42 protein-coding genes and 3 pseudogenes (1 of these 45 only partly in view) are annotated in these 57,671 nt (G+C 38.7%); 10 read left to right on the top strand and 35 right to left on the bottom strand.

From position 1 onward, the window contains the following. From CCE82_RS06760 to CCE82_RS06675, 17 genes and pseudogenes are all read right to left on the bottom strand, one after another. A protein-coding gene (locus tag CCE82_RS06760) for a TetR/AcrR family transcriptional regulator (protein WP_086428650.1) crosses the window boundary here: on the bottom strand, positions 1-579 show its 5' portion. The gene continues 69 nt to the left of window position 1, outside the view; 579 of the gene's 648 nt are visible here — the first part of the coding sequence; its start codon is at positions 577-579; the stop codon falls past the left edge of the window. Between the two features lie 9 nt (positions 580-588). After that, positions 589-1,746 (bottom strand): ABC transporter permease, encoded by a 1,158-nt coding sequence (locus CCE82_RS06755; RefSeq protein WP_086428649.1) that lies wholly within the window; start codon positions 1,744-1,746, stop codon positions 589-591. After that, positions 1,743-2,456 (bottom strand): ABC transporter ATP-binding protein, encoded by a 714-nt coding sequence (locus CCE82_RS06750; protein ID WP_086428648.1) that lies wholly within the window; start codon positions 2,454-2,456, stop codon positions 1,743-1,745. The genes CCE82_RS06755 and CCE82_RS06750 overlap by 4 nt, the downstream gene beginning before the upstream one ends. 200 nt (positions 2,457-2,656) lie before the next feature. Continuing rightward, positions 2,657-3,139 (bottom strand): annotated as a pseudogene (tnpA, locus tag CCE82_RS06745) (IS200/IS605 family transposase). Between the two features lie 216 nt (positions 3,140-3,355). Next, positions 3,356-3,685: a hypothetical protein gene (locus CCE82_RS06740; protein WP_086428647.1), complete on the bottom strand. Its 330-nt coding sequence runs from the start codon at positions 3,683-3,685 to the stop codon at positions 3,356-3,358. Positions 3,686-3,700: 15 nt separating this feature from the next. After that, positions 3,701-4,225, bottom strand: a complete 525-nt coding sequence (locus CCE82_RS13160; RefSeq protein ID WP_206184380.1) for a hypothetical protein — start codon at positions 4,223-4,225, stop codon at positions 3,701-3,703. 176 nt (positions 4,226-4,401) lie between these two features. Continuing rightward, positions 4,402-4,675: pseudogene (locus CCE82_RS06725) on the bottom strand (protein rep); the annotation flags it as partial. A 215-nt stretch (positions 4,676-4,890) separates the two neighbouring features. Continuing rightward, positions 4,891-6,048: an N-acetylglucosamine-6-phosphate deacetylase gene (nagA, locus tag CCE82_RS06720; RefSeq protein WP_086428646.1), complete on the bottom strand. Its 1,158-nt coding sequence runs from the start codon at positions 6,046-6,048 to the stop codon at positions 4,891-4,893. Between the two features lie 31 nt (positions 6,049-6,079). Further along, positions 6,080-6,481, bottom strand: coding sequence for a PTS sugar transporter subunit IIA (locus tag CCE82_RS06715; protein WP_086428645.1), 402 nt, complete (start codon positions 6,479-6,481; stop codon positions 6,080-6,082). Between the two features lie 21 nt (positions 6,482-6,502). Further along, positions 6,503-7,387: a PTS system mannose/fructose/sorbose family transporter subunit IID gene (locus CCE82_RS06710; protein ID WP_086428644.1), complete on the bottom strand. Its 885-nt coding sequence runs from the start codon at positions 7,385-7,387 to the stop codon at positions 6,503-6,505. Further along, the gene (locus tag CCE82_RS06705; RefSeq protein ID WP_086428643.1) at positions 7,374-8,273 is read right to left on the bottom strand and encodes a PTS mannose/fructose/sorbose/N-acetylgalactosamine transporter subunit IIC; all 900 of its coding nucleotides are present in this window, start codon (positions 8,271-8,273) and stop codon (positions 7,374-7,376) included. Before CCE82_RS06705 ends, CCE82_RS06710 begins: the two co-directional genes overlap by 14 nt. Positions 8,274-8,292: 19 nt before the next feature. After that, positions 8,293-8,772, bottom strand: coding sequence for a PTS sugar transporter subunit IIB (locus tag CCE82_RS06700; protein ID WP_086428642.1), 480 nt, complete (start codon positions 8,770-8,772; stop codon positions 8,293-8,295). A 14-nt stretch (positions 8,773-8,786) separates the two neighbouring features. Continuing rightward, complete coding sequence (locus tag CCE82_RS06695) at positions 8,787-10,559, bottom strand: glycoside hydrolase family 35 protein (RefSeq protein WP_086428641.1); 1,773 nt, start codon at positions 10,557-10,559, stop codon at positions 8,787-8,789. Between the two features lie 12 nt (positions 10,560-10,571). Then, a complete protein-coding gene (locus CCE82_RS06690) occupies positions 10,572-11,513 on the bottom strand; it encodes a tagatose 1,6-diphosphate aldolase (RefSeq protein ID WP_086428640.1) in 942 nt (313 codons plus the stop codon). After that, positions 11,507-12,445 (bottom strand): 1-phosphofructokinase family hexose kinase, encoded by a 939-nt coding sequence (locus CCE82_RS06685; RefSeq protein ID WP_086428639.1) that lies wholly within the window; start codon positions 12,443-12,445, stop codon positions 11,507-11,509. The genes CCE82_RS06690 and CCE82_RS06685 overlap by 7 nt, the downstream gene beginning before the upstream one ends. 6 nt (positions 12,446-12,451) lie before the next feature. Continuing rightward, entirely contained in the window at positions 12,452-13,567 is a 1,116-nt protein-coding gene (locus CCE82_RS06680; protein ID WP_086428638.1) for an SIS domain-containing protein, read from the bottom strand. Between the two features lie 28 nt (positions 13,568-13,595). Beyond that, positions 13,596-14,306 (bottom strand): GntR family transcriptional regulator, encoded by a 711-nt coding sequence (locus CCE82_RS06675; protein ID WP_086428637.1) that lies wholly within the window; start codon positions 14,304-14,306, stop codon positions 13,596-13,598. A 435-nt stretch (positions 14,307-14,741) separates the two neighbouring features. On the opposite strand from CCE82_RS06675, the gene CCE82_RS06670 reads away from it, so the two are divergent. Next, positions 14,742-19,652 (top strand): endo-alpha-N-acetylgalactosaminidase family protein, encoded by a 4,911-nt coding sequence (locus tag CCE82_RS06670; RefSeq protein WP_086428636.1) that lies wholly within the window; start codon positions 14,742-14,744, stop codon positions 19,650-19,652. An 847-nt stretch (positions 19,653-20,499) separates the two neighbouring features. Here the strand turns inward: CCE82_RS06670 and CCE82_RS06660 are convergent. The 3 genes from CCE82_RS06660 to CCE82_RS06650 form a co-directional block, all read right to left on the bottom strand. After that, positions 20,500-21,690: an MFS transporter gene (locus CCE82_RS06660; protein WP_086428634.1), complete on the bottom strand. Its 1,191-nt coding sequence runs from the start codon at positions 21,688-21,690 to the stop codon at positions 20,500-20,502. A gap of 227 nt (positions 21,691-21,917) precedes the next feature. Continuing rightward, on the bottom strand, positions 21,918-22,808 hold the full coding sequence (locus CCE82_RS06655) for a VOC family protein (protein ID WP_086428633.1): 891 nt from the start codon (positions 22,806-22,808) through the stop codon (positions 21,918-21,920). 15 nt (positions 22,809-22,823) lie between these two features. Continuing rightward, positions 22,824-23,267 carry a (4Fe-4S)-binding protein gene (locus CCE82_RS06650; protein ID WP_086428632.1) on the bottom strand — a complete coding sequence of 148 codons (444 nt, stop codon included), beginning with the start codon at positions 23,265-23,267 and terminating at the stop codon, positions 22,824-22,826. A gap of 149 nt (positions 23,268-23,416) precedes the next feature. On the opposite strand from CCE82_RS06650, the gene CCE82_RS06645 reads away from it, so the two are divergent. The 6 genes from CCE82_RS06645 (at position 23,417) to CCE82_RS06620 (ending at position 29,974) form a co-directional block, all read left to right on the top strand. Then, entirely contained in the window at positions 23,417-23,902 is a 486-nt protein-coding gene (locus tag CCE82_RS06645) for a cation:proton antiporter regulatory subunit (RefSeq protein ID WP_086428631.1), read from the top strand. A 5-nt stretch (positions 23,903-23,907) separates the two neighbouring features. Continuing rightward, entirely contained in the window at positions 23,908-25,080 is a 1,173-nt protein-coding gene (locus CCE82_RS06640; protein WP_086428630.1) for a cation:proton antiporter, read from the top strand. A 400-nt stretch (positions 25,081-25,480) separates the two neighbouring features. Further along, a complete protein-coding gene (locus CCE82_RS06635; protein WP_086428629.1) occupies positions 25,481-26,578 on the top strand; it encodes an ABC transporter ATP-binding protein in 1,098 nt (365 codons plus the stop codon). Between the two features lie 12 nt (positions 26,579-26,590). Further along, positions 26,591-27,850 (top strand): extracellular solute-binding protein, encoded by a 1,260-nt coding sequence (locus CCE82_RS06630; RefSeq protein WP_086428628.1) that lies wholly within the window; start codon positions 26,591-26,593, stop codon positions 27,848-27,850. A gap of 14 nt (positions 27,851-27,864) precedes the next feature. Next, positions 27,865-29,133 (top strand): sugar ABC transporter permease, encoded by a 1,269-nt coding sequence (locus tag CCE82_RS06625; RefSeq protein ID WP_086428627.1) that lies wholly within the window; start codon positions 27,865-27,867, stop codon positions 29,131-29,133. A gap of 1 nt (position 29,134) precedes the next feature. Continuing rightward, positions 29,135-29,974, top strand: a complete 840-nt coding sequence (locus tag CCE82_RS06620; protein WP_086428626.1) for a sugar ABC transporter permease — start codon at positions 29,135-29,137, stop codon at positions 29,972-29,974. Positions 29,975-30,370: 396 nt separating this feature from the next. Here CCE82_RS06620 and CCE82_RS06615 read toward each other — a convergent pair whose 3' ends face one another. The 6 genes from CCE82_RS06615 to CCE82_RS06590 form a co-directional block, all read right to left on the bottom strand. Beyond that, positions 30,371-30,742 carry a hypothetical protein gene (locus CCE82_RS06615; RefSeq protein WP_086428625.1) on the bottom strand — a complete coding sequence of 124 codons (372 nt, stop codon included), beginning with the start codon at positions 30,740-30,742 and terminating at the stop codon, positions 30,371-30,373. Between the two features lie 652 nt (positions 30,743-31,394). Next, positions 31,395-33,053 carry a glycoside hydrolase family 13 protein gene (locus CCE82_RS06610; RefSeq protein WP_086428624.1) on the bottom strand — a complete coding sequence of 553 codons (1,659 nt, stop codon included), beginning with the start codon at positions 33,051-33,053 and terminating at the stop codon, positions 31,395-31,397. A gap of 34 nt (positions 33,054-33,087) precedes the next feature. Then, positions 33,088-34,056, bottom strand: coding sequence for a sugar phosphate isomerase/epimerase family protein (locus CCE82_RS06605; RefSeq protein ID WP_086428623.1), 969 nt, complete (start codon positions 34,054-34,056; stop codon positions 33,088-33,090). A gap of 15 nt (positions 34,057-34,071) precedes the next feature. Continuing rightward, positions 34,072-35,112: a Gfo/Idh/MocA family protein gene (locus CCE82_RS06600; RefSeq protein WP_086428622.1), complete on the bottom strand. Its 1,041-nt coding sequence runs from the start codon at positions 35,110-35,112 to the stop codon at positions 34,072-34,074. 21 nt (positions 35,113-35,133) lie between these two features. Then, complete coding sequence (locus CCE82_RS06595) at positions 35,134-36,210, bottom strand: Gfo/Idh/MocA family protein (RefSeq protein WP_086428621.1); 1,077 nt, start codon at positions 36,208-36,210, stop codon at positions 35,134-35,136. A gap of 171 nt (positions 36,211-36,381) precedes the next feature. Next, entirely contained in the window at positions 36,382-37,362 is a 981-nt protein-coding gene (locus tag CCE82_RS06590) for a LacI family DNA-binding transcriptional regulator (protein ID WP_086428620.1), read from the bottom strand. Between the two features lie 302 nt (positions 37,363-37,664). Here CCE82_RS06590 and CCE82_RS06585 point away from each other — a divergent pair, with 302 nt between their 5' ends. After that, positions 37,665-38,906 carry an aminoacyltransferase gene (locus tag CCE82_RS06585; RefSeq protein WP_086428619.1) on the top strand — a complete coding sequence of 414 codons (1,242 nt, stop codon included), beginning with the start codon at positions 37,665-37,667 and terminating at the stop codon, positions 38,904-38,906. Positions 38,907-39,059: 153 nt separating this feature from the next. Here CCE82_RS06585 and CCE82_RS06580 read toward each other — a convergent pair whose 3' ends face one another. Continuing rightward, positions 39,060-39,359: a DUF2316 family protein gene (locus tag CCE82_RS06580; RefSeq protein WP_086428618.1), complete on the bottom strand. Its 300-nt coding sequence runs from the start codon at positions 39,357-39,359 to the stop codon at positions 39,060-39,062. 110 nt (positions 39,360-39,469) lie between these two features. Here CCE82_RS06580 and CCE82_RS06575 point away from each other — a divergent pair, with 110 nt between their 5' ends. Both CCE82_RS06575 and CCE82_RS06570 read left to right on the top strand, forming a co-directional pair. After that, the gene (locus CCE82_RS06575; RefSeq protein ID WP_086428617.1) at positions 39,470-40,012 is read left to right on the top strand and encodes a TetR/AcrR family transcriptional regulator; all 543 of its coding nucleotides are present in this window, start codon (positions 39,470-39,472) and stop codon (positions 40,010-40,012) included. Between the two features lie 35 nt (positions 40,013-40,047). Beyond that, a complete protein-coding gene (locus CCE82_RS06570; RefSeq protein WP_086428616.1) occupies positions 40,048-40,881 on the top strand; it encodes an alpha/beta hydrolase in 834 nt (277 codons plus the stop codon). Between the two features lie 60 nt (positions 40,882-40,941). On the opposite strand, the pseudogene CCE82_RS13260 reads toward CCE82_RS06570, so the two are convergent. From CCE82_RS13260 to CCE82_RS13320, 8 genes and pseudogenes are all read right to left on the bottom strand, one after another. Beyond that, positions 40,942-41,076, bottom strand: a pseudogene (locus CCE82_RS13260) (hypothetical protein); the annotation flags it as partial. 34 nt (positions 41,077-41,110) lie between these two features. Next, positions 41,111-42,061, bottom strand: coding sequence for an alpha/beta hydrolase (locus CCE82_RS06565; RefSeq protein ID WP_086428615.1), 951 nt, complete (start codon positions 42,059-42,061; stop codon positions 41,111-41,113). A gap of 21 nt (positions 42,062-42,082) precedes the next feature. Continuing rightward, on the bottom strand, positions 42,083-42,886 hold the full coding sequence (locus CCE82_RS06560) for an arylamine N-acetyltransferase family protein (RefSeq protein WP_086428614.1): 804 nt from the start codon (positions 42,884-42,886) through the stop codon (positions 42,083-42,085). A 333-nt stretch (positions 42,887-43,219) separates the two neighbouring features. After that, positions 43,220-44,263, bottom strand: a complete 1,044-nt coding sequence (locus CCE82_RS06555; RefSeq protein ID WP_086428613.1) for a DUF418 domain-containing protein — start codon at positions 44,261-44,263, stop codon at positions 43,220-43,222. A gap of 206 nt (positions 44,264-44,469) precedes the next feature. Next, positions 44,470-45,201 carry a methyltransferase domain-containing protein gene (locus CCE82_RS06550; RefSeq protein WP_086428612.1) on the bottom strand — a complete coding sequence of 244 codons (732 nt, stop codon included), beginning with the start codon at positions 45,199-45,201 and terminating at the stop codon, positions 44,470-44,472. Positions 45,202-45,303: 102 nt separating this feature from the next. Continuing rightward, complete coding sequence (locus CCE82_RS06545; protein WP_086428611.1) at positions 45,304-48,435, bottom strand: DEAD/DEAH box helicase; 3,132 nt, start codon at positions 48,433-48,435, stop codon at positions 45,304-45,306. A 250-nt stretch (positions 48,436-48,685) separates the two neighbouring features. Continuing rightward, positions 48,686-48,967 carry a hypothetical protein gene (locus CCE82_RS06540; RefSeq protein ID WP_086428610.1) on the bottom strand — a complete coding sequence of 94 codons (282 nt, stop codon included), beginning with the start codon at positions 48,965-48,967 and terminating at the stop codon, positions 48,686-48,688. 229 nt (positions 48,968-49,196) lie between these two features. After that, positions 49,197-56,672 (bottom strand): Rib/alpha-like domain-containing protein, encoded by a 7,476-nt coding sequence (locus CCE82_RS13320; protein WP_086428609.1) that lies wholly within the window; start codon positions 56,670-56,672, stop codon positions 49,197-49,199. Positions 56,673-57,671 lie beyond the last annotated feature (999 nt).

Below are 57,671 nucleotides of genomic sequence, written 5' to 3'. Positions count from 1 at the left end.
ATCGACGGACTGACCTAAAATGTAACCCATATTCAAACTGAACACTTGTGTCATTACTATTTGAATAAAGTGCGGTGTAGGGATGGGTTGCATTTCTCCAGTTTGTTGAAAATGCGCAAGTAATGGGTCGAATTGTTCACAAACTTCTTTGTATAATACCCCTTTAATCGTCTCTTGTAATATCTCGCTCGTTGCCACTTCATTCGCCATAATTTTAAGCATATTTCTGTTTTGAATGATAAAAGTAGAGCGATTTTCAATAAAAGTACCGACAAAACTCTCAAAAGTTTCAATATGTGCAAGTTCCTCTTTGAATTCGCGTAACGCCACTAGTAGCACACATTGACGAAAGAGTGGAATCAATCCTTTAAATAATAACTCTTCTTTCGTTTTAAACTTTTTATACACGGTTCCCTCTGCCACACCTGCATAGGTCGCAATATCTTTCGTACTCGTCCGTTCAAACCCTTTTTCACTAAATTGAATCAACGCACTATATAAAACTTCACGTTGTTTGGGACTCAAATCAGTCACTTGTGGGAGTGCATCTTTCAAAATTTCTTCAATGGAATGATTCATGATGTCACCTTATACCTTTCTGTACCGTTTCATACCGACCATATTCAATATTAATAATACAATGAATATCGTGAGTAAAATGGCAAGGGGTACTGTGATTGCTTCAAAGCCAAAACCACGTATCATGACATTTTGTAACGCTTGACCTGCATAATAGAGTGGCATGATGTGCGCAAAGCCTTGCAATATGTTGTTCATCGACTCAACTGGAATAATTCCTGCAAACAGCACTTGCGGTACGATGACAATCGGAATAAATTGAATCATTTGAAACTCAGATGCTGCAAAAGTAGATAATAAAATCCCAAGTGTTAACGCTACTAATGCAGTCACGAGTGTAATCAAAATCACATAACCGATATGGCCATTCACCCCTATATTTAAGACAAAAACAGAAAAACAAACAATCAAAAGCGTCTGAATAAAACTAAATGTGCCATAACCAATAATATAACCTAAAATGATATGATTTCGTTTAATCGGTGAGGCCAACAGTCGTTCTAATGTGCCAGTTGTGCGTTCTCGTAGCAATGCAATACCTGAAATTAAAAAAGTGAAGAAGAAAACGAAGAACCCGATTAACAGTGGATTAATCATATCAAAGTACGTCGCATCTTCACCTTTATATACGTAATCCGTTTTTAAAGTGAGCGGTTGAGCAGGCGTGATATCATTTTCTTTCGCTTGATTCCCCAACTGTTTTGCGATTTCAGGACGGGCTTTCAATTCATTTTGCATTTTTTGAAGTGTCGCCTGTAAAGCTTGCATCTGTGTTTTCATTTGGCTTGTATTTTCTTTCGTTAACCATTGTTGTGTTTGTTGTCGTGCAATCGTGGTCGCGTTAGGATTGTCATTCGCAAATGTCACATGTAACGTATCGTCCGTCACATTGATAAATGCTGATAATTGATCGTCTTTAATCTTTTGCTGGATGTGCTGATGGTTATCATAATGATGCACATGAATGTCTTGCGCTTCCAACTGCTCAACAAAACTGTCCGGCACTTGATTGACACCGATATGCATACTTTTCGCTTGATCTGTACTGTTAAATAAATACGTTAATAAAGATAAAATTAATAATGGTGCTAAAAATAACAAAGCTAATGTTCGTTTATCACGTAATACTTGGCGATAGACTCTTTTTGCGATATGCCAGGCGTTCATTCTTTCCCATCTCCCATCTTCAAAAACACATCTTCAATTGATGCAGCATCATATTGTGTCTTAATCTCTGTCGGCGTCCCTTGAGCCACAATTTTCCCATGATTCATGAGCAACAATTTGTCACATCGATCCGCTTCGTCCAACACATGCGTCGTGATGAGAATGGATTTACCTTCATTTTTAAATGTGTACAAGTCCTCCCACACTGATTTTCTTAATTTCGGATCAATCCCTACAGTCGGTTCATCTAAAATCAAAATTTGTGGGTCTTGTAAAAAACTAATCGCCAGTGACAAACGACGCTTCATCCCACCAGAGAAGTTTTTAACAAGCTGGTCCAAATCTTGTGTTAAATTCACCTTTTCTGCGCACCATTCGATACGTTCTGGTATGTTTTCACCCTTTGTCATATAAATCTGCGCAAAAAACTTTAAATTTTCTCGTGCAGTTAAATCCTCATACAATGCATCACTTTGCGCCATATAACCGATGTCACCTAACACTGCACGATGAGGCATTTGTTTTTGATTAATGGTCACGGTCCCCGCATCTATTTTTTCCATTCCGAGCATACATTTAATCATTGTCGTCTTCCCCGTACCAGACGGACCAATGATGCCTACAATTTCACTATCTTCAAACGTTACCGTCACATCATCTAATACGCGCTTATGTCCAAAACTTTTCGTAAGTCCTTTTATCTCAATCATCTTTGCCCCTCCATTTCAAATCATAAGAAGTGAGCGTTCACTCACCATTATGATACATCAAGTCCATGTAAAATCAAAACCACCCGTGTGAACGGGTGGTTTGTTCTGCAGCTGAAAGCCTCTGTTACTGACCAGCCCTTGTAAGGGCACTGAGAAAACCAGCCAACCGTACTACTTTCTCAGCAACCCTTAAAAGGGTTCTATTTTTTCCTCAACTTTTTATTCTCTTCTCCTGTAAACGGATCAATGTATTCCATCATTGTGAGTTGTTCTGCTACGATATCCTCTTGTAATTGATTTCGAATATATTCTTCTATTACCTTTTTATTTCTTCCAACCGTATCTACATAAAAACCTTTGCATCAAAATTTTCTATTCCCATATCTATATTTCAAATGTGCATGTCTATCAAAAATCATTAAACTGCTTTTCCCTTTTAAATATCCTACAAATTGAGAAACACTTAGTTTTGGCGGAATACTAACTAACATGTGAATATGATCTTTACATGCTTCAGCTTCTATTATTTCTACACCTTTTCTTTCACATAGTTGTCTCAGAATTAAACCTATATCTCTTTTTAATTTTCCGTATATTATTTGTCTTCTATATTTAGGTGCAAAAACTATGTGATACTTACAATTCCATTTTGTATGTGCTAAACTATTTGTGTCGTTAGACATTTTGGCATCTCCTCATGCATATAATATTGGTTGGCTGACCAAATATTATTCTAGCATGTTGAGGTGCTTATTTTAATACAACGGTAGAACCTTTCCGGAACCATACGCATAGCGCATGGTTTACTTTTATTCAAGAAAAAAGCCGTCAAATTCTAAAAAAATGAATTTTGACGGCTTTTTCTTAAAGGAGCTGAAGGTCGATGTCCCAACCCCTTACTAATCACTATTCAAAATATAATCAATTACTTCAACATGAAGATCACTATTCCTATATCCTTCCAAGATATCATCAACTTGTCTATTTGGAATTTCAGGAAGTTCTCTTATATCGCATAAAACCTCTTTAAATTCTTTTTTAGTAACTCTGTCTTCGTTGATTGTTAATTTAAATAAATAATCATTCAACTTCTTGATTTCTTCAACATTATAACTATAACGTAACAAGACTAAATCTTTTGTTTTTAAATTAGGTGCCAATTCTTCTTGTAACACATCTATCGATTGCTTAATTAACAAAAGTTTAGACTCTAATTCTTCGTTATTCATTCAAATCACACTCTCTTATATCAAAGTTTGACCTACTTGAGATACCCAGTAAGCAATACTACGCGCAGAAGAATCTTTTATACCAGTTCCCATTAACGCTTGAGCAACTTGACCTTCTACATTTCCCCATGTAGCTTGTTCTTGTTTTAAAATCTTGTTTAAAGCTGGTTCAACATATTTATCCCAACGTTTTTCTAAAGATTTACCAGCACGAGGACTTATCTTTTGAACTCCTGAAAATACAGCTTTTTTGTTCTTTATCATTGCCTTAATCCCTTTTTTTACAGCAAAAGAACCACCAACTCTTTCTGAAGTCCCTTCTTTGAGATTAGTCGGTAAATTATTAATAGTCTGCTGAATTACATATTCAGGATTTTTAAACAAATCATCTAAAACCTTATTATCTTTCTCATTTTCTGTATTCAAATTGCTAACTGACTCTTGTGATTCCACTGATTCACTTGCACTAGCTATAGGACTTACCGTTGTTAATAATATTGCACTCGCTAATAATGTTCCAAATGATTTTTTTAGTTTCAAAATAAAAAAACTCCTTTTCTTTAAATTTACTCCCATTTTTAGAACATTACCAATACAACCATACCATACATATCATTTTTTTGCTTTATTCCAATTGTTTTATTGGCATAAATGCATAGTTAAATTATGCATGTCACTATCTCCTGAATATAAATATACTCATGCAATGATTACCCCTTAATTTCATTCACAATTTCTTGATTCTTTTCATAACCTGTTAAATAATCCGATGATTTTACAGAGTATTTTGATGTCTCTTTGATTGTTATTTGAATATGTTTATCGCTTTTTTGGTTTGATCGCTTTAATATTTGCCACTGGTTGATAATCAACTTGTAATGCTTTTTGCCATAACTGAACCCATTGTTCTTGATTTATAATTGCTTTATTCTTAAAGTAGCTATTTTCAACACAAAATAATACATGCATATGATGATTATAACTACCATTACAAGTCACCGTCTTTATCATGGGCTTACTGGTAATGCATTGGCGCACATTGCTTTTTATGTATTATGCAATATGATTTTGGGAGAATCATTTGTCTAAAACCCTGCTCCCAATCTGATACATACTCTTATCAAACCCTCCGTTCTTCCTGAAAACCAAAAAAGACGATAGCAACTGGATTCACCTCCAATTGCTATCGCCATCATTAAGCGTCTCTATTGCATGATGTTATGCACACGCCCCATTTTAATCGTTTGATATACTTGAATGTCGTCATCTACAATCACAAGATCGGCATCCTTACCTACAGCAATACTTCCCTTGCGATCATCAATCTTCAACGCTTTCGCCTGATTCAAACTTGCCACACGCCATAACGTTTCTAAGCGCGCTCCAGTAAATTGAATCAAGTTACGTAAACCGTCGTTCATTTTCAAAATACTTCCCGCTAAAGAGCCCGTTTCTAAATGTGCCTCATGATCTTTTACAATCACTTTCTGACCACCTAATTCATAGTCACCTTCTGGCATTCCTTTTGCACGCATCGCATCCGTAATCAAGTACATTTTTTCTGGTCCTTTATGTTGATACGCAATCGCCACGGCCTGTGGATGCGAATGCACACCATCGACAATGACCTCTGTTTTTAACTGATCGTTTGTCCATGCTGCACCAAACATACCTGGATTTCTATGGTGGAAACCAACACCCGCATTGTACAAGTGTGTCACGTGTTTAACGCCTTCTTCTACTGCTGTGTTCGCTTGATCAAAGTCCACTTCAGTATGACCCATCGAGAAGATAAACTCATCTTTTAACGTTTGAATCACTTCACTAGCGCCTTCAACTTCAGGTGCAATCGTCACTATTTTAATGAGCCCTGCAGCCGTCTCTTGAAAATGACGCAACAATTCAACAGTCGGTCGTTGAATAAATGCTGGGTTTTGCGCTCCGATTTTATGTTCAGAAATGAATGGGCCTTCTAAGTGTACACCACCCACTTCAGCGGCATTTGTCACATCTTGTTGCTGATGATAGGCACTAATATTTTGAAGTGCCTTTTCAATCGCTTCTTGAGATTGTGTCATCGTTGTCGCTAAAAAAGTCGTTGTGCCTTCTGTCAATAAATGCTCAGCTAAATACTTCAAGCCATCATATGACGCATCCATCGCATCTTCACCATAACCGCCGTGGATATGCACGTCAATAAAGCCTGGTAAAATGTGACGCCCTTTTGCATCTACAACATCTAAATCTCCTGTATAGGTACCAATTTCAACTGTTTTAATTTTGCCGTCTTCCACAATTAGGTAGCCGTCTGAAATCACACCGTCTTCTGTATAAATGACGCCATTTGTAATTGCATATGTCATAGTATACCTTCTTTACTGTAATTTGATTGTTTTATTCATCATCGTCGTCATCGTCTTGATTTAACATCGCGTTGACGTGAATGATACCCTCTTGAGCTTTTTGCACATAGTCAGGTGCTTCACCAATCATTTTACCATTAATATAGCTAATGACCATTGGCAAGCTCATCCCTACATAAAGATTTAAGTCTGCCCCATTCATAATTTTTTTAGAAACGGTATTCGCTGGTGTGCCGCCTAATAAATCTGCAAAAACTGTCACTTGATCGCCTTCATCAATCAGTGCATCTAATGCTTTCTCAAAATCTTCAGGACCCATTTCTGGCGTTAATGCTGCAGTATAAATGTAGTCTTGTGGTCCAAGAATCATTTCTACACTGTCTTTTAGCCCTTCACAAAAAGCGCCGTGACTCACAAGGATTAACTTTTCCATTATTCAAATGCTCCCATCGAATTAAATTTTTGAAATAACACCCAACGCTGACAAGATAATCGATACAATAATCACAATGAAGATTGCACGTGTTGAGTTCATTTTTTTACGTCCTAATAACCAATAAATCGCAAATACAATTAAAAGTGGTAATAATCTTGGTAAAATCATGTTGGCATTGTCTTGAATATTGACAGTTAAGTCACCAATTTTTGGTTTCCAAGCAAATTGAACACGAATCATCGTTGCGACGAGTGCACCCACCATGAATACCCCGAGCAATGTTGCTGCATTTGTTAAAGACTCTAAGCGGTGTTGCATTGTTGTTACAAGTGAAATCCCTTCTTTATAAGCGAATTTCAATTGTTTCCATCTGAATACGATAATGGCAAGCATTGCGACAAACCAAAGTAATGCACCAAATGGGTTACCGTCTTGCGCCATGTTTGCTGCAATGGCACCGAAAATAGTAGGAACTAATGAACCGAAAATCGCGTCACCTACAGCAGCAAATGGTCCCATTAAGCCGACTTTAATCCCTTTGACAGATTCTTTTGATGCGTATCGTTCTTTTTCTTCCATCGCAATATCAATACCCATAATAATCGTGTTAAAGAAGTTACTCGTATTGAAGAATTGCGCGTGTGTTCTCATCATTTCCTGTAATTCAGGTGAATCATCACCATAAATTTTACGTAATTGTGGAAGGATAGTAAATAAATAACCTGATCCTTGCATACGCTCGTAGTTCCAACCCCATTGGAAGAATAGTAAGCTACGTGTATTGATTTGTCTAAAGTCTTTATCAGTCAGTTTATAAGGTGTGTCAGGCATTTTTCCTGTTAACTTTGAATTTGCTTCAGCGTTTTGAGAAATTTGTGTTTCCGTTTGATTATAATTCGTCATCGTCAATCTCTCCTTCATCGTCCGCATCTGTTGCTTGTCTTTCTCCATTACTTGCAGGCGCTGCTTTTGATTGCGAAGCTCGACTGTACTCCATTGCTGCTAAAGCAAAACCAATCGCTGCAATCGCTAACATTGGTAATGATGAGAATGACATGCCAAAGTTCTTATCTAAACCTGCAACTGATGTGCCTAGACCTGATAAACCGTCAAATACTGTAACCATTAATGCCGTAATGATAAAACCTAAAATAAAGTAAGGATAATGTTTTTTCAAAGGTAAGTAGCGTAATAAAATCGCGAAACCGACTGCTGGTAATACCGCACCAGCAACTGTTAAACCGTCACCTAACCATTTTAAGTCGCCGTTCAAGTAGTCAACGATTTTACCTACAACGCTTCCACCGAATACAAGCGCTAAAAATACTGGGATAGCACGAGATAATGCCCATGGAATCGCACCGTATAAGTAGTTACGTTCAATACCTTTGTAATCCATTTGTTCAATTTTTCTATCAATGCGATGTGCAAAGAATGTATTCGTGAAACGTGCTAAAATGTCTGTTTGAATCATTAGGCTCGCAACAGGTACTGCAAGTGTCGCAAGTGCTTGTTGTGGGTTCATTCCGAGTGCAACTGAGAACGCAACTGCTAATACTGTCCCTGAGTTGGCATCGATTCTTGAAGCCCCACCAAATGTACCTACACCTAAAATGGTTAACTGCATGCCCCCACCGATAATTAAACCAGTAGTGACATCGCCCATAATCAACCCCGAAATAATCCCTGCGAATACAGGGTGACCAAAAATGTTAAACTGTAAATCATCTAAAATTTGGTAACCTGCGTACAGCGTTAAGAGCAATATTTGCCACCATAAAATATCCAATAAAAACGCCTCCTGACCCCTATTCTTTAATTAATGTCATAAAGTCAACTGATTTATCGTTTGGCACCATTTGTGAAATGATGTTCACGCCTTTTTCTTGTAATAATTTGAAGTTGTCTACATCTTCATCAGTAATGTTGATTGAGTTTGTAATTGAACGTGTTTCATTTGTTTGTGACATGTTCCCTACGTTTAACTCTTCAATTTTTACGCCATTATTCACTAATTCTACAAAGCGGTCAGGACGTTTTGCGATTACCATCACGCGTTGTGAGTCATATTTGCCGTTATTGATGTTGTTTGCTGCTTTTTCAACAGGTAACACACTCAATTTAATTCCTGCTGGTGTTGCAAGTTTTAAAGCTTGTTTGTCAATGTCACTTTGAGCGACTTCATTATCAATGACGATAAAGCGCCCAATGTTTAATTTTGTTGCCCATAAGTTTGCGACTTGTCCGTGAATGAGTCTTCCATCGATTCTGCTTCCGATAATTGCCATAATAAATCCTCTCCTTATACTTCAGAAAATTTAGGTGCTTCAATCAGTTGGATACTTTCTGGATGTTTTCCTTCTGAGTCAAACACGATAATCTCATTTTGTCCTTGCTTCAAAAATGCTTTTGGAATGTAGAGCGACTGTGATGGTCCAATTTCCCAATAACGACCGATATTAAATCCATTAACAAGCACGACACCTTTGCCGAAATCGCTTACATCAATATGTGTATTGTTTGGCTCTGCTAAGTCAAATGTATATTTGTAAAAAGCAGGTTGTTGTGCAGACCACTCACGTTTGAAATGGTCATCTGTTAATTGCTCAAAGTCGATATCGAATTGTTCCCAGTCTTGTACGAAATGAAGATCTTGCATAAGACCTTGGCCCAAGCCTTTACGCTGTGTCGGTGCTAATAATTTATAGCCGTAATTGACACGACCCATATTTTCAACGAGCACATCGATTTGTGGTTGGTCTGAAGTTAATGTCACTTCAAATTGATCTCCAATCTCTTCTTGATACGCTGTGTAGACATGCGTTTGATCCACAAAGCAATGCACACGGTCTCTTGCATCTACAATGCGTAATTTTTCTTGTTCTGTCGCTTTATGGATATGTGTACGATAAACCATATAACCATAGCCAGAACCCGCTTCTTCCATTGTTTGTGGATAGAAGCTTGTCGTTTTTGTCGAAATGTCTTCAAGTACTTCAAATAAATTCACTTTGTCTGCCAATGGAATATTTTCAATCGACATAAATGTTTTCGTTCTTGGTTCATGTTGCTCAATGTCAGGTATTTCTTCTTTGAGCATTTCTTGTAAAGCGAAGTATTTTTGTGTTGGATTACCCGCTTCATCTAACGGTGCGTGATAGTCATAAGATGTGACTTGTGGCAAATCTTTCGTACCACGTGCTGAGCAACCGTTCCAAAAACCAAAGTTCGTCCCACCATGGAACATATATAAATTAAGTGAGCCTAATTTCACTGCATCGCGCACTTCTTCAGCCAAATCATCACTGTCTCGTTTAATCACAGGTTCACCCCAGCGATTAAACCAGCCATCCCAAAATTCCATACACATTAACGGCCATTTTTTACTAAATTCTTGTTGGAACGTCTTTAAGTTTTCGAAATTTTGAACGGTGCGAGAACCAAAATTGCCTGTCGGTAAAATATCATCCTCAATTAAACTACCTGCTCTTAAACATTGATCCCATGCGCCATCTGATGTGAAGAATGGTACCGTGACCCCTTCTTCACGCATTATGTGAGCAAGTGCACGCAAATATTCGTGGTCTTGACCAAATGAACCGTATTCATTTTCGACTTGCATCATAATGATTGGGCCGCCTTGATCAATTTGCAATGGCGTTAAGATTTTAAACAGTTCATGATAATATTTTTTCACTTTATCTAAATACTTCTCATCTCTCGAACGAATGCGCATCGTACGGTCATTGAGTAGCCACGCTGGAAAGCCACCAAACTCCCATTCCGCACAAATATACGGAGATGGGCGCACAATTACGTATAGACCAAGCTGATCTGCAAGTTCGATAAAATGTTTTAAATCTTTATGTCCTTTGAAGTCGTACTGATCTTCAACTGTTTCATGAAAATTCCATGGGACATATGTTTCCACTGTGTTAAACCCAAGTGCTTTCAAATTGTATAATGAATCTTCCCAGTCATCCTTTGGTATTCTAAAGTAATGGATGGCACCGGACAATATCTTGATGGGTTTGTCATCTAATAAAAACGTATCGCTTATTTTGAAACGACTCACATAATCACCTCATTAAGATTGAATTGGTGTTGCTGTTTTCACATTCACTTCATTAAGTGCTGTCAAGTTATCAAGCCCTTCACTTTCCAACCATGCTTTAGCTTCTTGTTCACCTGAACCAACAAATGCTGTTGTCGCACCTTTCCATGTTGCACGGCCACATAAAATACCGTTGAAACGTGCCCCATGATCAGCTGCAAATTGAAGTGAATCCATAAATAGTTGTGCAGATACGCCACCACTTAAGTAAATATAAGGAATGTTTGTTGCTGCATCTTGCGCTTTAAACGCTTCTGCTGCTTCTGCTTGTGTCATGACTGCTTTGTCTCCAAATCCTTCAACAAAGTTCATGTTCACTGGTATTTCTACTTTCAATGTATCCACTTGGAAGCGTGGTTCACTGAATACACGCATTGCTTCGTTGACTTTGTGTGGACGAACTTTCGCAAATGCTTCACCTTTTTCGTCACCGATACTGTCATCATACGTTAAAATTTCAAGTAAAAATGGAATGTTTTCAGCCTGACATTCTGTACCTACACGCTCAATCATCGCTTGTTTCTTTTGATTGATTTCATCTGATTCATCTACGTCATAGTAAAGTAAGAACTTCACAGCGTCTGCACCTGCTTCTACAAGACGGTGTACGCTTTGGTCTTCAATAAGGCGAGGCAAACGTCCAGGTCGAGACTTATCATAACCTGTTTGTTCATAAGATAAGATTAAACCTGCGTTCGCATCTTTTGCTTTTGCAGCATCTAGTCCGTATTCAGGGTCTACTAAAAAGCTAGAACCGTGTGGCGTTAACACTTCAGCCACCATTTTCTTAAACAATGACATGTTTTCTGGTGTTGCTGTGTCCCCTAATAACTTTCTTAATGCGCCACGTTGGTCTACTGCAACTGCTGCATAAATTCCGTTCTCATCTACTAAACGACTTAAATCTTTTACCATGCATATCTCTCCACTTCTATTTCAGTTTTAATTTCAGCGACTTGGTTGACATCAATAAAACCTGTTTTTTCTTGTAAAGCATTCGATGTGCCACATGCTAAAGCTTGACGAATCAACGCTTCAGGCTCTAAATCTTGATCCACACCGTAAGCAATACCTGCTACAGTAGAATCACCCGAACCGACCGGATTAACAATATCTTTATGTGGCAATGTCGCACGATAAATGTCTGATTTCCATTTCACAAGTGCGCCATCTCCACCTAACGTTAAAAAGACATCACAATTTTTAAAGTACGGATGCGTCTGCAGTAAACGTGCGCATGCATCAATCGTCAAATTTTCACGATTGACTAACATTTCAAATTCAGATTGGTTCGGTTTAATACAGTGAATTGGCAACTCGGCTTCTAACAACGCCTTCAACTCGCCCGCATGTGTATCTACAATATTGTACGTATGCGCAAATGCACTCAGAATACGCGCCATGTGGTCAAATTTCGAATGCGTTTCAAATTGTGGTGAACTACCACTAATGGTCATCACTTTCGCATCCTTAGCATGTTTTGTGACTGTCTCAAAATAAGCTTGTTGCTCATGCTCTGAAATCGTCGGACCTTGTTCGAGTACTTCCGTTTGCGATTCGCCATCGTTCAACGCCAAACTTTGCCTTGTTTGTCCCTTGATGAACGTAAAAGCACGAGTAATGCCCATCTCTTTCAATGTTTCATCAATCCACTGCCCATTCGCACCTCCGACATAACCGAAAGCACAATGCGCTGCGCCAAGTTGATGTAACACCTTCGTCACATTAATACCTTTGCCACCTGGATTTTCGATTTTCTGTTTAACACGATGCACCTCGCCGACAATAAGCGGGTCAATTTGGTACGTTATGTCAACAGATGGATTAAATGTATGTGTTGCAATCATTGTTACTCACCCTTTAACTGGATAAATTGTTACCCCTTTAACAACACGGTTGATAAAGCCGTCTGGACTTGGATTATCGGGATTTAAACCTAATGCGTCAGAACGTTGTGCAGCAAGTAACTGGCCAAACATTAAATATTGAAGCGCAAGTTCCATATCTGTTAATGATTCAGATTGTGGAAGCTGTACTGTATGCTCGCCCGCATCATTTTGACCGTCTAAAATATACATTTTGTAACGATCTTTCACTTCACCAACTTCTTTGATTAAGTCATCTTCATATTGACGATGGTATGCCCCATTACTACGCATCATAATGAAAATAGCGTCTTTACTTAAACCTGCTTTAGGACCATGTCTAAAACCTAACGTTGTTTCACGTGCTATTTCTGTTTGGCCAGCAGTTAATTCGTTCAATTTTAAGCTCACTTCTTTTGTTAACTCACCAATCAAGCCTGTCCCTACGTAAAACACTTTCGAAAATTCAAGTGCATTCACAGCTTGTGCTTGTTGTTCGAGCCAATCAAAGTTAGACGCTGCAATCTCGAAAAATTGTGGGCTTACTGTACCACCGAAAAGTAAGTAGCTCGCAAATAACATCGATGAAAAGCTTGATGTCATCGCCAGTGACTTGTCGTTCGTTTCTTCAGGGAGAATCACTTTGAACACATTGTCTTTATCCGCTTCGTATGCCCCTAAGAAGCCGTCTTTATTATTTGTAATGAATAAGTGATAAACATTTTGAGAAAGTTCATTCACAAATTCGACTGTCGCTTTCGTTTCTGGACTGTTACCCGAGCGCGCAAACGACACAACGAGATACGCTGTTTGGTCATCAATATAAAGTTGTGGGTCTGTCACAAAATGTGTCGTTGGTACAGATTCAAATTCAAAGTTTGACATCACCGCTGTGTTGCGTGCCATACGTGCGACGTCACCCACATAGGCGCTTGAGCCCGCACCTGTGAAAAGCACTTTTAATTTTTTTCCTGCATGCGCTTGTTCAATGTGATTCACAAATTGACCAAATGCTTCTTGTTGCGCTTGAACAATATCAAACGTTTTTTTCAAAGTTTGTGGTTGTTGCTTTATTTCTCGATAAGTATCTGTTTCATGTAACACAATACTACCTCCCATATCATTTTAATGATTACATTAATTGCACCGTGTATTTATATTTATGGCCACTTGCAATACTCTGTGTAAACTCAATCAAATCTTCGCCTACATAACTAAAGCGTTCAATAAACATACAACTGTCATCAACAACACCGTTCAACAACTTCGCATGTTCTTTACTCAACTTACTCGCCGTCAAATTTTCACAAGCATTCGTAATTTGCAAACCGTAATGACGATTAAGCGTTTCATATAAAGAGACACGATTAAAATCAAATTGTTCGAGCCCTTCGCAAAAACGCATTGGCAAATAACTCACCTCGTAAATGAGAGGAATATCATTGGAAAGTCGTAAACGCTTTAATTCATAAACATATTGATAGGGTTTCAGGTTCATTTTTTCTTGTAAAAAAGTGGTGGATGGTATGAGTTTAATGCTTAACATTTTTGTACTCGCCTCATCACCATTTTTTTCTATTTCATCTTTAAAACTATAAAGCTCGTTTAAAAACTGTGTGTATTGACTACCTAGCACAAAGGATCCTTTACCGTGTTCGCGTTTAATGACGTGGTCTTTTTCCAAACGATCTAATGCTTCACGCACAGTAATTCGACTCACACCAAACTGCTCACACAGCTTACGTTCTGATGGTATTTTGTCCCCTTCTTTATACTCACCAGCTTTAATACGACTATGAATCCCTTTGTACACTTGATAGTACAATGGTAATTTTTCAGACATGATATTCACCGCCTACTGGTTATAACCACCTTGAATTATAAAGACTCTTGCTATTTTTGTAAAGGCTTTAATTTTAATTTTTGTTCTTCAAACAAACAGCCTACAACATTGTATATGGCAACTTACAGCATTATTGTTGCACTTTTTGAAAACCTTTTCAAAATCGTTGCTCAAAAAAATTTTTTTACATTATTTTCTGGTTATAACCACTCTAAAAAATAATTAGTTTGCGCATTAATGAACAATCGTACTAAACTATGTCGCTGTGTACATTTTTTGTCACTCCAAAAGATCTGAAAAGTGTTTAAAAAGTGGTATTAATTCCTAACCTACAACCTGCCAAAAAAGCCAATATGACGAGGTTGAAAAGGTTTACAAAGATAAATAATCATTATATATTCAATTCAATTAATCTTATGAGGAGTGCATAGACAAATGTTAAATCAACAGAAACAAAACTATGGTATCCGGAAATATGCAATTGGGACTTCATCTGTATTATTAGGTGTGACATTATTTATAACACTTGACACAACTGCATCTGCCGCTGAAACAGCTACACCTGCTCAAACAGAAACGAATCGAGCAGAGACGGCTGCTTCTCACACTTCGTCAACTGACACAACGCAATCTAAAGCAGACACGACAACAGAGTCAACTAAGCAAACGGATGAAATAACACCATCTCAAGATCAAGCACAGACCAAAACGGATCAAACAACACAAGATGAAAGTGCAACGCAAACAGCAGATCCAACAACTGCACCTCCTGTCACAGACGCACCAAAAACTAATGACGCAACAGCGCGTCAAAACCCGACACCTTCTGAAGCACAACAAACAGCTGAGGAACAATCCACTACAGACAACAAACAACAACCAAAGTCTGAAACACCTCAAGAAGCAGAGCAACAAAAGCCCGCTGATGATGCAACAGCTGAAACACCTTCCAAAGATTCTACACCTGTAGCGGAAACAGACACTACTCAAAATCAAGCAAATACAGATGAGCAAACAGTAGACAAAACAAAGACAGATGCGGCAACATCACAAAAACAACCAGGACCATCGCCGTCAACTGAAGCAACAACACAAGGACCATCTACTGAGGCACAACCTGAAAATGTTGATCCTTCTCCAACATCAAAGGACGGACATGTAGTGCAACAAAATGATGGCCAAACTGCGCCGACACCGTATGCACAACAAGCAGACGCGACAGAGGAGACAAATGTCACAACGGAAAGTGTCGACAGCAATCCACAATCCTCTTCACCTTCACAAGATCAACCTGAAGATGCGCGTACAGTAGAAAAAGAAAATGTCGCTACACCGCCACGTGACAACACAACAACAGCAGATCCGAAAAAAACGATGACTCGTGCAGCAACGAAACAACAAGATGATGCCGTCGATCAACTGAGCTCAAAAGATATGACAGCAACAATTGACAAAACATTCCCTGCTGTTAAATATTACACATTGAAAAATGGTAAAAAAGTCGACGCCCAAGTGACAGATGCCCGTCAAGTCATCGTGAATGGTGAAGTCGTAACACCAACAGTGAAATACAAGAAAATTGATGATCACACTGCTGAATATGATTTAACTGCACAAAATGATTCACATTCTATCGATGCGAACTTCAAATTTCGTTTATCTATTGTTGACAATACGGTCGATTTACAGATGACAGATTATACAAACAACAACAAAGATCCGAAAAATATTATTCGTAACTTCGGCTTTGTGAGTCAATCGCTCGTATCAGTGAATAATCAACAAAAAAATGCCAAGCTTCAAACAACTAAAATGTCGACGAATACAATGCAAAGCGGCGATAAGTCGTACAACATTGATGAAAATTTCAAAAATAATTTTAATGACTTTATGATGTATGGTTTCGTGTCAAATGATGATTACAGCGCAGGATTATGGAGTAACGCACAAATCGGCTTTGGTGGTGACCAGGACTTTTTACGTGTCAATGCCCAGTCTACAGAAACAGATAACGGCGTCGCTGTCGGTTTAGGTTCTATGCCTTGGATTATCCAAAAAGATGCTGAACATCCAGATGCGAAATCACAGGGCTTATTACCACATGTCAAAATAGCGATTGCTGAAGATGAAAACAAAGATGGCGAGATCAACTGGCAAGACGGTGCGATTGCTTACCGTACGATTATGAACAACCCATATGGCGCAGAAGAAGTGCCGGATCTCGTAGGTTATCGTATCGCGATGAATTTTGGTTCACAGGCACAAAATCCATTCTTAAAAACATTGGATGGTGTGAAAAAATTCTACCTCAACACAGATGGTTTAGGACAATCGATTTTATTAAAAGGCTATAACAGTGAAGGTCACGACTCTGGCCATTTAGATTATGACAATATCGGTCAACGTATAGGTGGCGTGGAAGATTTCAAAACGTTACTTCAAAAAGGGGCAAATTATGGGGCACGTTTCGGTCTCCATATTAACGCTTCTGAAACTTATCCAGAATCTAAAGCGTTTAACCCTGACCTTTTAAGAAAAAATGAAGACGGCAGTTATATGTATGGTTGGAACTGGCTCGACCAAGGCTTTGACATCGATGCAGACTATGATTTAACACACGGACGTAAAGAACGTTTCGAAGCACTGAAACAAATTGTTGGCGATGATCTCGACTTTATTTACGTCGATGTATGGGGTAACGGACAATCTGGTGATAACAGTGCTTGGCCATCACACCAGTTAGCGAAGGAAATCAATGACTTAGGTTGGCGTGTTGGCGTTGAATGGGGTCACGGTATGGAGTATGACTCAACATTCCAACACTGGGCAGCAGATTTAACTTATGGTACGTACCAAAATAAAGGGATTAACTCAGAAGTGGCTCGCTTTTTACGTAACCATCAAAAAGACTCATGGGTGGGTAACTATCCACAATATTCAGGTGCAGCCGACTTCCCACTTCTTGGCGGCTATGATATGAAAGACTTTGAAGGTTGGCAAGGTCGAAACGATTATTCGGCTTATATTAAAAACATTTTCAACGTCGACTTACCGACGAAGTTTTTACAACATTATAAAGTGATGCGTATCGTCGATGGTGACCCTGTTGAAATGACTGCAAATGGTCAAACGATTAACTGGACACCGGAAATGCAAGTTGATTTAGAAAATGAAGCCGGCGATAAAGTTACTGTAAAACGTAAATCAAATGACTATAAAAATGATATTGATAACTACCGCTCACGTACGATTGAGTTGAACGGTCGCACTGTACTAGATGGTGACGCCTATTTATTACCATGGGATTGGGATTCAAATGGTCAACCTTTAACTGGCGATAGCGAAAAATTATATCACTGGAACAAAAAAGGAGGATCAACAACTTGGCAGCTCCCTGAGTCATGGGATACAGACCAAGTCGTCCTTTATGAGTTAACTGAGACAGGTCGCGTTTCACCACGTACGATTGCTGTCAAAGACCACCAAGTGACACTCGATAATATTAAAGCGGACACACCTTATGTCGTTTATAAAGTGGCACAACCTGATAACACAGATGTCAACTGGAGTGAAGACATGCACATAAAAGATGCAGGCTTTAACTCACAAAAACTCACACCTTGGACAATCGAGGGTGAAAAAGATAAAGTGAGCATCGAAAAATCAACAACATCGAATGAAATGCTCAAAATTGATAGCCCGACAAAAAATACGAAATTAACTCAACAATTAACAGGATTAACACCTGGTCAACGTTACGCGTTATATGTCGGCGTCGATAACCGAAGTGAGGCTGCATCACACATTTCAGTGACACATAATGGCGAAACACTCGCAAGCAATGAGGTCGGACAATCTATCGCAAAAAACTATGTCAAAGCAGACGCACACAATAATAATGCTGCAACATTTAAAAATGGCGGCAGTTATTTCCAAAATATGTACGTATACTTTGTCACTCCAGAAGATGGTAAAGTGGACTTCAACATCCAACGCGATCCGGGTAAAGGTGCCACTTATTTCGATGATATTCGCGTCCTAGAAAATGGTTCTAACCTACTTCAAAACGGTACATTCACACAAGACTTTGAAAATGTACCACAAGGTTTATTCCCATTCGTCGTATCAGAAGTAGAAGGCGTTGAAGATAATCGTATTCACTTATCTGAGAAAAATGCGCCATACACACAACGCGGTTGGAACAATAAACGTGTAGATGACGTGATTGACGGCAAATGGTCGCTTAAGGTGAACGGTCAAACAGGCAAAGATAAAATGGTAATCCAAACAATACCGCAAAACTTCCATTTCGAACCAGGAAAAACGTATGAAGTATCATTTGACTATGAAGCTGGATCTGATGATACGTATGCATTTGCGACAGGTAGTGGTGACATTTCTAAAAATCGCGACTTTAAAACAACACCATTGAAAAATACAATCGATGGTGGCAAAGCAAAACGTGTGACTTTCAAAGTGACAGGCGATGAAAATGGTCAAACTTGGATTGGTATTTATTCAACCAAAACACAACCTGATACGAGAGGTGTGAAAGATGCGAGCCAAGTTAACTTCGAAGGTACGAAAGATTTCATCCTCGACAACCTTTCTATCCGTGAAGTTGATAATGATAGCAGCAACACACCACCAAGTGATAAAGGCGATAGTTCAAACACGACTGCTGAAAATAATAGTCATGACACAAATTCAAATCCGACTATTGTTGCACCGAGCGATCACAATGACGTGACAGATGCGAACAACAATACTGACACAAGTTCTGATGTTAAGGGAACAAGCACTGAAGACACGCCTAACGCGGAAGGTCAAACAGAGCACAACGATGTTCCTGTCAGTCACGCTAACGAAACAGATGGTACTACTGTAGCACCGACTGTAACATCTTCCGAAGCGGACACTGTAGACGCAACAGCAGCAATGGCGACAAACGAAGAAACTCCCAATCACGTCAAAACAACATTAACAAATACGTCAGGCGCTATGCCAAATCATGCGACGAAAATGGATCCAAAAATGAGTAATGTCGCATCTAAAACAATGGATGCACATATGATGCAGTCTCATGCGATAGCTTCAATGACACCAGCAGAAGCACCAATGCACCAAATGGCAGCACCTATGCAACACGGTATGGACCATGCACCAACGCAACAAGCAAACGTTCAAGTTGACAGTGTCGCGACACAACCATTACCAGATGCACAGCTTGCTGAATTACCAAAAACTGGGGATACGACTCAGAATACACGTGGACCTTTAATGGCGATGATGGTTGGCGCAATCTTGACAACATTCGGATTCAGACGCCAACGTAAAGAGAAATAAAGCACACAACACAATATGATTATGTAGGAAAGGAAACTTAACCTCCAACTCACCAATGCGTCATCTTTTTGAAGCATTGGTGAGTTACATCACTCAGGAAACGTAAAATTGGTTTCTTTATATTGAGTTGTAGATGTAAACATTTTGAGTAATTCCAATTATATTCTCTAATTTCAGATTAAAAGTCGAAATCATATATTAAATTTGGTTTCGACTTTTTATTTTTTAATAAGCACCATTGTAATTTTATACTCAACAACTTTCTTTATATGATAATTTTATTTCAATGTATTGAAGTGTTTTATATTTCGAAAAACCATGTTGATATAATATTGTAAGGAGGGAAAAATTGTATAATTGGTCTTACAAAGTGGCTTTGGACTGGTGTTCAATTTGTAACTCGTTCTTGGAGAAGATAATAATTATAAGAGGAAGGAATGAATGGGATGGGTCCTTTATTACGCTTTTTAATTGGATGGGTTCTTCCGTTATCTGGAAGTACACGCCGAAAATAAATTATTATAAAAATCAGATCTGTAACTTCAGATCTGATTTTTCAAATAAAGAAGCTTTTTATAATTTTTAATATAGTTACAAAGAAATCAGGAATAGACAAAAAAATGTTAAATTTATTTTCTGTGTCAAAAAATTTTTCGTTTTTTTTGCTTTTTTTCAATATTGAACACCTACCGTCTATTAATGATAGTTAATTGTATCTTAACATATAGCTACCAATTTTTGTTTTGTTAGCCATTAAGTTAACAGATTATTAAAAAAGTAAGGAGAAGCACAGCACGGTTCAGCAATCCCAATATAGACATAGTGAATGTATCAACTTATTCCGATTTTATTCAAATCGAAAACCCTTTTTAACCATACGACTAAAAAATATATACAGTGCCAAGATCAATACGACAACGATAAAATAAACAACAGCTTGGTGATAGTTCAATACGACTCCGAAAAACAATAGCGCAACTGGGGACGACATTTCAAGGAGTGTCTGTTTTAATGTCATCACATGTCCTTGATATTTATCTTCAATGGCCTCTTGCAAGTAAACCGATGTCGGTATTGTCCCCAGTGGTTGAGACAAGCCCATAAAGCCATTCAATATAAAGAAAAACAGTGTTGCCACAATCGTGTTCATTCCAAATGATGCCATGATACCTAAAATCAATATCGTCACACATTGTAACAGCATTGCACGTTGATATGTTGACTTCAAATGGTCTTTTTCAGGTTCTTTCGTCAATAAAAACGAGAATGCTAACATTCCGACTGTATAACCTGACACAACGATGCCAAATTGAGGTGCTGTCAGCTGCATCAATTGGACGGCTATGATGGGCATACCTATTGAAAAGACGGTGATTAAAAAATTTAATGCAATCATCATGATGAATAAATGGCGCAACGGTTTCTTACGCTTTAAATATTGATAACCTTCTCGCCAACTTTCTTTAATCGATATACTTTCTATTGCTAATGCTTTATCTAATGGTAAGTTTAATACAAAAAGGATGGCAAGGCCTGCTGTCACAAGGTTGAGAAGCGCTAAAGTTTCGATATTAAAGAAAGCAATCGTGATTCCCCCAATCATAGGTGCTAGAAAATGAATCGTCGTATTGATAGTTTGACTTAATGATATGTAACGCTCGAAGTCTTCTTTTACAATATGATTCACATTGACATCGATAAACGTTCGGATAGTGACATCTGTCATATTGAGAATAATGCCTAAAATGACAATGTAGTTAAAGAACATGTCAAATGCAATGGTGAATATAAATAGAAAAATGACATTTAATAACTGTGCAATAATGACCATCAGTTTATTATGATAGCGATCAGAAAAAATACCTAGTAATGGAGCTGTCACAAGCGTGGAAATGACAATCGCCGTTAAATAAATCGTGTAACAGGCTGTATTGTCCGTATGTTGTAATATGTAAAATGCACATGCGAAACTAAATATACGTGAACCTATAGATGAGACGATGTTAAATAAGATCAAGCTGACTGTTCTAATACTCATGATGTTTCTCTCCTCGCTAAAACCTTATACTATTTATCCCACAGCCCCTGAATTTTGTCAAAAGTGTAACAATTTAAATTTGATTTACAACCATTCATTATTTTATTTTTATATTATTTGTAGATACGGATGATTTTGAATCCATATGTAAAAAGCCAACGAAAATCAATATGAAGGTTGATTTTCATTGGCTTTAATTTTTATTTCAATGTCATGCCACGACTCAATTAATCTAAGTCAGGAAGATTGGCTAACAATGCTTCTCTTTGACTTTCATATTGAGGTGGTAACATAATTTTTTGACCTAATTGATCTTTTGGTTCATCACGATCAAAACCTGGAGGAATTGTCGCAAATTCGAAAATAATGTGGCCACGTTCTTTAGTGTAAATTGCTTTGAAGTAGTTACGATCTTTCACTTCTGTCACGTGATAACCTTGTGACATTAAATATTTTTGCCATGCAAGGTGTTGTTCATCATTGTCTACAGACCAAGCGATATGGTGAACTGTTCCGACACCCCAGCGACCTTCTGGAAGTGGTGATTTAGGGATAATGATGTGATGTTTCAAATCTCCTGCTGTTTCAAAGTGGAAGTAATCTGCATCGTGTTCAAGTTCTGTTAAACCTAAATCGTCAACAAGTTCTTTTAAAGTTTCTACAGGACGTAATGATAATAATACAGAACCGTGGAAACCAAGAATTTTGTTTGTGTCACTTTCTTCATCGCTTTCAACTAATGCTAAGTCAAGACCATGAATGTCTTCAAACTCGATTGTTGGACGACGGAAAAGTTCTGTTTCTGTCGTTTCAACATTGTTGTCGTTTAAACGTTGAATCCAGTAATCTTTAGAGTTTTTAGGAATTCTGAATGCGATACGACCCACTTGACCGCTACCCACACGACCGTCATAAGCGTTAGCCCATGGGAAGAATGTCATAATTGTACCTGGGTCTACATTATCATTTGAGAAATATAAATGATACGTACCTGGATCGTCAAAATTCACTGTTTTTTTGACTAAACGTAAGTTCAACACTTTTTCATAAAAATCTTTGTTTTCTTTTGGATGTCCTACAATTGCTGAGATATGATGGATATTTTTAATCGGTTCCATTATCTCTGCCTCCTTTTACTTTTCGATTTCTTCATCTTGAATTTGTTTGTAAAATTGTTCCTTGTCGCCTTGACCGCTGAAACTTTTACTATAAAACGGCGGATTGTCCGTATTTGATTCGTCACTTGTTAGGATGGCACGATTTAAATGCATCACTTCACCGTTGTGTACTAAATCAAAGTCACCATAAATAAAAATCTCACCGTCATCCCCATAAGTGACTCTCGTTTCAGCATGTGTTTCTCGTTCATTTGATGGGAGTTCATACGTTAACGCACCACTCGGACATCGTTCAACCACCTTAATCACGTCCTCCACAGGCGCGTTGTCAGGTTGTACCCAAGGTCTTTTATCCACATCAAATACTTTGCCTAAACCACGTACGCATTCCGTCGCATGTACGCAGCGTTTAGGCTCGAAATAAACATTAATTTTTTCGCCCGTATACTGCTTTGCCATGTTCCCCACTCCATTCTCAATACTGTAATAGATGAGTTTGACCATTAATACATTAACGTCTATAATCTAATCATATCAGTATAAATATTATACTCATAAAGTTTCAAAAGAGTAAAGTAAACAACCTTTTTCTACAAGGAGGCTTTAACATGGAAGGACAAATCATTCCAGGTGTAGGGACAAAGTACAGTCTTACTACCGCTAACAACGAAATTGTGCACGTGATTTTACATTATAATGGTAAGCGAGAAATCTACATCACTGACGATGATGAAGACGTCATCGCGAACATTGGATTGAATGAAAGTGAAGCACGCGAAATTGCCTTAAAGTTAATGGATGTCAACCACGATACAATGGAAAAACAAGCTTTCGAACGTTTTACACTGTTGCGTAAACAAATGCTCGTAGACTGGATCAAAGTCGGACAACTTTCTCCATTAAAAGGTATTAACATTGAACAAGCTGAACACCGTGTACCGGATGGTGTGAACATCGTCGGCATTAGTCGTGGTTCAGATATTATTCCAAAACCTGACTCAAGCGAGCTGATACATGAAGGGGATATCTTACTCGTTATTGGGTACAACGATGCAGTTTCAGAATTTGAAGCAGCTTGCCGACCACAAGGGTAACGCTTATGGACTTTTCTAACGTGTCTGAGATCCTACTCAGTGGGCTCTTAATTTTCCTACTATTTATTTGCGCTTATCTTGCCAATCGCATTTCAGCACCTGATATTATCATCTTTTTACTCATCGGGATTGGGCTCGCATTCTTTGTGAGCCATTCTGAAATATTAGAGTTTGCTGCAGAAGTGGGTATTGTGTTGATGTTTTTCATGCTCGGTATGGAATTCCCTGTCAATCAACTCAAAAAACTCGCATTAAACATTTATAAAGCTGGATTATTAGACCTCTTCTTATCATTCGGTGTCACTGTTGTATTACTGCTTATTATGAAACAACCTATTGAGATTGCCTTGTTATTAGGGGGCGTCGTTTATGCGACAAGTTCATCGATTACCGTTAAACTCCTGGAGAAAAACAATCGAATGACAACCAAAGATTCTAACTTCATCCTCGGCTTACTCGTTTTTGAGGATATTGTTTCTCCATTACTCGTGACAATTATTGCTAGTCTATTTATGAGTCAAGCACTAACCGCAACAAGCTTATCACTCGTATTCGTCAAGATTATTTTATTGCTCGCTGGGGCGATTCTCATCGGACAATTGATATTCAGAAAGCTCGGTACCTTTGTCGAAAAATATGTGAATGAAGATTTCTTTATTTTATTTATGGTCGGTATCAGTTTAACTTATGCAGGGATTGCGATTCAGCTCGGTCTTTCAGAAGTATTTGGTGCCTTTTTAGCCGGCATTATGTTAGCTGAAATCCGTAAAACTGCCATGTTGCAACAAACCGTACGTAATTTACGTGACCTCTTAATGCCGATTTTCTTTATTAACTTCGGGCTATCGATTGAACTGACTTCCGGTATTTCAATGGTCAACGTTTTAATCGTACTGGTCATCTGGTCAGTCCTATCTAAACTCATTGTCGGCTATGTGGGGGGCAAACAATTTGGGCTCAACAATGTCCCTGCATTAAGGGCAGGATTGTCCTTCACACAGCGCGGTGAATTTTCAATGATTATCGCAGGATTCGCCTCGACCCAAATCAAAACATTGAGCGGGATATTTATACTCATCTCCGCTATTATCGGTGTCACACTGTTCCAATTCGCACCGAAAATTGCAAAACGTGTATTTAAAAAGCAGAAAAAAGCAACCCTTCCAGGTAAATTATAACCTGTCTTAATCATTTAAAAACTTGAATATTTTAATAAAATTGCCCTCATTGATAATCCTTTTGAATGTCACACTTGCCATCATGGACGCAATGACTTAGGGGACTTGCCTCAACTCAATCCGGCGACGTCTATCCCCTCAAACGTCTCGTCCATTTTCGCAACCTGATCTCAAAACCGGGACTCCATGAGGGCAAATTTTTATGCCTTCTTCACCTCAATACCTTTTACATTTTAATATTCTTTTCCTCCCATCTTAATAACGCGAGCCTTTAGTTCACAATCTGCAAAACCCATCACAAAAATGTAATCGTTTTCAAATTTAAATTGACAGGAGCAAAACGGGAATATAAACTATTTGTAAACGATTACAAAATTCAATCTTCATGGGAGGGATTTCTATGCCTGAGTTAAAATTGTCACATGTCAAAAAGGTTTACGATAACAACAACACTGTCGTTAAAGATTTTAATCTCGACATTTCCGATAAGGAGTTCATCGTTTTTGTAGGACCATCTGGTTGTGGTAAGTCAACGACATTACGTATGATTGCAGGGCTCGAATCAATTACAGGGGGAGATTTTTATATTGATGGTCAACGTATGAATGATGTCGAACCTAAAAACCGGGACATTGCGATGGTGTTCCAAAACTATGCGCTTTATCCACATATGACCGTTTATGAAAATATGGCGTTCGGGCTCAAATTACGCAAGTTCGACAAAGCTGAAATCGACAAACGTGTGAATGAAGCAGCAGAAATTTTAGGGCTTACAGATTACTTGAGTCGTAAACCAAAAGCACTTTCTGGTGGCCAACGTCAACGTGTTGCATTGGGTCGCGCCATTGTTCGTGATGCGAAAGTCTTTTTAATGGATGAACCGTTATCCAACCTAGACGCCAAATTACGTGTTCAAATGCGTACAGAAATTTTAAAACTCCACCACCGCCTGAACACAACGACAATTTATGTGACTCATGATCAAACGGAAGCTTTGACAATGGCGACACGTATCGTCGTATTGAAAGATGGTCACATTATGCAAATCGGTACGCCACGTGAAATTTATGATGCACCTGACAATATTTTCGTCGCACAATTTATCGGCTCACCTGCCATGAACATGATAGATGTCACAGTGACTGCAAAAGGGATTCAAGTCGGCACAAAACTATTCAAATTAGCACATAAAAAGTTTGAAAAGCTAAAAGAGAAAGGCTTTGAAAACCAAACCGTGACACTCGGCATCCGTCCTGAAGATATTCATGAAGAACCTATTTTTATTCAAGCGTCACCAGAAACGGCTTTCGAATCTAAAGTCATTGTTTCTGAATTATTAGGTTCTGAAATTATGGTGCATTCTCAATTTGAGCAACATGAAATCATTGCTAAACTCGACGCACGTACAAAAGTATCAGCTGGCGAAACATTGACACTCGCATTTGATATGAATAAATGTCACTTCTTTAACCCAGAAAATGGAAAACGCATCGTATAAGGGGGGATACGCATGAACAAGATGTTAAAAGCAGCACTCTTAGTTATCACTGTGCTTTTCGTCTTATCGGCTTGTGGTCCTAACCGTTCACAAAAAGACATTGAAGCAGCATTAAACCGTGATAACTCAAAAGAAAAGCCTGAACAGCTCACAATGTGGGTCGATGGGGATGCACAAATGGCTTTTTACAAAAAAATTACTGCAGAATATACGAAAAAGACCGGGATTAAAGTCCGTCTCGTGAATGTCGCACAAAATGATCAGCTCGAAAATTTATCATTAGATGCGCCGGCTGGTAAAGGGCCTGATCTCTTTTTCTTAGCACATGACAATACAGGTAGTGCGTATCTACAAGGGCTCGCTGCCGAACTGGACTTTACGGATGAACAATTGAAAGGCTTTAACAAGCAAGCTTTACGTGCACTCAATTACGACAACAAACAACTTGCTTTACCGTCTATCGTTGAGTCAACAGCATTACTCTATAACAAAAAATATGTTAAAACGGCGCCTAAAACGATTCAAGAAGTTGAAGCCAATGCCGACCGTATTAACAAACCTGATGATCATCAATATGGCTTTTTATTTGATGGTCGTGATCCGTATTTTAACTATCCATTCATGTTTAACAGCAATAACTATGTATTCAAGAAAACTGGCGATAAGTATGATGTACATCAAACCGGCATCAATGATCCACAAGTCATTAAAAATGGTAAACGTCTGCAAAAATGGTATGAAAAAGGTTACTTACCGAAAGCAGCGAATCATAACATTATGATTGGTTTATTTAAAGATGGGCAAGTCGGCCAGTTTGTGACAGGACCGTGGAACCTTACAGAATTTCAACAAACATTAGGTGATGACCTAGGGGTGACAACATTGCCGTCTGATAACGGTATGAAGATGAGACCGTATCTCGGTGTACGAGGTTGGTATTTATCGGAGTATAGTCAGTCTAAATATTGGGCGAAAGATTTAATGTTGTATTTAACAAGTCGAGATACACTTCAAAAATATACAGATGAGCGCAATGAAATTACAGGCCGTCTCGATGTCAAATCGTCTAATCCAAACTTAAAAGCTTTTGAAGAACAAGCTAAAAATGCTGAACCCATGCCAAACATTCCTGAAATGAGACAAGTGTGGACGCCAATGGCCAATGCAAGTACGTTCATTTCAGAAGGTCAAGATCCTAAACAAGCATTGGAAGACGCCAATCGAGATATTCAACAAAACATTAAAATACTTCAACCGAACGATAACGAATAGAAAGGAGTCGCCCTATGAATCAACGAAATGCTAAATTAGCCGCAATGCTCTCTATCATTCCTGGACTTGGACAATTCTATAATAGACAAATCGTGAAAGGCTTATGTTGCATTATCTTTTTCATCAGCTTTATTTCTGTGTTCTACCAATTTTTTAACATTGGCTTTTGGGGACTCTTCACATTAGGGACCATTCCGAAGTTAGATGATTCACGTGTCCTATTAGCACAAGGTATTATTTCACTATTACTCATTGCATTTGCGCTCACACTTTATATTGTGAACATGATCGACGCTTATCGCACAGCCGAACGTTTTAATCGTGGCGAAGAAATCAAAGACCCGAAAGCACGTCGCATTGCAGCGTGGGATAAGACATTTCCATATTTACTCATTTCACCTGGTATGTTTTTGCTCGTATTTATCGTTGTCTTCCCATTATTGTTTATGGGTGCGGTCGCATTTACGAATTACAACTTATACAATGCACCTCCGCGTCATACATTAGAATGGGTCGGTTTTGATAACTTTAAAACGTTATTCACTATCGACGTTTGGCGTCACACATTTTTTAGTGTTATCACATGGACGATCGTGTGGACACTCGTCGCAACGACATTACAAATTGCTTTAGGGCTCTTTTTGGCCATTATTGTGAATCACCCACTCGTGAAGTTCAAACGTCTTATTCGTACGGTGTTAATTTTACCGTGGGCAGTTCCGGCATTCGTAACAATCTTAATTTTCGCAGCCTTATTCAACGACGAATTCGGTGCCATTAACAATACCATTTTACAACCATTATTAGGCGTCGCACCTGCTTGGTTAAATGATCCGTTTTGGACAAAAGTGGCTTTAATCGCAATTCAAACATGGCTCGGCTTCCCATTTGTATTCGCCCTGTTCACTGGTGTATTACAAAGTATTTCGCCAGACTGGTATGAAGCTGCAGATATCGATGGCGCATCAAGTTGGCAAAAGTTCCGTCATATTACGTTGCCACATGTTCTATTTGCAACTGCACCATTACTCATTATGCAATATGCTGGAAACTTTAATAACTTTAACTTAATTTACCTCTTTAATGAAGGTGGACCGCCTGTACCAGGGCAAAACGCAGGCAGTACCGACATCTTAATTTCTTGGGTATACAGCTTAACTTTCGAATTCAATAACTTTAACATGGGTGCGGTCGTATCACTCATTATAGGCTTTATCGTCGCAATTATCGCATTTTTACAATTTAGACGTACAAGCACATTCAAAGACGAGGGAGGGATTTAATATGAACCAAAAGAAAAAAGTTTGGAAAGCAATAGGTATCTATGGCTTTATCGCTTTCATGTTTGTCATCATTTTATATCCATTACTTTGGACGTTCGGCATCTCGCTCAATCCGGGCACGACACTTTACGGCGCTAAGATGATTCCAGACAATGCGACTTTTGCCAATTACATCTATTTATTGACAGATGAAAACAGCCAATATTTAACATGGTATAAAAACACTTTGCTCGTCGCTTCGGCTAATGCATTATTTAGTGTGATTTTTGTTACACTGACAGCTTATGCATTTTCTAGATATCGTTTTGTAGGACGAAAATACGGGTTAATCACATTTCTCATCTTACAAATGTTCCCTGTCCTTATGGCGATGGTTGCGATCTATATCTTACTCAACACTATCGGTCTACTCGATTCTTTACTCGGCTTAACACTGGTATACATCGGTGGTTCGATTCCAATGAATGCCTTCCTTGTTAAAGGTTATTTCGATACGATACCGAAAGAGCTCGATGAATCTGCAAAAATTGACGGTGCGGGCCATATGCGTATTTTTATTCAAATTATGTTACCACTCGCAAAACCGATTTTAGCAGTCGTTGCATTATTTAATTTTATGGGGCCGTTCATGGACTTCATTTTACCGAAAATCCTCTTACGTAGCCCTGAGAAATATACGTTGGCAGTCGGATTGTTTAACTTTATTAATCATCAGTACGCGAATAATTTCACTGTCTTTGCAGCTGGCGCGATTATGATTGCATTGCCTATCTCAATCGTGTTCTTATTCTTACAAAAGTATTTAGTTTCAGGTTTAACAGCTGGCGCAACAAAAGGCTAAAAGTATAAAGCGTATAATAATTGTTTGACTGAATATATTTTAATCAAAATGCCTTCATTGATACCTCTTTACAAATTTCACAATTGCCATCATGGGCTCGCGTTCCAAGGGGCTGGCCCTTCAACTAAATTCGGCTTGATTGAAACATACATGAGATAGAAGCCGAATTGGATTTTCCGGCCCAGCTGATCCCTCAGGAGTCTCGCCCATTTTAGCAATTGTATCTCAAAAGGAGGGTATCAATGAAGGCATACTTATGAACAAAGAAAACGATAAGTATCGTAATTTTTATCCTTACAGTGCTTAAGTTCACTATATGTTCCAATATTATAACTATCATTTATTATCAGAACAGATTTGAAAACTTAATTGTAATCAATCCATTTTGTGACGTGACTAAAGGTCTTTCACCATTGAAGACGCCATATCTGACTTAATCTCATTGGCTAATCCTTGTAACTCCGGAATATAATGATTAGCAAAACCAATGATCAGTTTATTTTTCACAAAAAGACTCATTTCTCTATCTTCTGGAATCGTGTGATCTATCAAATCTAAAATTTCTTTATGCTTGATATGATCTAAACCTACTTTATCCAAATACTTCAATAATGCTAAAAGGAGCTTATCGAAAGTTTCATGTTCAAAATCAAAATCTAGTAATAATAAACTCACGGAAACCGTTTCTAACTGGTTATCTCCAATTCGATCTGCTATTTCACTAATAGCTTGGTATAACAGCCTAAAACTTTCTTTATCTTTTAACATCATACTCACCTCATTAAATTTACTTCGCCCATCATGAATATTCCCAGTATACACTTAACACCGAGTCATCTTATTTAAACTTTCTAAGCGATCATGTATGAAAAAAAAGGCTAGGAAATTCACTTTCCCAACCTATGTCAATTGACAGATTGATATCCATTATTGGTGATAACATCGTCGAAAAACGAGGGTGAACTGGACATGAAAATTTGATGATATGGATTGTCTTCATATCAGATACTTGCCCTCTGTTTCCTGTATTTGGAGTAGATTTCCTAAAGGCTGAGACTCCTGAGGGATAATACAAGGGCTTAATGCGAGTTCTAATGTTTAATCATGGTTGCTGTTTATCGCAGTAGCTGTCTGACTTCTCAATGCGATCACTTTTGAGAAGTCTAGTCAGCCTTGCGGGGGCAGTACTACGAAATCTTTGTTGCACATGAGATTTCTGTACTGCTCCCAGAATCCACTAACACATCAACAAATGTAACAGTTTAATCAAGCGTTAGTGAGTCGAAGGATCAGCTCTAGGAACGCGAAGCCATGAGGGCAATCAAAAACATCCTTCATAGCGAAAGGGCAAGTTAAACAAATACTGCATCCATAGCATCAAAAATTTTTATGTCTCATCTCCTCAGTATCATTTAATATGTTAAAGTGCAACGACACATGCTTCATAAGGACGAATGGCGTTAAAGTCAACCGTACCTTCATCATTATGGAGTAACACTTCTCCTTCATTTAACTTCAGATCTGTATTCAAAGTGGCTACCTCATCCGATAAATTGCCGATGATGACTACAGTGCGACCATTCAAACGACGTGTATAAGCAAACAACTGTGCATTATCTGCATCGACTAAATCAAATTGTCCATACGTATAGATGTCATCAGATTTTTTCAAACGAATGAGATCTTTATAAAAGTTTAAAATCGATTTTGGATCTTGTTCTTGTTGGGCCACATTGATGTCCACATAATTTGGATTCACCGGAAACCAGGGTGTCCCAGTCGTAAAACCTGCATTGTCACTCGCATCCCATTGCATCGGTGTTCTTGAGTTATCCCGACTATCCATTCTCAATTTTTCAAGTAATGCATCAACATCGCCACCCGCTTCTTGCACAATCCGATATTCATTTTTGACTGATACATCATCGAATTGTTCAATATCGGTAAACGGATAGTTCGTCATGCCAATTTCCTGACCTTGATAGATGAACGGTGTGCCTTGTTGTAAAAAATAGACGAGCGCATGACTGGTCGCTGATACATACCAATACTGTTGATCATCTCCCCATGTCGACACACGGCGCGGTTGGTCATGGTTTTCAATAAACAGCGCATTCCACCCTTTATTTTCCAACTGTTTTTGCCAACGATTGAGCACTTGTTTATACGCTTTAATATCAAGACGTGACGCCATGTTATCCCATAGCCCGAGATGTTCGAATTGGAAAATCATATTAAAGACACCTTTGTCACTACCGACCCAATTTTCAGCATCATCCGGATTTACTCCGTTTGCTTCACCGACTGTCATAATGTCATACTGCGACAGAGATTTATCTTTCATTTCACGTAACCAAGTTAAAATTCCCGGTTGATTCATTGCTACGTCAAACGCAGGCGCATACTGTTGACCTTCTGGTACTGGGAGGTTGCCCGCTTCAAATGATTTCTTAATATGCGTAATGGCATCGACGCGAAAACCATCAATTCCTTTGTCAAACCACCAGTTCATCATGTTAAATATTTCATTGCGGACTTCTGGATTTTCCCAGTTCAAATCCGGTTGTTTCTCACTAAATAAATGGAAATAATATTGATTCGTCGCCTCGTCATACTTCCATGTCGAACCATTAAAAATGCTCTCCCAGTTATTCGGTTCTGAACCATCTGCTGCCGGATCACGCCAAATGTACCAATCACGCTTCGGGTTGTTACGACTTTGCTGAGACTCGATAAACCATGGATGCTCATCTGATGTATGGTTCACCACAAGGTCCAAAATCAATTTCATCCCGCGTGCATGCACTTTTTCAAGTAATTCATCAAAATCTGCCATTGTCCCATATGTTTCACTAATGGCTTGATAATCACTAATATCATAGCCGTTATCTGCATTAGGTGAAGGAAACATTGGACTCAGCCAAATGACATCAATACCGAGTTCCTGTAAATAATCCAACTTTTCTATGAGGCCTCTTAAGTCACCCATTCCATCCCCATTTGAATCATTAAAACTGCGGGGATATACTTGGTACGCCACCGCTTCTTTCCACCATTGTCTGGCTGTTATTTCGCTCATTTTGAGACCTCCTTAACTTCTCATGTTGTGATGATTAAGCCCACCACATATCAGGCGCTTGATCATAAATATTGACAGATTTTAAATTTTCAACTGCTTTATGAAACCCTTCTTCTACTGACATAATTGGGTCTTCATGTTCGATACTGAGCACATAATCGTAGCCATGAATTCTTAACTGACTAATCATTTCTCCCCATTCATAAGGACTATGACCATAGCCCACTGTGCGGAATGTCCAAGCCCGTGTTGCGACTTGTTGATACGGTTGCATGTCTGTTAAGCCGTACATATTCACATTATCTTGATTAATATACGTGTCTTTCGCATGGAAATGATGAATCGCATTTGCTTGACCTAAAATACGAATCGCTGCGACAGGGTCAATGCCTTGCCACCATAAATGGCTCGGGTCAAGGTTAGCCCCTATGTATTCATTCGTTGCTTCTCGTAATTTCAAAAGCGTATAAGGTGTATGCACAAGAAAACCTGCATGAAGTTCAATCGCAATTTTGACATCATGGGCTTTCGCAAATGCAGCTAAATCTTGCCAATACGGAATAAGCTTTTGATTCCATTGATAGTCATAAATTTCAGAGTACGCTGTCGGCCAAGGTGTCACCGGCCAGTTTGGATATTTTGCACTGTCGTCTGAACCTGCAATACCTGAAAACGTGTTGACGACAGGTACACCGAGTAGCGCCGCGAGTTGAATCGTTTTGCGCAAAGTGTCATCCGCTTCTTTTGCTTCCTCTTTATCCGGTGAAATGGGATTATTATGACAACTAAAAGCACTAATCTCTAATCCGCGCTGTTGGATTTTGTCCATAAATGTTTGTCGCTTACTTTCATCTGCTAACAATTCATCAAGATTACAAAATTTATCACCAGGATTGCCACCCGTCCCTACTTCAATCATATCGAGACCTGCTGCGGCCACAGCATCTAACATTTGCTCAAAATCACGATCATAAAATAATACTGAAAATACACCTAACTTCATATTGAACACACCTTCCTATCCTTTGATTTCTACACTTTGACGTTCTCTATCACTTTGATATATGGCATCAATCAATTGTGTGACGCGTCTTGCCTCTTCTGGTTTAACTAATGGTGCGACCTCACCAAAGCAACTTTTAATAAAATGGTCCATTTGACGCATTGCCGCAACATCTTCGTTTAAAGTGACATCTTGTTCAAAAATATGATATCCGTCTGGTCGTGGTTCATACACTTCAAATGGGAACAACTGGAGCCCGCCTGCATCACCGGAGAGGCTCACTTCTAACTTGTCACTATGAATATTCGCTGCCCACGAGCATTCAAATTGCATACTGGCACCATTTTCAAACGTCACATAACTGGTCGCATGGTCTTCCACATCAAAGGTCGTATGGTCAAACGTTCCCCATTCGTTCAATTGTTGTGGTTGGCGACTTAAAGCATTGTATGTACGTCCTGAAACTTCTGTGGGTTTCACGTCATCTAGCAGCCATAATACGAGGTCAAGCACATGACAACCATAGTCGATTAAGCAACCGCCACCTTGCAGCGCTTTATTTGTAAACACACCCCATCCCGGCACTTTACGACGACGCAACGCCTGTACCCGGGAGACTACCGGCACACCGACCGCACCCTGCTCGACGGCTATTTTGGCAGCTTGCGCTACGTCAGTAAAACGATAATGGTAAGCTATGGTTAAAATTCGTGCATTTCGGTTTGCTACTTCAATCATCGCATCGCATTCTGTTGCCGTCATCGCCATTGGTTTTTCGCATAGCACATGAACCCCTGCGTTAAGCGCTGCTATCGTCAGTTCAGCATGAAATTGATTCGGTGTACAAATGACCACCGCATCTGCTTGTTCCAATAATGCTTCTAAAGTCGGTGCGACGTAAGCAATGTCAAACTGTGACGCAACTTCTCTCGCAAGTGTCTCGTTCACATCGTACACCCCGGCAAGTTCCGCACGTTCATGCGCTATAATGAGTGGAATATGGCGATCTCTTGCAATACCTCCAGTGCCAATGACACCTATTTTTAACGGTTTCATCGTGATGTCTCCTTTGTGATATTAATCAAAATAAACAGCTTGTCCTGTTTTCGCTGACTTATAAATCGCTTCTAATATTTGTGTGACCACGAGTGCTTCTTCTGGTTTTACACGAGGCGGTGTATCATTTTGAATGCAGTCGATCCACGCCTTTGCTTCTTCTAATGCCTCATCCACTGTCTCTCCTTCATAAAAGTCGACACCTTTATTGTCCAGCTCGATCTGTTTCGTATACAATGTGCCAAACTCTTCGCCGTGGATGCGCAAACCGTCTTTCATATCCGCACCGCCTTTTGTTCCCGATAACGAGCATTTCGCTTCATCTACATCTAAAGAATTGAGCGCCCAAGCAGATTCTAAAATAATTGTGGCGCCATTTTTCATTTTAATAAATCCGAAAGCTGAATCTTCTACTGTAAAGTCTTTCGGATTCCATGGTCCCCAAGCATTCGCGGCATTTTCTTGTTGACTCAATTGATGGAACGTCGACCCCATGACAGATGCAGGTTCATAATTATTCATCATCCACAGTGTGAGATCTAACGCATGCGTACCAATATCAATTAATGGACCACCGCCTTGAGCCTCTTCATCTAAAAAGACACCCCAATTCGGTACAGCACGACGTCGAATGGCATGCGCTTTGCCAAAATAAATCTCTCCCAAATCTCCGCGCTCAGTCGCTTGATGCAAAAATTGACTGTCTGGTCGAAAACGATTCTGATAGCCAATGGTCAATTTCTTACCTGTACGTTTCGCCGTATCTAACATTTGCTGAGCTTCCGCTGTTGTTTTGGCCATCGGTTTTTCACACATGACATGCTTGTTCGCTTCAAGTGCATGAACCGTCATTTCGCAATGTAGATAGTTCGGTGTACAAATGTGCACCACATCAATCGATTGATCTTTGAGTAATGCTTGATAATCTTGATAAACTTTTGCATCCGGCGTTCCATACACTTCTGCTGCGGTTTGTGCCTTTTCAATGTCAATATCACAAAAAGCAACTAATTCAACTTCCTTGATTTTTGCAAGACTCGGCAAATGTTTACCATTCGCGATACCGCCACAGCCGATAATCCCTACTTTAATCCCCATACCATACACTCCTATCTTTGATGATATTGCCGTCACTTTTGTACGATTAATCCTCTTTATTTTGTAATCGATTACATTTTAAAATATAACAAAAATGCACCCTATTGTAAACGGATTCACACAGGATGCATCAACTTATTTCACGATATCATGAGATAGATTTGTCATACTTTAAGTAGATTGACGTATTAACAATTCACCTTCAAGTAACGTATCACGCTCTTTTAAATCTTCTCCTTTTAATAGCACTAACAATTTTTCCATTGCACGAATACCGATTTCAGTAGCGGGTTGTGCATATGTCGTTAAACCTGGATCGACAATTTCTGACAAAATAATATTATCAAATCCAACAATCGCCATATCTTCCGGCACACGTTTGCCATGCTGTTTGAGTACCTTCATAATGCCAATCGCCATCTCATCATTAGCGACAAATAGCGCAGTCGGCATCTCTTCTTGTTCAAGTAACTGTTTGCCAATGCGATAACCTGACTCTAAAGAAAAATCACCTTCTATAATCCAATCTTCACGCACCGACAAACGATGTCTTGCCATCTCTTCACGAAAACCTTGCAACCGGTATTGCCCTAAAATTCCATCTAATGGCCCTGCAATATGTCCCACTTTCGTATGTCCAGCTTCTATTAAATGCCGCGTCATTAATGCAGATGCTTCAATATGATTGATTGAGACAGAAGGCACATCAATCTCTTTAATTTGTTCACAAGCGAGCACAAGGGGATACTGCGCACTGACTTTTTCCAAATTTTCAAGGTCAAGATAGGACGTGAGTACAATCATGCCATCGACTTTCTTTTCATATAAATAAGAAAAATAAGTATCACCTTGTTGATTTTGGGTATCTCCAAGAATCACTTCATAACCGTGCTCACGTGCAATATTTTCAATGTTTCTTAATATCGCTGAGAAAAATGAATTCGTAATATCCGGTACGACAACCAGAATCGTCATTGTTTCCATTTTACGCAGTTGTCTACCAATATTATTCGGATGATAGCCGAGTGCTTTTGCTGCTTCTAATACACGTTGTTGATTTTTAGGCTTGACCTTTCCTGTATTACTAAGCACCCGTGAAACTGTTGCCGTCGATACATTTGCTAACTTTGCGACATCCTTTACACTTACCATAGTCCTTCCCCTTTTATGTCTTCATATAAATTAAATATAACACAAAAAATGTACCATCGCTTGTTTCATCTCATTCACTGATCATTGCTTTTATGCTCATTTCAATCATCGCTACAATCCGCTTCCTTCAACTCCTAAAACATGTATGTCGCCACTTATTTTCCACTTCATTTCAATATGCATAAATAATTAAAAAAAGATGTAGTATATCAAGTTGTACGGTATAAAAATACTTTGAAAATGTCTGACTACTCTAGTATATTAAATGATGTATGAAACAAAACTAAGAAAGCAGGGTTACCATGTACTTTACGCAATTGAGTGTTGAAGCTTTTGACGATTTTGTAACGAAACACTTTTCCCACTATACACAAGACCGAGGGCACTTTGAGTATAGAAACCAAAACAAACATGATGTCCATTTAGTTGGCGTCAAAAATGATCAAGATGAAGTGATCGCTGCTTGTTTATTAACTGAAGCACGTGCACTTAAATTTTTTAAATACTTTTATACGCACCGTGGTCCAGTTTTAGATTATAGCAACCTTGGGCTAGTCCAATTCTTTTTTAAGCATCTCACGCAATACTTAAAACAACAGCGCTGTCTTTATGTGTTAGTCGATCCCTATGTGCGCACCAATATCCGTGATGCAAAAGGGAATATTACACAGAGTGACAACCATCTTCAACTTTTCAAAACGTTAGAACATCTTGGCTACAAACATCAGGGCTTTCCCATTGGTTACTCCAGTATGAGTCAAATTCGCTGGCTTTCTGTACTTGACCTCAAAGACAAATCCGAACAACAACTTTTAGAAGCGATGGACTACCAAACACGACGTAATATTAAAAAAACTTATGAAATGGATGTCCAAGTTAAAACACTACCTATTGAAGAAACTGCACGCTTTTTCAAACTTTTTCAAATGGCCGAAGAAAAACACGGCTTCAGCTTTAGAGATCAATCTTATTTTGAAGAAATGCAGAAAATGTATGCGAACAACAGCATGTTAAAGCTTGCATATATTGATTTAAATGGGCTTTTAAAGAAGCAAACGGAGAAATTGAATGCCTTGAAAGAAACGATTGCAGAAATTCAAGAAGCATTAGAAAGTAACCCAAATTCTAAGAAAAACAAAACTAAATTAAAACAAGCCGAACAACAACTGCAAGCACAAGAACGAAAAATCGAAAAAACACGTCAATTAATCGCTGAAGATGGTGACGTATTAGATTTGGCTGCGGCGATTTATATTTACAACAATCACGAAGTCTATTATTTATCGAGTGGCTCTAATCCTAAGTACAATGCGTATATGGGTGCGTACCGTTTACAGTGGGAAATGATTCAATTCGCGAAACAACATGGGATTGATCGTTATAACTTCTATGGCATTACAGGTGATTTTACGAAACACGCGGAAGACTATGGTGTGCAACGTTTTAAAGAGGGCTTCGGTGCACATGTAGAAGAATATGTCGGTGATTTTGTTAAACCGATTATGCCAGTGACGTATCGATTGTCACAGTTATTGAAACGTTAGAGAGACTGAAAACAATCCAAAACATCCAATTTTTACGACCCCTTCATTCTTTTTTGCTGTTTTTCATCATTAATAAATATAAGTCCATAAAAAAGTCAGGACTGGGATCAAACTTAATGTCCCAGTCCTGTTCTTTTTTCATTCAAAATGATTTTATTGTAAAAACCAGTAGTCTTCCTTTTCACCTTTCAGATACGTATATTCTGCCGGTATGTCACCATTCGCTTTAATGTTGTCATTCATATGATCTCTCAAATCCCATACTTGATGAATAAATGTATTGAGATCTCCTCCTAACAAACGTGAAGGGGCATCCATATTCAAAACTTTTTCAACTTGTTTTTCCGAAATATGCATCATCTCTGCAAGTTGGTCAGTCGTCAATGTAGACTGCGCAAAATGTGCTTTCAACTCTTCACTTGTGACACGTCGTTGGGCTTTATTTAATGACATATTCATCCTTCTTTCAATCCATATGATTTGTCTTGCTTATGAATATCACTTATAATAAACGGACAGTTATCCGTTTGTCAAATTAAACAGCTAAAGTAGGTGTCACCATTATGAGGAAAGATGCTATTGAAAATCGTCAACGTATTGAACAACAAGCGAAAATCATGTTTGAACGTGATGGCGTTGACCAAGTGAGTATGAACCAAATTTCTAAAGCGTTGAATATTGGAATGGGGACACTCTATCGTCACTTTGAAGATAAAAGTGCACTTTGTTATGCATTGGTCAACAATGATTCCGAACAATTGTTAGCAAATCTTGATGCGATTCGCGCGCAAAATGATGATGTTCAAACCATTTTCACGCAAGCGATTGATACATTTTTACAATTTAAAACAGACCATCGCGCATTACTCAATTGTGTCGAAATGAGTCAAAGTAAAAAAGACTTTCGACAGACTCCGTTTTTCCAAGCACTTCATCAATATTTTTATACTTTAATGGATGACGGTGAAAATGAGAGACAGTTGACGTTTAAAGTTGATACGCTACTCAACACATTAACCACACAAAATTATATCTTTCAACTTGAAGCACGACAGCTCACGAATGTAGAACTACGGGAGCAACTCGTCACATTATTTTTAAACTAAAGAGATGGATATGAACACAAAAGGAGGATTTTTAAATGGAAACTTTAACAGTGAAAGATGCTAAAATTCGTTATCATCAAATCGGTGAAGGTCCTGTACTCATTCTCGTACCAGGCGCAAACGGGACAGGTGATATCTACTTGCCATTAGCAGAGCAATTGAAATCACATTTTACAGTCGTGGCGATGGATCGTCGTGACTACGGTGAAAGCGAACGAACTGCCCCACTATCTACACAGGCAGAACAACCCAATGATGATACACGTGTAAAACAAGATGCCGCAGACGTTGCAGCGCTTGCACGTCATTTAAGTGATGCACCTGTGTATATCCTCGGTTCGAGTTCAGGTGCGATTGTCACAATGCACGTGCTGAAAGACTATCCGGATGTCGTGAAACGTATCGCCTTTCATGAGCCACCAATCAATACGTTTTTACCGGATAGCCAATATTGGAAAGACAAAAATGATGACATCGTACAGCAAGTGCTCAATGAAGGCTTACAACAAGGTATGCAAACTTTCGCGCAAACGTTGAACATCGCCCCGATTGATGCTAAAAGTATGTCACAACCCGTTTCGGAAGATGATGTAGCACGACGTCAACAATATGAACGCATGATGTTTTGGGCAGCATATGAAATTCGTCAATACACACATTCAGACATTACTGTTGCGGATTTAGCTCAACACGCAGACATCATTACATTGTTAAATGGCACAGATTCGAAAGGGTCATTTCCACAAGAAGTCAACGCATATTTACACGAACAAGCACAACTCGACTTGCTCGACATTCCGGGCGGTCACTTAGGTTATGTTCAAAAACCTGAGGGCTTCGCGAACGTCCTTCTTAAAATGTGGACATAATTTGAATATCGAAAAAGACCAGATGCCCTACGCGATGACGTCGTGTACATCTGGTCTTCTTTAAATTTTATTTTGTTGTTGGGATAACAGGACGAGTAAATGTGAATCAAAATTGCCACCTGTATAAATATGATACTGTCCATGATTCACTGTCTCTTCGTGCTCATATCTCGTTTTCAATCCGAGAGTACTACTTCACTTTACTTACCGAGGTATCAGACATCGTTTATTAATCTTCAAACGCACGTCGCATCGCTTGAAGTCGGTCGTTTAATATTTGATCGCGTACACGTGCACCTGGAACGAGCTCTCCTAAATGGTACAACCCAGGATAAATGTGTAACTCTGTGGAGACACCTGCATGTAATAAGTTTTTAGCATAATCTATCACTTCATCGACAAACAAATCCAAACTGCCAATCGTGATTAAGGTCGTCGGAAGCCCTTCAAAATTTTGACGACGTGCCGGAACTGCATACTTCTGAGGTGTGCGTCCATCGACCGGATGACCGAGATACATTTCCCACGCAAAACGATTCATATCACGATTCCAACCAAAAATACCGGCATAAGGGTTTGACGGTTCTTCCAACACTGTACGATCATTCAGCATTGGGATGTGCAAGTTTTGAAAAATAATATTCACTTCACCACGGTCTAAAGCGAGTTGTGCAAGACTTGCTGCAAGCATGCCACCTGCACTATTGCCTCCAACAGCTAACTTCGAACGGTCGATATGGAGTGTATCGGCGTGATCATGCATCCATTTCAATACTGCATAACACGCTTCTAATTGCCCGGGAAATATCGTTTCAGGAGCTAAATGATAATCGACTGACACGACCACACACCCGAGTTCATGTGCGATTAATGCATTGTCACTATTATCCAACTGCGCACCGCCAGATACCATGCCTCCCCCGTGCATATACAAATAGCCAGGCATATGGGTTTGTGCTTTATTTGGCCGAAACATAATCACATGAATCGACGCATCTTCATATGGCACCTCAACATCTTCAATCGTTACGTCGAGTCGCGGATCAATTGTCGTTTTCGCATGGCTGAGCACATTCGCCCGGTAATCCTCCAAATTGTCTCGCGTTAACTTTTGACGTTCCATAGATTTTGCGACATGTTGTAAATCCACATCGACACTATACAGATGTTTCCGTTCCATATTCAAACTCCCCTTCACAGCTTATTGTTGCTTTTTATTTTCTAATTTTGGAATACGTACATCTAAACCAAAATATGCTTTCAATAACTCACGATAATTATCTGCAGTAACCGGAATTTTTTCTTTACCGTCTTTAGTCGTTACCGTCACATTGTTCATTGACATCGTATTATGGCCCTCTGGTGTTTTCTTATTAATCATCAACATTTTTTTGAACGCATATTTCGGATGATTAATTGTAAAGTCATAACGTGCATCAAAATAACCGAGTTCTCGATCTACATTTTCGAAAAAGAGTAAATCCGTCCACTCTGTACTTTCACCATCATCTTTAATTGTTTGAACATAATACGCATCTTCTTGATCTTCAGCGGGGATAATACGATAAATATCATCTTCATCATAGACATACGTACCATCTAGTGGAATCGGTTGACTCGGAAAATGACCAAAACCCGTATCCGCAATATAGTCTTTGCCATCGATTGTGACGAGTGTTGTCAAATGCGTATCCATCTCTTTCCAATCTTTGTTCGGTGGTTTCACATAACCTGATAATAGCTTCGTATCAAAACCGCGGTCTTTAAGATAAGCATTCGTTACAAGGTTATTTTCATAGCAAAGTCCCCCGCGCTGTTCATTCACAAACTTATCTATATTCTTTTCAACATCCATCGTAATTTTGTCACCATTAAACACATCTATCGCTTCAAAAGGAATATTCAACATAAAGTGATAAATGAATTTTTGTAACGCTTCAAATGAGTGTTTTTCCATATCTTCTTTATTGATATCGATATAATTTTCAAGATCTTTAAAGTTCATGTCGATCTCCCTTTCTTCAATATAATTTGTTGACTTGTGTGCCTATATGAGAAGTCGTGTAAGATGAACACCTCAGGCATCACCTTCGCCAATCAGACTGACTCAGAGCTTTCTTAATCTATACCCCATTCAACTTAATTGAAAAATGCAATTAAACAACAAATCATTATATGAACATGATAAACCTCTATATTGATTTTTACAAACGGAATGCATTCCACATAATCAAAACACATCAATATCAAGGTTTTAACACACAAAAAGAGACTAGCACATTCGCATACTCGTCTCTTCAAAACATTATTTTCATATTGTATTTTGGGGTGTTAGCGTTTAGTGATTGTCATGTCTTCTGATTCCGAAAAATTGTAAATACGTCAACAATCTCCAAATATATTCAAGGGGTCCGTATCTAAAGTAACGCAACCATACTATTGAAAGAATCATTTGAAACGCAATAATTACGAGAGACACCACACCTGACATTGCAATGCCTACAGTCAAAAATTGGCCGACAAGTAAAATCAGTGCAGTATTTAACAGATAGTTCGTTAATGCCATTTGACCATAATATTTAAAAGGCGAAAAGACACGTTTTATCATAGAACTTTTTAAAATTGTTATGAAAAATAAAATATAGAACAAAGAGATAAACGGCGCGGTATAAACTGTGAGATCCGAGTAAAAATTATATTGATCTGCAAAAGCTTTATTGTCCATCTGATCTTTGACTAAATCATAAGTCGGTGCCACATAGAAATAGTGTAAGAGCACTAAAGAGATGACAAAACCTATAAATGACAAGGCAAGCGCAATTCGAAGTGCCTTTTTGTGATGATAAATCGTCTGATAGAGTCCGTATTGTCCTATCGTATAACCTAACACAAAGAGTGCTGGGACGAGGGTAAGTTTGTTGCCACTCAACACGCCTAAAATTAATAAGACGAGTCCAATCACTAAATTATATCGTCTCTTCAAGAAAGTCAGTGGCAGTAGGAATAGACCTATAATGGCATAAAAAAGAAGTGCTTCTCCAGGTTGGAAAATTTGATGAACAATACCAAACAGCAGTAACACTATGCTTCTCCTTACATATAATATAAATGGATTCACATTTTTGTTTTTTGCATTATGAAAAAAGATATAAAAACCTATACCAAATAACAGTGAGAAAATGGAGAAAAACTTTGCTTCTACAAAAATATTCAAATACTTGTTATAAAGGACATCCATATGACTTTGATATGTCGGCATAGACAGTCCATGATGGTATGAAAAATACTCGAGGATCGGTAAAATATTGGCAAAAATAATACCAAATAGCGCAAAACCTCTTAAATAATCTAAAACTTCAATTCTCTTTTTTATCGGATTCATAAAAATCTCCTTAACAAATTTATGAGATTTATATTACAAGCCATGCTGCAGACATTCAATAAGTCTTGCGCCGGATTTTCTTTAGAAGGCGCATTTTTCATTATTGCAATGTGCTTTTAAAATCACCGTTGCTTTAATCTCTATCAATAAAAATAGCCATGACCGTATCAACTTTCAAAATACAGTATGACTACCTTTGATTTATATCATTTCCGTCCATAGATACCATAGGCCATGTCACGTATAAATGCTACATCATGATGGCTTGCCTCCTGATGCATCTGTTGCTTCCATTCTTCTACTGAAAAATCTTCGCTCACTACACCATGTTTTCGCATACGTGGCAACATCATTTTCGTCAACCACTGTAAATCGTTGTTGTCAGACGTTTGAATCATCGCTTCAGCATTCACATGGACATCTGTCAAACCTGTTTGTAGAAATAAGTCATACAATTTCTGTCCAATATGAATATCGCCGCCTTCTTGTTGAACCGTTGACCACACACGTTGAATAGCGCGTTGATGTTCAGGTAATGACGCCGCTCCAGCGCCTCCATTGATGGCATCACTTTCTTGAAAACACATGATGCCTTGAGGTTTTAGACGTTCTTTCAATATAGCCAAACTGTTAGAGACATCCGGCAAATACATCAGAATTCTTCGTCCCACAATCGCATCAAATTGTCCAAGGGAGGCAGGCAACTGATAAAGGTCCGCATTCAAAAATCGAACATTGGCTACCTCGTTTCCTTTTTCAGCAACATTAAGAAGGTCTTGGTTCGTGTCCACACCGATGACCTGACCTGTCTCACCCACGAGTTGTGCAACGAGCTGTGTCACTTCACCCGTCGCACAACCTACATCTAATACACGCATCCCCGCTTCAATGCCCGCATTTTCAAGTAATCTCTCTATAAAATCATTACGCCCTTGCATTATGTGACCTCCTTATTACTACTTTATTCTAATCGATTCATCATAATATGCATAAATAAACAGTCGTATTCCGTTATGCTACGACTGTTTATTAACATTTACTTATGCGTTTTTCTCTTCGTCAATTGTCTTATAGTAATCAAATTCTCTTATGCGCGCTTTATCCCCTACAATAACAAATTCCTTTTTAGCACGTGTCACTGCAACATTAATTAAATTAGGTTTTTGACATGACCATTTGATCGCGCCATTTTGTGTCTCATCTGTTCCAGTCACAAAATACACTTTAGCCGCTTCTTTTCCTTGAAATGTATGCACTGTACCAATTGACGCCAATAACCAATCCATAAGATTTACCCCTTCAGGCATCATTTTATCCAACTTGATTCGTGCCAATTTAATTATTTCATTTTTCACTTGTGTAAACGGAGATATCACAAAGACATTCGGTGGATATTGATTCATATTTTTAGCTTCCTCCCAATCTCGATATAGCGCGGCGACAACTGCCTCTCCCTGCTCTTTCACATATTGCTTAGGGTTTGCTTTTCCCTTAACATCTAACCAAGACACTCTACCTATAATACCTTTGTGCTCACTATTCTTAATATATTGAGGGAGTACCATTTTCTCTTCATACGCAATTTTATTACAAATCGCGAACATCGGATTCAAACATCTTCTGTGCACCCATAACGGTATACCTATCCATTGTTTATTGCCTTGAGCTTCTTTCCAATAGCCATATCGATTGGCATGATCTGCCAGCGTCTGTACTGAAGCTTCTACACTTACAAGCCTTTCGGGTACACCATAAGCTTTCCTCACTAAGTCGACTAAATTTTTGTCGAGCGTAACAACTGGTTCTATTTGTATAGGATCTCCTACTGCCACAACATGCCTTGAACGTTGAATTGCGCCCACTGCAGCTTGTGGAACAGCTTGACCCGCCTCATCGATAAAAAGATAGTCAATAAAATCTTTGGGCATCGTTTGATACATCATTCTAAAACTCGCAAAAGTCGTACTAATAACGGGAAAAATAAGATGAATCACATTCCATGCATTTTCAACTTTTGTAGGCGACGACAACATATATTCAAAGCGCCTTTGAAAATCATAAAGACCGGATTGAATTTGTTTCGCATTTCCCACTAAAATCAATTTATGCAATACCATCGCTTTTAAAAACAACAGTCCTCGATGAAATTGCAATGCATCAGAAGTCCATAAAACCTTTTCTTGTCTTGCTTGATACGCCTCGCTTGTGTCCTCCCAAAAATTATCATTAGGGGTGTGAATGTCAGGGTGTGCTTTGACAAATTCCGAGTATGCGTGTCGTGCTATCTGGTAGTCACTCAAACGCGTCTCCACTTTATTTTTCTCTGCTTTTAAAGCTTCAAGCAACTGTTCAGATTCATCAATGCGCGTATCTACAATACTTTTTTGTTTGTTTAATTCTATTTTCTTTGTTAATAACGCTTCAATCTCTGTCCTATATGCTTCCACTTTTTCATTGCCAGTAAATTTATCCTTAACCTTTTCTATTAAAGACATTTTTGCTTTAGCGACTTCAATCAAATGCTCAATATCCGTTCTATCACTTTCAATTTTCTCAATTTGACGTAAAATATCATTCCTCTGATTTTTAAGTTCTTCAATACCTTCAAAATAATTGATTTTTGTTTGATATTCGTCAAGCAAGACTATATCTTGTTGAGATTGTTTAGCTTGCTGTTGCATTTTTTGATATAATGTGACACCTTCTGAGATTTCTTCTTTAATGACTTTCACTTGCTCTAATGTTTTTTCGAATGATTTTTTAGCTTCTTTCCACTCTCTATTGATGTCTGTCGTATTTAACGTCTCTATCAATAACTTATTCATAGGCTGGCTTTCGCTATCAGATATCATCTTTGCCATCACTTGATCAATATTTGCTTTTTTACCAAACACACCTGAGAATAGCCCCCAAGCCGGTTCCCCTATCAATTTTTCGGCTATATTCTTGAATAATCCTAATTGTTGTGCCACTTCTTGATACCCCTCTTCATAATGAGGAAATTGTGTGCTTTGATCATTTCTTATGATTTCAGACAACTTCGGTAAATCTTTAGAGATGTTTTCTACAGCTCCGTTATTACTTGAAGCAACAACCATTTTGAACTGTGCGTGTTTTTGATTTAGAAAAGCCGTTGCATATTGATCAGTTTCATGTATTTTCTTATATGTAAACGCATCGGTAGGGCGTGATAATTCAGCGAAAGTTTTTGCCCTTTCAACAATATGGTGTGCGAAAATATCTTTAAGCAAAGTTGTTTTACCTGTGCCGGGCGGACCATTAACAGAACTTACTTGATCAGCGTCACTTGTAATTTGATTAACGGCTACTTGTTGCATTAACGACAGTCTATGTTCAACTAGAGAAGGCCAACGTCCATCAGGATAATTCTGAGGCTCTAGGTAGTGTTCAATCACTTCTCTGTTTTCATCAATGACATTTCTATCATCATCATTTAAACCATTAATGTACTGTTTTAGCGTTTCATTTGGATTATTTTTAGCCATTTCCAAATCTGTAATAAAGAAGCTGTTTAAATCATTGTTCTGCTTATCGTTTTCTATGTGGTGTATTGCAACAGTATGTTTAAAATAGCCGGAATGCTCAGATATTAATACTTTAAAATAGTGTCGATATAACTCATCTAACTGAGATAGCTTCCCTTTATCTAGTAGGTTATTGCCCATCACTTCTTCACATTTATGTTTGAATTTTTCAAAGTGATCATAGTATATGGCCTCTATATCAGCACTTTTATTTTTTTCAATTTGCGCAAGTGCACTCATTAGCATTGGGACATGCAACGTTTCTATAAGCACATAGCCTTCTTCATCAACCATGAATGTATAACCATAACAATCTGTTTGATCAACGTTATACACTTCTTCATCATCGAACATACTTCGCAACAATTTTTCAACTTCCCCAAATTTAAAATTAAAACGATACATTTGAAATTGAATTTTGCTTTTTTCCTTCAAATCTTCCCTTAATTGAAAGCGGTCATCTTCCCAAATTGTATAAAAAGAAGTATAGTCATGTACTTTCTTTTGCTGTTCATTTTGGGCAAAAATATTTTTATTCAAATACGATTTAATGTCTTCAATTGTGCCAGGTTGTAACGTTTCTAACAGTGCCCAAGCTGACAGCGTGTTCCTCACTAATCCACCCATCACAAAACCTCCAGAATTGTCTTAATATTCATGTATATTTTAACAATATTTCTGGACATTTTATACAATTAATTGCAACTGTTCAATTTTTGGAGTAATACTACAACTTAATATAGTCACAGTCTAACATCCACTTTCAACCATATATGTGATGTGATTCCCTCTAAACCGACCTTCTTTTTAAGTTTTCACGTGAAACACCACAAATAAACGACCTTGTTTCACACAAAGTCGCCTCACTTATATGTACTTATTCAATCACTTCTAGTTTTAATAATATGTACATCACAATTAAATCCAGCACCGACAAACCCACATAGAGTAATAACATAGTCGAGATACGTACCGGTAAAACGATAATAATGATAAAGTAAACCAAACTTAAAACTAAAAATGATCGGCCTGTTAATACATTTGTTCGCGCCTTTTCTGGAAAAAAGAAAATAATAGGTTGATGACGGTTAAAAATAATAAACCATGAACCTGTTAACAAAATTAAAATCGTAAAACTAATACCTACAGCATAACTCATTTCATGCACTCCAATCTCTCTTTTTCTCTATTTGGCGGATGAAATAATCTCTATCAAAACTATTATAAATAAAATAAATGTAATAAGTAAACTATATTTCATAAAACTACTAACTTATGTATATATTATCATTTAAAACATCAAGGTTTATGGAAATAAATTTTTAAAAAAAGACCTGCCCTCATAAACGAGGACAAGCCTTTATCGATTGATATACGCAATGTATGGATTAGTCTTTCTTAGAGTTACGGCGTCTGCCGAATAAAAGTAAACCACCAATGACCGCAATCAATCCACCGAATAAAATACCTGCTTGTTTGTTGTCTTCACCTGTTTCTGGTAATTGTTTAACCTCTTGCTTGTCTGTTGCTTGTGCTGAAGTTGCTCCAGGTTGATTTGTTTCAGCATATGGTGTCGTCGCGATGCCTGATGCTTCTTGTTCACCATTTGCCACACTTGTCATTGCTGTAGACACATGTGCAACTGTTTCAACAGCATGACTTGTTTGTTGAGATTCATGCGCAACTGTTGGCATTGTGATCACTTTATCACTTACTGATTCATGACCTTTCGTTGCTGGTACGTTTGTTTTATGACCTTTAGCTACCGTTGTCACTGTCGGCGCTTCATCTACTGCTTGTGTCTCATCTTTCTTTGATGATGGTTCTTCCGCTTTAGTGTCTACTGTTCCAAAAGTTGTTACCGTTGATGTCACACCACTTGGATCAGCTGATTCGACTTGAATTGTCGGTTGACTTCCAACAGTTACTGGTACTGTAAGCTGTGTCGTTGAACCATCCGGATATGTCACTTCAACACCCACATCCACGGTACCATCTGTTGTACCGTCAGGTAATTGGGATTCCTCATTTACTGTCACGACAGGTTGCTCGCCATCTGTTGGATAGTTAGGAATTTTCACAGAATCTGTCACATCAGTCGTTGTTACAGGTATACCATGTGCTTTCGTCACACCTTCACTTGTTGGCGTGTACTTATCGCTCTCTGATTGTTGATGATTTTCAGCAGCAGATGCGAAATGTGGTAAAAAGCCTTGTAACGATGGTAATTTGATAGATGGGCTGACTGTTGGACCATTAGCACCTGGTTCTGAAACACCCGATGAAGAACCACTCGAACCATGTCCACCATCTTCATCATCTGGACTAGAGGTTGTGACTGGAACACTAATTTCATCTGTTGTGCCATCTGGATATGTGACTCTCACATCTACATCCACTGTCGCACCCACTTTGCCATCTGGTAATTGTGTTGGATCTTTCACGGTCAATACAGGTTTTTCCACATCTACTGGATAGTTCGGAATATTTACTGCATCTAACACTTCAGATGCTGTTGTTGGGATGCCATATGGTTTCGTAATTCCTTCAGTTGTTGGTGCATACTTATCGCTATCCGGTTGTTTGTTTGTCACAACTGGCACTGTAAAGTAATCTGTTGTGCCGTCCGGATATGTCACTGTCACACCCACATTCATTTGACCTTCTTTTTTACCATTTGGCAATTGTCTTGGGTCAATAACTGTGACTACAGGTTGCTTACCATCTGTTGGGAAGTTTGGTACTTTAACTGCGCCTGTCACATCATCTGTTGTAGTTGGTTCACCGAAAGGCTTCGTAATACCGTCAGTTGTTGGTTCATATCTCACATTGTCCGCTGGTGGATTTGTCACGACTGGCACTTTAATATGATCTTTTGAACCATCTGGATATGTTACTGTTACACCCACAGTCACTTGGCCTTCTGTCATGCCATCCGGTAACTGGTCTGGTGCATCTACAGTTTTTATAGGTTGTTCCTCACGATGAGCCGGATAGTCTGGGACTGTGACTGCATCCAATACATCATTCACATCTGTTGGTATTCCATAATCTTTTGTCACACCATTACTTGTCGGTTCGTACTTTTGATTATCTCTTTGTTGACTAGTAAATACTGGTACAGAGATATGATCCTGAGTACCATCCGGATATGTCACTGTGACAGGAATATCCACTTCACCTTCTGTTGTGCCATCTGGTAATTTTGTTTCATCATCTACCGTTGCTGTTGGTTGTTGACCGCCAACTGGATAACCTGGCACTTGAATTGAATCTGACACATCAGCTGAAGTTGTAGGGTTACCGTAATCTTTGTACACTCCTAATGTGATTGGATCGTACTTTTCATTTTCCGCTTGTTTGCTTGTTACGACTGGGACTGTCATATAGTCTTTTGTGCCATCTGGATACGTCACTGTGACAGGAACATTGATTTGACCTTCTTTTCTACCGTTTGGCAATTGTCTTGGATCATTCACTGTCACAACTGGTTGCTCTCCATCCACTGGGAAGTATGGAATATGAACTGTATCTGTCACTTCAGCCGCTGTCGTAGGAATGCCATACGCTTTTGTAATACCTGTTGTCGTTGGCTCATATTTTTCATTATCTGGTTGTTTTTCTGTTACAACAGGGACTTTAATGTGATCTGTTGTTCCGTCTGGGTATGTGACTGTCACGTCTACATCCGTTTGACCTTCTGTTGTGCCATCCGGTAATTGTGTTTCGTCGTCTACTGTTGCGACGGGTTGCTCACCTTCTGCTGGGAAGTTCGGGATTTGAATTGAACCTGTTACATCACCTGATGTTACTGGTGTGCCAAATGGTTTCGTTACGCCTCCACTTGTTGGCTCATATTTGTCTCCATCCGGTTGTTTCTGCGTTACAACTGGGACTTTAATGTGGTCTGTTGTTCCATCTGGATACGTTACCGTTACATCTACTCCAACTTGGCCTTCCACTGTACCATCTGGTAATTGTGTTTCGTCATCTACTGTTGCCACTGGTTGTTCACCTTCTACTGGGTAGTTCGGGAACTTCACTGAACCTGTCACATCAGACGATGATACCGGTGTGCCAAATGGTTTCGTTACGCCTCCACTTGTTGGCTCATATTTGTCTCCATCCGGTTGTTTCTGCGTTACAACTGGGACTTTAATGTGGTCTGTTGTTCCATCTGGATACGTTACAGTTACATCTACTCCAACTTGACCTTCCACTGTGCCGTCCGGTAATTGCATTTCATCATCTACTGTTGCGACTGGTTGCTCACCTTCTGATGGGAAGTTCGGGATTTGAATTGAACCTGTTACATCAGATGATGATACCGGCGTACCAAATGGTTTCGTTACGCCTCCACTTGTTGGCTCATATTTGTCTCCATCTGGTTGTTTCTCTGTTACAACTGGGACTTTAATGTGATCTTTCGTTCCATCTGGGTATGTCACTGTTACGTCTACATCCGTTTGACCTTCTGTTGTTCCATCCGGTAATTGCGTTTCATCATCCACTGTTGCTGTTGGCTGTTGACCTTCTACCGGGTAGTTCGGAACTTGAATTGAACCTGTTACATCGTCTGACGTTACCGGCGTACCAAATGGTTTCGTTACGCCTCCACTTGTTGGCTCATATTTGTCTTTATCAAGATGCTTATTTGTCCAAACTGGAACTGAAATGTGATCTGTAGAACCATCTGGATATGTCACTGTTACATCCACATCAGCTTTGCCCGGTGTTTGACCATCTGGTAAAGTACTTGGATCCGTCACTGTTACTTTTGGTTGTGGTAAATCTGTTGGATAGTCAGGCACCTCCACTAATTTTGTAACATCTTCCTCTGTTGTTGGGTCACCAAATTGTTTCAAGATACCCGTTGCGACTGGATCATATTTATCGCTATCTAATTGTTTTTCCGTTACTACTGGGACTTTAATGTGGTCTGTTGTTCCGTCTGGGTATGTGACTGTCACGTCTACATCCGTTTGACCTTCTGTTGTGCCATCCGGTAATTGCGTTTCATCATCCACTGTTGCGACCGGTTGTTCACCTTCTGCCGGGAAGTTCGGAACTTGAATTGAATCTGTCACATCACCTGATGTTACTGGTGTGCCAAATGGTTTCGTTACGCCTCCACTTGTTGGCTCATATTTGTCTCCATCCGGTTGTTTTTGTGTTACAACAGGGACTTTAATGTGATCTGTTGTTCCATCTGGATATGTCACCGTCACATCTACATCAGTTTGACCTTCTGTTGTGCCGTCTGGTAATTGCGTTTCATCATCTACTGTTGCGACCGGTTGTTCACCTTCTGCCGGGTAATTCGGAATTTGAATTGAATCTGTCACATCACCTGATGTTACTGGTGTGCCAAACGGTTTCGTTACGCCTCCACTTGTTGGTTCGTATTTGTCTCCATCTGGTTGTTTCTGTGTTACTACTGGGACTTTAATATGATCTTTCGTTCCATCTGGGTATGTCACTGTTACGTCTACATCCGTTTGACCTTCTGTTGTTCCATCCGGTAATTGTGTTTCATCATCTACTGTTGCGACTGGTTGTTCACCTTCTGCTGGGAAGTTCGGGATTTGAATTGAATCTGTTACATCAGATGATTTTACTGGTGTGCCAAACGGTTTCGTTACGCCGCCGGTTGTTGGCTCATATTTGTCTCCATCCGGTTGTTTTTGTGTTACAACAGGGACTTTAATGTGATCTGTTGTTCCGTCTGGGTATGTGACTGTCACGTCTACATCCGTTTGACCTTCTGTTGTGCCATCCGGTAATTGCGTTTCATCATCCACTGTTGCGACCGGTTGTTCACCTTCTGCCGGGAAGTTCGGAATTTGAATTGAATCTGTCACATCACCTGATGTTACTGGTGTGCCAAACGGTTTCGTTACGCCTTCACTTGTTGGCTCATATTTGTCTCCGTCTGGTTGTTTCTCTGTTACAACTGGGACTTTAATATGATCTGTTGTTCCATCTGGATACGTCACCGTCACGTCTACATCCATTTGACCTTCTGTTGTGCCGTCTGGTAATTGTGTTTCATCATCCACTGTTGCCACTGGTTGTTCACCAGTCATAGGGTAATCCAGCACTTCTACTGTGTCTAACACGTCATCTGCTGTTGTTGGCTCCCCATATTTTTTCGTTATGCCTTCACTTGTTGGCTCATATTGCGATGCCATTGGTTCTTTTGCTTGAACTGTAACAGGTGCAAAGATGGTATTTTTAGAACCGTCCGAATAAGTCACAATCACTGGAATACCATAATCACCTTCTGCAACTTTTTCTCCAGGTTTTACTGTAATTGAACCGTCATGATTCACTGTTACCCATTGAGGGACGTGATGACCTTTTGTAAAAGTTGTGCCGTTCGGTAATCGACGACCATTAGCATTTTTAGGTGCTGGAATCGTCACCTTTTGACCCGGTTCCACTGTTGTCGGTGGATAGACTGGCTGATATTTCGCTGCGTCTTCATTGACATGTACAATCAGTGAGTCTGTAGCTGTAACATGGCCACCTACCACGAGTTGTACAGTATACACTTCACCTGATTTTGCGTTAGTTGGAATCATAAATTTCGCTTTATTTTCAGCTGCTTTTTCCGAAGTTACAGGACCACTATCTTTAACAATTCTGCCTGACGAATCTTTCCATTGTACACGTGTCTGTAATGAAGTTTTAGGCATACCTGAGATATCAACATATGCTGTTTGACCGCGATGTGCAGGGTTAGATGTCACGTCAAAGTTTGTAATATTGATTTGCGTTTGTGTCGTTTCAACAACCGCAAAGTTGACATTGACCCATGCATGTCGAATCGGTCTGTAATACGGTGCTGTTTGTGGTGCAACTGATAAATTATAATTCGGTCTACGGAATTCTGGTGAAGTAAAACCTGAATAACTTTTTACAATTTCACCATCACGATTCATTACATAGCCGTATAGATGATCTTTGTTTAATGTACCTTTAGGGAAGCGCAATGTGTATCCACCGCGTCCATTAGTTGTCCCTTCCACAGTCACTGACATATATTCCGGATGTGCCTTTAATAATTTACGTGCGGCTTCTGCTCGGTCTTTTTCAGGCAAACGATTCACTTGCGCATCATACGCTTTCGCACCTTGATCTGTTAATGATGTCATAACCACTTTATATCCAGCTGCAGCCATATCTTTCATATTGTAGTTAGGGCCTGTCGCTGAGTTTGCATAGTCCCCATCGCCTGTTTCTATCCAAATTCTACCGCTAATAAAATCATTCTCAATCATTGTGACCGCTGGATTAGCAGCAGCACCTTTTGAATCATTAACGTGATGTTTTGATGTTAAATATTTTTGTGAAGGAATCGTTGTCATAAAAATACCTGTACGTTGCATATTCGTACCAATTAACGGGAATTGACCCATATTATTATATGTCACTGAATCCACGTACGTACCTGGAAGATAGCCCCCTGCAACACGTAACATTGTAGCAACATTACCATCTTTAGTTGTGAAATCGTCAATCCATATTTTATAACGTTGGCCTTTTACCGCACTATATACGTGGTGTTTACCATTGGCATCTGTCCAACCTTGGCGTAAATCAAATGCATAGGCGCCAGGACCAACTTGACTGCCGCCTACAGAGCTAAGTCTATTCGTTGTTTTAGCTGTATAAATAGGTGAAGTTGCTCCATCTTTGTCCATCCACTGTAAATGAACTTTAGTGCCTTGCGGAACAGGTGTTAAACCATTCGCCATCGTTGCTGGTGTTCCGTGATCTAATAGCCATGCACGACCAGATAACGTATGTGCCGCATTCGTCGCATCAGTGCCAGATTTGATATAACCATTTGCGATTGCATCTGCAGGGATCTCTGCTTCATCTTCTGAAACAACATCACTTGGCCATGTTGTCTTTTTAGGCGTAGCGACTTTCTCAGACTTATTTCTCGTACTTACTGTTGCGGCCGTTTTTTGTGCATCTTGTTTGTCCGCATAGTCCTTAAGATGTTCTAGATAGAGTGCTTTTGTAGCTGGATCCATATTGTCGAAATTTGTTTCTTTTAATAATTTTTCAAGTTGTTGATCTGTAAGTTGTGGTTTTTCTGTCGTTTGTGGGAGTTTTGTATTAATTTGAGTTTGATCTGTTGGAATTTCTGTAGATGGAGATTCTTGTTGATTTGTAGGAAATTCTGTTGTAGACTTTTCACTTGATGAAGATTCTGTTGTTTGCTTTTCTGTTGTACCCTTTTCTTTTTCAGGCATTTCTTTACGCTTTGTTGTCTCTTCTTTTGGTTGTTTTTCTGTTTTGGCTGTATCTTTTGAATTCACTGCTTCTTCTGTTGTTTTTTCTTCATGACTTGTTTCTGTTGAATTTTTCGGAGTGGCTGTTTGTTCAATGCTTTGATCTTCATTCTTTTGTACATCAGTGGCTTGGGTTTCTTGTGTTTCTTCTTTCACAGGGGCTTCGGTAGCGTGATCTGTTTCATTAGTAGGAATTTTGGTTGTTGTTGCTTCGTTACTTTGTTTTGTCGTTTGTGGACCATCTACTGTTTGCGCTTTAGTAACTGTATCTTTATGATTCACTTCATCTACTGAAGGATTTGCTTCTGTTGTCGGGCCTTGTGCTGTCTTTTCAGTTGTTTCTATTGACGGGTCCGAAGTATTGGAAGCATCTTGAGATGTTTGTGTTGCTCGAGATACTGTATCTTTTTCTGCAGCTGATGCATCACTCGTATGGGCGCCTAAAAAGAAAGCTGTACCGACGAGCACTGACGCGATACCAGCTGAAAAGCGACGAATAGAATACCGATTTTGACGTTTTGACAAAAAGTTAAAATGTTTCTTTTTTGATTTGTTCATGAAATTATCAACTCCTAAATTTTTTTAATGCACTTGCAGCTAAAGAATAAACCAAACTATTGCTTTGTACAACTAAAGATTTTTAAAAATTTTCACTCAGAGATTACTATATTTTAAATATAGTATTTTATTTTGGTTTGTATTTTTAAAAATGTATGGTTTTACAAATATTAATATAAAACTTTAAACATAAAAAAGCTTTTATCACTTTATCCTTTTCAAACCCTAGTGATAAACAATATAAATTATTTTTAAGGGTGCATTATTTACAAAAAATAATTTATATGTATAAAATTCGAAAAAATATCTCAACATTTATAGACTTTATCATGCTTAGCTTTCATAAATAGGAGACTATATGCGCGTGCAGTATATCGTGGTACTTTTAAACCCTTTTTTATACGAACATAAATACACTAAGTTTATAACAAACAATTTGAATATCGGCGCATATACGTTTCAACAAATTGCAAATACAAACAGAGGGAATCGTTCAATTAATTTTAATATCTTTTCATATTCATACGGAAAAGAAACCGAATCAACAAAAAAATATTATTTTCTCTAAAAAAGTGATACTTTTGTTAATTTGCTCAAATGCAAATTTTCAAATCTGCTCTTTTTATAGGTCATTTAAATTGACCTATTTGCAATATAATCAACCTTTAATATTTGAAAAACATTTATTACAACTTTGGTCATTCTATCACCGAAATCTTTAATGTCATAAATATTTGAAAAATCTTTTCACTAGTTCACAACGAAAAACGCCTGTCCCTTTAAAAGAATTGGTCTGACCAACTCAATAAGGACAAGCGTTGAAGAAATTTGCTACTAAAAATAAAGGTGCGTTATAGATTGGACTGTTGAACAAAGTGGTATACTTTTTATCCCACTATTTCCACCATAGTCAATCGTGATAAACCTTGATATGACGCGATTCTCCCTTCAAATTATACATATCATTTCATACGTTTCTTTTTTCTCTAAAAATTTAAT

It is taken from the genome of Staphylococcus cornubiensis (assembly GCF_900183575.1).
In the GTDB taxonomy this organism is placed as follows: Bacteria; Bacillota; Bacilli; order Staphylococcales; family Staphylococcaceae; genus Staphylococcus; species Staphylococcus cornubiensis.
The sequence above is the reverse complement of the archived record's forward strand: the minus strand, read 5'-3'. Positions and strand labels throughout refer to the sequence as shown.

Excerpts from the sequence above, each read along its gene's own strand:
- CCE82_RS06590 (WP_086428620.1), bottom strand. The coding sequence starts at position 37,362 with ATGGTAAGTGTAAAGGATGTCGCAAAGTTAGCAAATGTATCGACGGCA.
- CCE82_RS06595 (WP_086428621.1), bottom strand. The coding sequence starts at position 36,210 with ATGGGGATTAAAGTAGGGATTATCGGCTGTGGCGGTATCGCGAATGGT.
- CCE82_RS13320 (WP_086428609.1), bottom strand. The coding sequence starts at position 56,672 with ATGAACAAATCAAAAAAGAAACATTTTAACTTTTTGTCAAAACGTCAA.
- CCE82_RS06660 (WP_086428634.1), bottom strand. The coding sequence starts at position 21,690 with ATGAGTATTAGAACAGTCAGCTTGATCTTATTTAACATCGTCTCATCT.
- CCE82_RS06600 (WP_086428622.1), bottom strand. The coding sequence starts at position 35,112 with ATGAAACCGTTAAAAATAGGTGTCATTGGCACTGGAGGTATTGCAAGA.
- CCE82_RS06750 (WP_086428648.1), bottom strand. The coding sequence starts at position 2,456 with ATGATTGAGATAAAAGGACTTACGAAAAGTTTTGGACATAAGCGCGTA.
- CCE82_RS06545 (WP_086428611.1), bottom strand. The coding sequence starts at position 48,435 with ATGGGTGGATTAGTGAGGAACACGCTGTCAGCTTGGGCACTGTTAGAA.
- CCE82_RS06640 (WP_086428630.1), top strand. The coding sequence starts at position 23,908 with ATGGACTTTTCTAACGTGTCTGAGATCCTACTCAGTGGGCTCTTAATT.
- CCE82_RS06580 (WP_086428618.1), bottom strand. The coding sequence starts at position 39,359 with ATGTCATTAAATAAAGCCCAACGACGTGTCACAAGTGAAGAGTTGAAA.
- CCE82_RS06570 (WP_086428616.1), top strand. The coding sequence starts at position 40,048 with ATGGAAACTTTAACAGTGAAAGATGCTAAAATTCGTTATCATCAAATC.
- CCE82_RS06740 (WP_086428647.1), bottom strand. The coding sequence starts at position 3,685 with ATGAATAACGAAGAATTAGAGTCTAAACTTTTGTTAATTAAGCAATCG.
- CCE82_RS06620 (WP_086428626.1), top strand. The coding sequence starts at position 29,135 with ATGAACCAAAAGAAAAAAGTTTGGAAAGCAATAGGTATCTATGGCTTT.
- CCE82_RS06555 (WP_086428613.1), bottom strand. The coding sequence starts at position 44,263 with ATGAATCCGATAAAAAAGAGAATTGAAGTTTTAGATTATTTAAGAGGT.
- CCE82_RS06550 (WP_086428612.1), bottom strand. The coding sequence starts at position 45,201 with ATGCAAGGGCGTAATGATTTTATAGAGAGATTACTTGAAAATGCGGGC.
- CCE82_RS06655 (WP_086428633.1), bottom strand. The coding sequence starts at position 22,808 with ATGGAACCGATTAAAAATATCCATCATATCTCAGCAATTGTAGGACAT.
- CCE82_RS06615 (WP_086428625.1), bottom strand. The coding sequence starts at position 30,742 with ATGTTAAAAGATAAAGAAAGTTTTAGGCTGTTATACCAAGCTATTAGT.
- CCE82_RS06610 (WP_086428624.1), bottom strand. The coding sequence starts at position 33,053 with ATGAGCGAAATAACAGCCAGACAATGGTGGAAAGAAGCGGTGGCGTAC.
- CCE82_RS06585 (WP_086428619.1), top strand. The coding sequence starts at position 37,665 with ATGTACTTTACGCAATTGAGTGTTGAAGCTTTTGACGATTTTGTAACG.
- CCE82_RS06540 (WP_086428610.1), bottom strand. The coding sequence starts at position 48,967 with ATGAGTTATGCTGTAGGTATTAGTTTTACGATTTTAATTTTGTTAACA.
- CCE82_RS06605 (WP_086428623.1), bottom strand. The coding sequence starts at position 34,056 with ATGAAGTTAGGTGTATTTTCAGTATTATTTTATGATCGTGATTTTGAG.
- CCE82_RS06755 (WP_086428649.1), bottom strand. The coding sequence starts at position 1,746 with ATGAACGCCTGGCATATCGCAAAAAGAGTCTATCGCCAAGTATTACGT.
- nagA (WP_086428646.1), bottom strand. The coding sequence starts at position 6,048 with ATGACATATGCAATTACAAATGGCGTCATTTATACAGAAGACGGTGTG.
- CCE82_RS06560 (WP_086428614.1), bottom strand. The coding sequence starts at position 42,886 with ATGAACTTTAAAGATCTTGAAAATTATATCGATATCAATAAAGAAGAT.
- CCE82_RS06715 (WP_086428645.1), bottom strand. The coding sequence starts at position 6,481 with ATGGAAAAGTTAATCCTTGTGAGTCACGGCGCTTTTTGTGAAGGGCTA.
- CCE82_RS06685 (WP_086428639.1), bottom strand. The coding sequence starts at position 12,445 with ATGATTGCAACACATACATTTAATCCATCTGTTGACATAACGTACCAA.
- CCE82_RS06565 (WP_086428615.1), bottom strand. The coding sequence starts at position 42,061 with ATGGAACGGAAACATCTGTATAGTGTCGATGTGGATTTACAACATGTC.
- CCE82_RS06690 (WP_086428640.1), bottom strand. The coding sequence starts at position 11,513 with ATGGTAAAAGATTTAAGTCGTTTAGTAGATGAGAACGGAATTTATGCA.
- CCE82_RS06645 (WP_086428631.1), top strand. The coding sequence starts at position 23,417 with ATGGAAGGACAAATCATTCCAGGTGTAGGGACAAAGTACAGTCTTACT.
- CCE82_RS06710 (WP_086428644.1), bottom strand. The coding sequence starts at position 7,387 with ATGACGAATTATAATCAAACGGAAACACAAATTTCTCAAAACGCTGAA.
- CCE82_RS06675 (WP_086428637.1), bottom strand. The coding sequence starts at position 14,306 with ATGTCTGAAAAATTACCATTGTACTATCAAGTGTACAAAGGGATTCAT.
- CCE82_RS06575 (WP_086428617.1), top strand. The coding sequence starts at position 39,470 with ATGAGGAAAGATGCTATTGAAAATCGTCAACGTATTGAACAACAAGCG.
- CCE82_RS06625 (WP_086428627.1), top strand. The coding sequence starts at position 27,865 with ATGAATCAACGAAATGCTAAATTAGCCGCAATGCTCTCTATCATTCCT.
- CCE82_RS06700 (WP_086428642.1), bottom strand. The coding sequence starts at position 8,772 with ATGGCAATTATCGGAAGCAGAATCGATGGAAGACTCATTCACGGACAA.
- CCE82_RS06650 (WP_086428632.1), bottom strand. The coding sequence starts at position 23,267 with ATGGCAAAGCAGTATACGGGCGAAAAAATTAATGTTTATTTCGAGCCT.
- CCE82_RS06635 (WP_086428629.1), top strand. The coding sequence starts at position 25,481 with ATGCCTGAGTTAAAATTGTCACATGTCAAAAAGGTTTACGATAACAAC.
- CCE82_RS06670 (WP_086428636.1), top strand. The coding sequence starts at position 14,742 with ATGTTAAATCAACAGAAACAAAACTATGGTATCCGGAAATATGCAATT.
- CCE82_RS06630 (WP_086428628.1), top strand. The coding sequence starts at position 26,591 with ATGAACAAGATGTTAAAAGCAGCACTCTTAGTTATCACTGTGCTTTTC.